The following is a 57,671-nucleotide window of genomic DNA, read 5'->3' as shown; positions in this document are numbered from 1 at the left end:
TCGCCAACCAGATAGTCAAAGATGAAAATGATCGCCAGCATCACGACGATAAGGATTGAGCCGTAAGCAATCGCCACGCCGTATTCACCGTCTTCCACGCGATTCAGAATGTAGGCGGTGGCGACGCGGGTGTCCGGCGTGACCAGGAAAACGATAGCGCTGACGGTGGTAATCGCGCGCACGAAGCTGTAAATCAGCGCCGACAGAATGGCCGGTCGCAGCAGCGGCAGCAGGATGTACATCACCGTGCGCATCGAACCTGCGCGCAGGCTGAGCGAGGCTTCATCCAGCGATTTATCCAGCTGACCGAGCCCGGCAATCCCGGCGCGGATGCCTACCGGCACATTACGCATCACCATGGAGATAATTACGATGGCAGCCGTACCCGTCAGATAAACCGGTGCGCTGTTAAAAGCCAGAATGTAGGAAATCCCCGCCACCGTGCCCGGTACGGCAAAGCACAACATGGTACTGAACTCGATGGTTTTTTTGCCACGGAACTGCTGACGCACCACGATATAAGCGATGAGCAAACCAAACAGTGCAGTGATAGGCGCGGCAATTCCGGCGTAGAGCAGAGTGTCGAGCAGCGAAGGCCATGCGCCGTCGGAAAAGCCCTGTCCGAACAGTTTGGTGAAGTTGTCGAAGGTCAGCGTGTAATCCACGCCCCAGTTGACGGTAAAACTGCCGTAGAAAATGCTGCCGTAAAGCAGGGCGTTGAAGGCTATCCATATCGCCAGCAGGGCAGTGACGCCCCAGACCAGCGTCACCGGTAGCGGCTGAACGTCGCCGCGTGAGGTTTTGCCTGAAATCGTGACGTACGAGCGTTTGCCGATCCACATGTATTGCACGCAGAATACCAGCAGGGAGAACACCAGCAGGATCACGCCCAGCGTACTGGCGGCCTGATAATCGAGCTGGGCGCCGGTGATATAGAAATAGATTTGCGTAGCGAGCACGTCGAAATTACCGCCGAGTACCAGCGGGTTACTGAAATCCGCGAGTGACTGGACGATGACAATCAGAAAGGCGTTTGCCAGCGCCGGTTTCAGCAGTGGCAAAAACACGCGGTGAAAGGTCTGCCAGCGGCTGGCGCGCAGTGTATAAGACGCTTCTTCCAGTGACGGATGAATGGTTTTAATGGCACCGTCGAGGATCATAAATGCCATCGGCGTGAACGCCAGAACCTGTGCCAGCCAGATGCCGGTGAAACCGTAAAGCCAGTTGGTGTTAGTCAGCCCGAACCCGTCGACCATCAGTTCAGTGACATAGCCCGAGCGGCCCATCATCAGCGTAACACCCAGCCCGACGATAAACGGCGGAGTGACGATCGGTAAAATCGAGAAAATACGTCCGATAATCGCCGAGCGTTTGGCGATGCGCGTGGTGTAAATCGCCAGCACCAGCCCGAAGAAGGTACTGCCGATCCCGACGGCGACGCAGAGCAGGAACGAGTTCCAGATCACCCGCAAAATATGCGACTGACCGAGAACCGCCATAAAAGCCAGCGGCGCGAAATCTCCGGCCTCATTGGTGAACATCGGGATGAAAATCGCAATGCTCGGATAAATGATAAACACGCCGATCAGCGCGATGATGCAAATCAGCGAACCGAGCACGAAACGATCGCCGCCCAACCACTCAAGCCGTGACAGCGCCAGAGAGCAGATCGCACCGAGGGCGATAAACATCAGAATGCTGCCATAGCCCAGCCCGCGGCCCATCAGGGTCGCACTCACGATCATGAACAGCGCACAAAACACCGACCAGGCGGCGTCGAACTGATGACGACGGCGGGCTTCGAGACGCTGTGCGTAGCGCGCACGAAACAGTAACGCCATCGGCATGATCAGCCACAGCAGGCTGAGATTCAGCCCCGACCAGCCGTACGCCGCGAGAATTTCATCCTGCGTAGACTCCAGCAGACCGTAATCCAGGCTCCACGACGGCAGCAGCACAAAGGCAGCCAGAATAAGCCCCAGCCAGCCGAAAACCGGGTCACGGCGTCGGGTGTCGGGCAGGGTTAATGAATGAGACATACAGTCTCCTTATTAAGAGAAAAAAGGTGTTGGCAAAATAATGCTGAGTGAGAAAGCCCGGCAACTCCCTCCCAACCTCCCCCTTCGCAGGGGGAGGAGCAAAGGTCATACCCAATGCGTCTGTCCCTGTGAAGGGGAGGAGCAGAGCTAAGTCACTCAATAAGTACGTGGGCTTTTATTGAGATTCTTTGCCCATCTTCACTTCGTTGACCCACTTGGTGATGAGCTCTTTACGCATATCGGATGCGCCGTATTTGTCCATGTCGTAATTGATGAGCTTCAGGTCGCTCATTTTCAGCGAGTTCGGGGAGGTTTCTGCGGTGGTGTTGGTCAGGATTTGATAGGACTGGCCTTTTTTCCATGCCAGTTCCTGCGCTTCTTTTGACAATGCCCAGTCAACGAACAGTTTGGCGTTATCCAGGTTGCGTGCGCCTTTCAGTATGCTGACGCCGCCGATTTCATAGCCGGAGCCTTCGCACGGGGAGATCAGTTTCAGCGGTGCGCCGCTCTCTTTTTCCTGAGTGTAATCATGCAGGAAGCCGATACCAATGGCGGTTTCACCGCGTGCGGCGTTACGCGCCGGCGCGATACCGGATTTGGTGTACTGGGAAATATTGCTGTTGAGCTTTTTCAGGTAATCGAAAGCCTGATCTTCGCCCCACAGTTGCGCGAAGGTCGCCAGTGCGGTGTACGCGGTGCCGGAACTTTGCGGATCGGCAATCTGGATTTCGCCTTTATAAATCGGGTTGGTCAGGTCTTTCCAGCATTTCGGTTCTGGCAGGTTTTTCTCTTTCAGGCGGTGGGTATTCACGCCGATGCCCAGAATACCGATGTACACGGCGGAGGAGTAGTTACCTTTGCGCTTCGCGGGATCCTGAAAGTTCGGCATGATTTGCGCGAGGTTAGGGGAAATGTATGCCTGCAACAGGTCCATTTCACCGGCCTGCGACTGTGGATCTAAGGTGCCGCCGTACCACACGTCCGCCTGCGGGTTCTTTTTCTCGGCTTCGACTTTCGCCAGCGTGCTGCCGGAACCGTTGCGGATGAAGGACGTTTTGACGTCGTATTTTTCCCCGAAGGCTTTGGTTTCTTCTTCACACATCGCGTTGGTGGCGCTGCAATAAACCACCAGACGGCCTTTGGCCTGAGCGGCACCGGTGAAAGCCGTCATGGCGACGGCTGCGGCGAGGAGGGAGTAAGTCAGAGTCGTTTTCATGGTGTTTACCTTTTTCTTGTTATGTTGCAGGACAGAGAACCTTGTCAGTTGTCCGGCGGAGCGGACTGTAAATCGCGTTTGCTGATCCCGGCCATCATCATGGGCATCAGCAGCAGCCCGACGAACGCCGAAGCCATCGTCAGCACTGCAAAAAATCCCGACCAGCCGTAGTGTTGCATCACCATCGCCAGCGGCCATCCGGCCAGCGCCGCGCCGAGGTAGGCAAACAGACCGAGAAAACCGGTCACCGTGCCCGCCGCGTCTTTGTGTGAATATTCTGTTGCCGCCAGACCAATCAGCATTTGCGGCCCGAATACAAAAAATCCGATGCTGAAGAAACTCAGCGCCAGCAGCCCGAAATGGTGTACCGGTGCCAGCCACAGGGCGGTGACGGTGAGAAACAGCCCCAGAGAAAACAGTAAAATCATCGGCGCGCGCTGCCCGCGAAACAGCAGGTCAGAACCCCAGCCGGCAAATAACGCACCGAGCAGACCGCCGAGTTCGAAAAGTGACAGTGTCGCGTTTGCACTCAACAAATTGACACCGTGATTCTCCGCCAGCCAGATGTTGCCCCAGTCGTTGAGCGCAATGCGGATGAGATACACCAGCACATACGAGACGCCCAGCAGCCAGATTGTCCGGTTCTGCAAAATCGTCCGGCGCAGGATCTGCGTCATGCTCATCGGCGGGCTTTGCTGCTCCTGCCGCAATTCCAGCGGGTCACGCCGCCAGTTACCCACCGTCGGTAATCCTTCCTGCTGCGGTGTGCCGCACAGCTGGCGGCAAAGCCACAATCCGAGAATGACCCCGACCGCGCCTGGTACCAGCAGCGCCGCCTGCCAGCCCCAGGTGGCGGTCAGTAGTCCCGAGAGCAGCGGAACCGCCGCGCCACCGATGTTGATCGACGTATTCCAGCAACCCCACCAGAAACCGCGTTCGTTGCGCGAATACCAGTGCGTCAGCAATCTGGCGCACGGCGGCCATCCCCAGCCCTGAAAGAATCCGTTGAGCGTCCACACAATCAGCAGCGCGGTCAGCGAATGGCAGAAGGCGAACAGAATATTCAGTACGCCCGTCATCAGTAATCCGACGCCCATAAACCAGCGGGCTCCGGTGCGGTCGCTGTAAATGCCCGAGATAAATTTTGAGCCGCCGTAGGCCAGATAAAACAGCGTGCCGAGCAGGCCGATATCGCCTTTGGTCAGGCCCAGTTCCAGCTGCATCACCGGCATCGCAAAGTTAACGCTGCGGCGGGTGAGGTAGAACGCGGCGTAGCCAATGACCATCGACAGCAATAAATGCACGCGCCAGTAGCGGTAATTTTTATCCACGTCGGTGGCGGATAGCGGCGTTGCTGTCATGGTGTTCTCCGGCGTAATAAGGCGAGTGTATGCGTGTGTTTTGTCGGGGGGATGAGACAAGGTTTTAGACGACTAGGAATTAGTCCTAGTCAGGGCGATGTTCTTTGCAAATCTGTGGGCAACTTAACAATTATGCGGGTGCCATCCTGCTGATGAACCAGCCATTCGCCGCCCAGAGCCCGGACGCGTTCTTCAATACCGCGCAGCCCGAAGCCTTCTTTTACCGGCAGGGTAAAGCCAATGCCATTGTCGCTGACCGTCAGCACCAGCATGTTCTGTTGCACGGTAAGGCTGACGCGCACCTCGGTCGCACCGGCATGTTTATTGATGTTGTTGAGCAATTCCTGTACCAGCCGGTACAGCGTGAAAACCAGGGTGTCATCGGAGGGCGCCCCGGTCAGGGAGTAATCGAGCTGAAAGTCGATCCCCTGTTGCGCGAAGGCAAATTCATCCGCCAGATGGTGCAGGGCAACGTCAAGCGACATTTCATCGAGAACAGGAGGTCGCAGCTGGCGTAGTAACTGCCGCGTAGTGTGGTGAATGCGTTGTGAAAGTTCGCCAATCTGTCTGGCGGCGGCGTGGGTGGCCGCGCCGGGCGGGCTGCGGTCGACCAGCATCGCCTGGATTTGTATGGCGGTGATGTTTTGGCCGATTTCATCGTGGAGTTCGCGGGCGATTTCCTTGCGCACTGCTTCCTCGGTATGCACCAGCCGCTCCGTGAGCTGGCGACGGGTGCGCAATTCCTGCTCCAGCTGCAAACGGTAGCGGTTGAGATGTGATGCCAGCTGCTGCTGACGGCTGATGGCGATCCCCAGCCCGATGCCGAGCAGCGCCTGCGTGGAAAGAAACAGTTCCAGTTCAAGCAAATCGTGAAAAGCGCCGCTCATCTGCCGCGTGACCGTGATCATCAGGCTGCCCAGCACTGCGGCCAGCACGCCTCCCTGCCAGCCGAAGGCGTAGGCCATCACCACGTTGGGCAGAAAAACCAGAATGATCAGCAGCCGTTCCACTTCTGGCGCCAGCGTCATTTGCAGACAGACGGCGAGAGCGAAGAACAGCGAGCACCAGATCAGCAGCGATGTGCGCAGTGGTGGATCGGGGATCTCCTGCGCCAGCAGGTTTTGCAGATGCTGTTGCTTGAGGTATTCATAAATCAGATAGATAAACGGCGTCAGGAGAATGCCGCCGGTGAAGGAGGCCAGCAGCGTCTGGCTCAGCGGTGAAGTCAGCCACAGGCCGGGCACTGCCATCTGCAACAGGCTGTTACCGGCCACCGCGCCAAGCAACAGTAAAAGCCGCTGCCAGTAAAGGGTAAACTGCCGCCAGAAATGCTGCACGAGTGCTGCGGGGATCAGGCTCAGCAACGGTGAAAGCAGGATGATCCAGTGCGTTTGTAACTGTTCGCTGTGCAGCCAGACGGCAATGCCAAATTCTGATGCCAGCATCGCCGGCCAGTAACGGCGCGAAAGCAGCGTCATCAGCGCCAGACGCAGGCCCTGCGGCAGAAGTAACATCGCCTGCTGGCCGTTCTGCGTCAGATAGAAACTGATCGACCAGAGTGCCAGCCAGCACAGGCTGTAGAAAATGGCGAGAAACAGCGTCAGGCCAACTTTACGCATCAGGCGAGAAGATGGTGCTGAATGGCGAAATGGACCAGTTCGATGGTGGTGCTGCACTGGAGTTTGCCGAGGATATTGGCGCGGTGAACGTGCACGGTTTTGTGGCTCAGTTCGAGTTGTTCGGCAATCGCCTTCACACTCAGTCCGTTGACCAGCAATTCGAAAATTTCGTGTTCACGCGGGGTCAGGGCCTGTAAGGCTTTCGGCGTTTGCTGACGCTGACGCAGTGCCAGCAGGGCATCGGAACACAGATAACGCCCACCGGCATGCACGGTGCGTACTGCCTGCACCAGCTCTTCCGGGCCACAGCGTTTGGTGAGATAGCCGCCCGCCCCGGCATCCAGCGCACTTTGAACAAACGCGGTAGTGTCGTAAATGCTCAGAATGATGGCGCGAAAATCGGACCGTTGCTGACGTAAGCGCGACAGCAAACTTAACCCGCTTTCATCGGGCATGGCGATATCCATCACCGCCACGTCGATATTCATTTTCAGCAGCGACGACCACGCATTCGCCGCCGACGCATACTGGCCGACAATCTGGATATCCGGCTCAAGGCCGAGCAGTTGGGCAAAACCGGAACGCACCACCACGTGGTCGTCAATCAAAGCAACGTTAATCATCAGGCGTAACTGAATGTAAATGAGATTCGCATAATGCTCATGAATAGTTGCAGTTGGCAACACCGGGCGGAGGAAATGCAGGGCAGGTAACGGAATTTGAGTTAGGGAGGCGGGAGGAAAAGAAAAGGGCGCGGTAATTCGCGCCACTTCACGATTTTTTAGAGCTCAGCTTTGAAGGTATGCAGACGGCGCATGGTTTTTTCCAGGCCTTCCTTCATCAGTAATTCGGTACAGCGCAGGGACTCGTCAATCGCATCATCAATCAGTTTCTGTTCACTGGCTGGCGGCTTACCGAGGACAAATCCCACCACTTTACTTTTATCGCCCGGATGGCCGATACCGATACGCAGGCGGTAGAAGTTCGGGTTATTACCAAATTTGCTCTGAATGTCTTTCAGACCGTTATGACCGCCGTTACCGCCGCCCAGTTTAATTTTCGCCATGCCCGGCGGAATATCCAGTTCGTCGTGCGCGACCAGAATTTCATCCGGCTCAATGCGGTAAAACTGCGCCATCGCCAGAACGGCTTTGCCGCTGAGGTTCATAAAGGTGGTCGGGACCAGCAAACGGACATCATGACCGGCCAGTGACAGGCGGGCGGTGTATCCAAAAAACTTACTTTCTTCTTTCAGCTGCTGGTTGTGCTGGCGGGCGAGAAGATCAACATACCAGGCGCCTGCGTTATGACGGGTCTGGGCGTATTCTGCGCCGGGATTGGCCAGGCCAACGATCAATTTAATGCTGCTCACGATTTTCGCTTCTTTATCCGGTGAGGTTTAGCGGGCTAGTTTACCTGTCGCGTTTCACTGTGCCAAACATCACAAAAAATAATTCCTGCCAGTTACGCAGAATATTGAATAGTTCATCAGGCTGACTATTAACCTTTCGAATCTATATGACTGGAAAACGTAAAGATTTGTCATTCAATGTTCTCTGTCTGTGATCGCTACCTCAAAGTGAACCGGATGGGACGTCTATAGTTAAAGGCAAGAAAAGACAAGACAGCAATGATGCTAAGACTATCGACAACCGGAGGTGACTTATGAAACGTAAAACCGCAAGAATGATCGGCAATGGCCTGATGGGACTCGGTTTACTCACAATGGTCGGTGGTGTAGGTTATTCGATTCTGAATCAGATGCCTGAACTGGGTTTACCGCAATTCCTGGCGCATGGCGCAATTGGCAGCATTTTCGTCGGTGCCATTTTATGGGTAGCCGGCGCGAGAGTCGGTGGCCGTGAACGTGTCGCAGACCGCTACTGGTGGGTACGCCACTTTGATTCCCGCTGCACCAACAGTAAATCGCATCGCCATTCCTGACTCTGACCGGGCGTCATAGCGTTCATGCCTAAAAACGTTCGCCCATAAAAAAAACCGTTGTCGCTCGCGCGATAACGGTTTTTTGCATTTCTGTTTCTGGCAAAACGCATTCAGGCAAAACAAAACGCCCCTGAAAACAGGGGCGTGATGATTAATGCTCGAACATCGCAGAAATGGATTCTTCGTTGCTGATGCGGCGGATAGCCTCAGCCAGCATGCCTGACAGGGTCAGGGTACGCACTTTTTTCAGTGCGCGGATTTCTGCGGACAGCGGGATGGTGTCACATACAATCACTTCGTCGATGACGGAGTTCTTAATGTTTTCCACTGCATTGCCGGAGAAAATCGGGTGGGTGGCGTAAGCGAATACGCGTTTAGCACCGCGTTCTTTCAGTGCTTCGGCGGCTTTACACAGAGTACCACCGGTGTCGATCATATCATCGACCAGTACGCAGTCACGGCCAGCAACGTCACCGATAATGTGCATCACCTGAGAAACGTTTGCGCGTGGACGACGTTTATCAATGATAGCCATGTCGGTATCGTTCAGCAGTTTTGCCACAGCACGGGCACGGACAACACCACCGATATCCGGAGATACCACAATCGGGTTTTCCAGGTTCTGTTGCAGCATGTCTTCGAGCAGAATAGGGCTGCCGAACACGTTATCTACCGGAACATCGAAGAAGCCCTGAATCTGTTCTGCATGCAGGTCTACAGTCAGAACACGGTCAACGCCGACGCTGGACAGGAAGTCAGCAACAACTTTAGCGGTGATTGGCACACGGGCAGAACGCACCCGGCGATCCTGACGTGCATAGCCGAAGTAAGGAATAACGGCTGTGATACGACCAGCGGAGGCGCGGCGTAAGGCATCAACCATTACGACCAGTTCCATCAGGTTATCGTTAGTAGGCGCGCAGGTGGACTGGATAATGAAAATATCTCCGCCACGTACATTTTCGTTAATTTGCACGCTTACTTCACCGTCGCTGAAACGACTGACGGCGGCGTCACCAAGGCTGGTGTATAAACGGTTGGCAATACGTTGTGCTAGTTCCGGGGTGGCGTTACCAGCAAAAAGCTTCATATCAGGCACGAGAAGAACCTCAGGCTTGCGTCCAGGGAAGACATTGGCTTTTGGCACCACCGGGCGGTGAGCGGTACCAAAGCATTATGCTCACGATACTTCTAAATCTTACTACTTAAATCTGTTGAATAATTGGCTGGCAAAGAACAGACACAAAACCACTGTGACTCTCTACGCTTTGCCCGCAGTTCTCAACCAGACTTCGCGAAAACGGTGCAACGGCGAGATATTAACACCTTGCGCGACAAAACCCCGACTCCACGATGGCATTTTGTCCAAAACCTGACGGGCGGCAGACTCGGTGTCGAATTCTGCAAACACACAAGCCCCTGTCCCGGTCAGTCGCGACGGCGCGTATTCTAACAGCCAAGAAAGTAGCTGTTCAACCTCGTAAAAACGTTTTCTCGCAATCGGTTCGCAATCATTTGCGTAAGGCGTGTCCAAAAGCACATTAACAGGGCGTTTTGGTGTATTTCTGGTCAGTTGCGGATCGCCGAAAATCACAGGCGTCGGAATGCTGACGCCTGGATGTGCGATCAGATACCATTTTTCCGCCGGTTCGACGGGTTGCAAAATCTCGCCAATGCCTTCGGCAAAAGCGGCATGACCCATTACAAACACCGGCACATCCGCGCCGAGAGTCACACCAAGTTGCGCCAGTTCGGTATCGGCAAGTCCGCAATTCCAGACGGCATTCAGCGCTACCAGCACGGTCGCCGCGTTAGAAGAACCGCCACCCAGACCGCCACCCATCGGAATCCGTTTTTGCAGCGCAATGTCTGCGCCCTGAGACGTTCCGGCATGCTGCTGCAACAGACGCGCGGCGCGCACCACCAAATTGTCTTCGTCAGCCACACCCTCAACCGGTGTGGTCAGTACGATGGCGCCGTCGTCACGGGCGCTAAAACTCAGACTGTCACCGTAATCAACAAACTGAAACAGCGTCTGCAAATCATGGTAGCCATTCGGACGCTGGCCGGTGATATAGAGAAACAAATTGAGTTTAGCCGGAGAAGGCCACAATTGCTGCGTCATCTCAGTTTAACGTCCAGTTATCCATTTTCAGTTTGATACGCTGTTCGCCCTGAGTCATTTCCAGACGCTGCGGCAGGGAAGGTTTGGCATCATCGTCATAGCTCTGATAGACCACGGTGCCCGGTTTACCGTTCTGCGTGAATTTAACCTCAGACAGACGGTACTGACTGTCGAGCGTGAAATCGGTGCCGTCACCCGGCAGGCCCAGCATCCACAGACGCAGATTCGCCAGCGGAATCGACATACCGGTCAGCTTCTGGATCATGTCATCCGGATTATCACTGGTGTAATGCTTGCCTTCATTATTGGTCAGCTGCGCAATACCGCTTTGCACTTTCAGCTCCATTTCGGTGCTGCCCAGCGGGTTAGTCAGCAGTAAACGGTAGCTGTCCGGGGAATATTGTTGCCAGAAGAAGCGGGCATAGACTTTCTGTTTATCGGAAATATAAGCGAAAGAACCGCGGGTCTGATAATGCTCGAGCTGTTTAACCTGAGCTTCATGTTCACGCCATTGCGGGGACGTCGGGCTGGTCGCCGGGCCTTTCGGCGCATTAATCGAACAGGCGGCAAGGACTAAGCTTGCAAGAGGAAGAAGGCGAACAAAGTGTGCTTTACGCATTGGCATAACAGATAAAATCCTTTGTGCTTTGGCGAAATGGGATGCCAGGGCAAATGTGGCGTGCGTCAGTTTAGCACAGCCGAAGCGCGGGATGATCTCAACCCTGCAGAGATGATCGGCGATCAATCCGTTTTGGGACAATGCTGATTTGTAATTGGATTTAACCGATGGTGCTGTTCGCCTTTTATTGATCTCGCGCATCTTGTAGAATGCGCAGCAGACGTAAACCCATACTATTATAAAGTATAAGCCGATAACCGCTCCCGATATGACCCTGCTTGCATTAGGTATCAACCACAAAACAGCCCCGGTGTCTCTGCGTGAACGGGTAACATTTTCACCCGAGACGCTGAATCAGGCGCTTTCCAGTCTTCTCCAGCAACCGCTGGTGCAGAGCGGAGTCGTGTTGTCTACCTGTAACCGGACTGAGCTCTATCTCAGCGTCGAGCAGCAGGAAAATCTGCAGGAACAGCTGGTTAAGTGGTTATGTGATTATCATCATCTTAGCGAAGATGAAGTGCGCAAAAGCCTTTACTGGCACCACGATAATGAAGCCGTCAGCCATCTGATGCGCGTTGCCAGCGGGCTGGATTCGCTGGTTCTCGGCGAGCCGCAAATTCTCGGGCAGGTCAAGAAAGCCTTCGCAGAATCGCAAAACGGACAGGCGGTTTCCGGTGAACTGGAGCGTCTGTTCCAGAAATCCTTCTCGGTTGCCAAGCGTGTCCGTACTGAAACAGATATTGGTGCCAGCGCGGTTTCTGTGGCGTTTGCTGCCTGTACGCTGGCGCGTCAGATTTTTGAATCCCTTTCTGATGTGAACGTGTTGCTGGTCGGTGCGGGTGAAACCATCGAACTGGTGGCGCGCCATCTTCATCAGCATAACGTGCGTCACATGATGATTGCCAACCGTACGCGTGAACGTGCGCAGGCGCTGGCGACGGAAGTGAACGCAGAAGTCATCAGCCTGCAGGATATCGATTCCCGCCTGGCTGAAGCCGACATTATTATCAGTTCCACCGCCAGTCCGCTGCCTATCATCGGTAAAGGCATGGTGGAGCGCGCGTTAAAAGCCCGCCGTAATCAGCCAATGCTGATGGTGGATATTGCCGTTCCGCGTGATATCGAACCGGAAGTCGGCAAACTGGCCAATGCCTATCTGTATAGCGTCGATGACCTGCACAGCATCATTCAAAGCAATCTTGCACAACGCAAAGCGGCGGCCATTCAGGCTGAAACTATCGTTGAGCAGGAGAGTTCAAACTTCATGGCCTGGCTGCGTTCGCAGGGAGCCGTTGAAATTATTCGTGATTATCGCTCGCGTGCTGATATTATTCGCGCCGACGCACAAGCAAAAGCTCTTGCCGCCATTGCGCAGGGCGCTGACGTCGAAGCGGTGATCCATGAATTAGCCCACAAATTGACAAACCGCCTTATTCACGCGCCAACCCGTTCTCTGCAACAGGCAGCCAGCGACGGTGATGTGGAGCGTTTGCAAATTTTACGCGACAGCCTCGGGCTGGGTCAGCAATAGTTCTCCTTTTCTCACAGGGTTAAACACCACGCATGAAGCCTTCTATTGTTGCCAAACTGGAAGCGTTACAAGAGCGCCACGAAGAAGTGCAGGCGATGCTCGGCGATGCCAGCGTTATTGCCGACCAGGATAAATTCCGCAGTCTTTCCCGCGAATACTCACAGTTAACGGCTGTTTCTGAATGTTTTCTGGCCTGGCGTCAGGCGCAGGAAGATTTACAAACCGCTGAGATGATGCTCGACGATCCTGCTCTTAATGACAAAGAAATGCGCGAAATGGCGCAGGATGAGATCAAAGACTGCAAAGCCACTATCGAAGAACTCGAAGAAAAATTACAGCTTCTGTTACTGCCAAAAGATCCGGATGACGAACGCGGCTGTTTCCTCGAAATTCGTGCCGGAACCGGTGGTGATGAAGCGGCTATTTTTGCCGGTGATTTATTCCGTATGTACAGCCGCTACGCTGAAATGCGCCGCTGGCGTGTGGAAATCGTGAGCGCCAGCGAAGGTGAACACGGCGGCTATAAAGAAGTGATCGCCAAAGTCAGCGGCGAGGGCGCGTACGGCCAGTTCAAATTTGAGTCAGGCGGTCACCGCGTTCAGCGTGTTCCGGAAACCGAATCTCAGGGACGTATTCACACCTCGGCCTGTACCGTCGCCGTAATGCCGGAAATTCCTGAAGCGGAACTGCCGGAAATTAACGCCGGTGATTTGCGCATCGATACATTCCGTTCTTCAGGCGCGGGCGGTCAGCACGTTAACACCACCGATTCCGCTATCCGTATCACCCACATTCCAACCGGTATTGTGGTGGAATGTCAGGACGAACGTTCTCAGCACAAAAACAAAGCCAAAGCGATGTCGGTGCTCGGCGCGCGTATCCGTGCTGCGGAAATGGCAAAACGTCATGCAGAAGAGGCCTCAACGCGCCGTAACCTGCTCGGCACGGGTGACCGTTCAGACCGTAACCGGACCTACAACTTCCCGCAGGGCCGTGTTACCGATCACCGTATCAACCTGACCATTTACCGTCTGGATGAAGTGATGGAAGGTAAACTGGATGCGCTTATCCAGCCTATCGTGCAGGAATATCAGGCCGATCAGCTCGCCGCGCTTTCTGAGCAGGACTGATGGATTTTCAGTCCTGGCTGCGTGACGCCACCCGTCGTCTTTCTTCGGGTGAAAGCCCGAAGCGTGATGCTGAAATTTTGCTCGGTTTTGTGACTGGCAGGGTAAGAACGTACATCATGGCTTTTGGCGAAACGTCGCTTACCGCTGAACAACTTCAACAGCTCGAAACCCTGCTGGCGCGACGTGAGCAGGGTGAGCCGGTGGCGTATCTGACCGGAGAACGCGAATTCTGGTCGCTGCCACTGTCTGTTTCTCCCGCCACATTAATCCCGCGTCCTGATACAGAATGTCTGGTCGAGCAGGCGCTGGAACGTCTGCCGTCTGAACCCGTCAGTATCCTCGATTTAGGCACCGGCACCGGTGCCATTGCGCTGGCTTTAGCCAGTGAGCGGCCTGACTGTCAGGTCACCGGGATTGACCTGCAACCCGACGCCGTCAGCCTCGCGAAACACAATGCACAAAAGCTGGCTATCCCGAATGCACAGTTTTTGCAGGGCAGCTGGTTTGCGCCGGTCGCCGGAAAACGCTTCGCGCTGATTGCCAGCAATCCTCCTTATATTGATGCCACGGACTCGCATCTTTTTGAAGGCGATGTGCGTTTTGAGCCCGCCAGCGCGCTGGTGGCAGATAATGCCGGTCTGGCTGATCTCGCGCATATTATTGACGCTGCACCTGCGTATCTTCATGAAGGCGGCTGGTTATTGCTTGAGCATGGCTGGCAGCAGGCTGCAGAGGTGCAAAAAATTTTCAATGATGCCGGTTATCAGCAGGTAGCGACGGTCAAAGATTACGGCGGTAACGATCGCGTCAGTCTCGGACAATGGCAGCCGTTGTGAAAGTTAACAGTTTCAACGAGCGTCAATTTCTAAAAACACCACTCTTTAAGAACCTCAGATAAAAGGGAAAACAGGCAATGGCGTATGTCTGGATTAAAAATCTGCATTTGCTGACAATCACGCTGAGCATTGCGCTGTTTGTCCTACGATTTTTTTGGAAATGGGCGGGTTCTGTTATGATGCAGAAACGCTGGGTGAAGGTGGTTCCACATATTGTGGATACTTTACTGCTATTAAGTGGTATTTCGCTTATCTTCATCACACACTTTTATCCGTTCAGCCCACAGGGAACCTGGCTGACCGAGAAGATTTTTGGCGTTATTATCTATATTGCGTTGGGTTTTGTAGCCCTGAGCAAGCGACCAGTGAGTCAGAAAACCCGCTGGCTGGCCTTTATTCTGGCGCTTGCTTGCCTGTATGTGATTCTTAAACTGGCGCTGACGAAAATACCGCTGCTAATGGGATAACTATGAGTACCCTTGCTGATTTTGAATTTAACACCGCCCGGCTCAGTGCCGGGGTGATCAAAGTAACAGAATCCGTGCGTTTAGATTTCAATGCGGACGACGTTCGCCGCCAGCTACAATTGCTGGTCGATGAGGCGCGCAGCGTCGTTCCTGTCGATCTTGATCAGGATCAGCAGCTCGAAGTGTTGATTGAACTGTTTTACCGTACCTGGGGTTTTGGTGGCGCTGGTGGCGTTTATCGCCTCTCCGACGCTATCTGGATAGACAAAGTGTTGTCATCCCGCCAGGGCACCCCGGTTTCGCTGGGCGTGATTTTCCTGCACATTGCGCATGAACTCGACCTGCCGCTGATGCCGGTGATTTTCCCGACACAACTTATCTTGCGCGCCGACTGGCTTGATGAAGAGATGTGGTTGCTCAATCCTATCAACGGCGACACGCTCAATGAGCACATGCTCAATGTGTGGCTGAAAGGCAATCTGGGCGTGATGGCAGTAATCGAAGATGACGATCTCGAGGAAGCGGAAAACACGCTGATCGTGCGTAAAATGCTCGATACCCTGAAAGCCGCGCTGATGGAAGAAAAACAGTTTGAACTGGCCCTGCGCGCCAGTGAAACGGTTTTGCAGTTCGACCCGGAAGACCCGTATGAAATCCGTGACCGCGGGCTGATTTACGCCCAGCTGGAATGTGATCATGTGGCGATCAACGATCTGAACTATTTTGTTGAGCAGTGCCCGGAAGACCCGATTTCAGAAGTGATTAAAATGCAGATCCACTCGATTGAGCACAAGCAAGTGACGCTCCATTAATTTATAATTACCTCTCGTTCCATCTGACTAATGTTGATAAAACAGCCGTTTGCGGCACCTTCAGATGAAGGATTTTTTACTAAAAGGCCAAAGTATGAAACATAAAGTGGTTAGCATTCAGGACATCAAAGTCGCCAACGATCTGCCGTTTGTGTTGTTCGGCGGGATGAACGTGCTGGAATCGCGTGAGATGGCGATGCGCGTTTGTGAACATTACGTCACCGTGACTCAGAAACTCGGTATCCCTTACGTGTTCAAAGCGTCTTTCGATAAAGCCAACCGCTCGTCTATTCATTCTTACCGCGGTCCGGGCCTGGATGAAGGTATGAAAATCTTCCAGGAACTGAAAAAATCTTTCGGTGTAAAAATCATCACCGACGTTCACGAATCCTGGCAGGCACAGCCTGTTTCTGAAGTGGTTGACGTGATCCAGCTGCCAGCATTCCTGGCGCGTCAGACGGATCTGGTTGAAGCCATGGCGAAAACCGGCGCTGTCATTAACGTGAAAAAACCACAATTCGTCAGCCCTGGCCAGATGGGCAACATCGTCGATAAATTCAAAGAAGGCGGCAACGATCAGGTTATTCTTTGCGATCGCGGCAGTAACTTCGGTTACGACAACCTGGTTGTCGACATGCTGGGCATGAACGTGATGATCAACGCCACTGGCGGTCATCCTGTCATTTTCGACGTGACTCACGCGCTGCAAACCCGTGACCCGTTCGGTGCTGCTTCCGGCGGTCGTCGCGCTCAGGTGGCTGAACTGGCTCGCGCCGGTATGGCGGTCGGTATTGCAGGCCTGTTCATCGAAGCGCACGAAGATCCGGCTCACGCGAAATGCGACGGTCCTTCAGCCTTGCCGCTGGACAAACTGGAACCATTCCTGATGCAGATGAAAGCCATCGACGATCTGGTGAAAAGCTTCCCGGCGCTCGATACCAGCAAATAATCTGTCTCAACCAGATAAAACAAAGGCGACCTTCGGGTCGCCTTTTTGGGTTAATGGTGATTGAGAAGCGCATCCTGCAAAGAACTGTAGAAACTCAGCTTTCCCTCGACCGGATGCATTCTGGCGCGGGCCATCGTTTTCAGGGGCTGGAAGGGGATTTCTGCAATCCGCAGTTCCGTTCCTTCCGGTAAGGCGTCGATATAATGCTGTAAGGCGTTAACGCCACCGGCATCGAGTACTGCCACGCGATCCCACAGCAGAACAATCACTTTCTTGCCGGAACTGCGCTCCTGTAATTCACTGAAAAGACGCTCAGCAGCCGCAAAGAACAGCGGGCCGTTAACGCGCAGAACCAGCGTGTCTTCCGCCGTTTCGCCGGAAACTTCCGTCAGCCGCGTCAGTTTCGCTATCCGGCGCATAAACAGTAATGACGCCATCACGATACCGGCGGTAATGGCGATCACCATATCAAACAACACCGTCAGGCTCATGCAGGTCAGCATCACCAGAATGTCGTCTTTCGGCGCGCGGCGCAGGATATCCACAACTTTATGCGCTTCGCTCATATTCCACGCCACCATCAGGAGCAGCGCCGCCATCGCCGCCAGCGGCAACCATGAAAGCCAGGGCGCAAGAATAAGCAGGGCGAGGATCACCAGCAGCGAGTGAATGACCGCAGACACCGGCGAGGTCGCGCCTGCACGGACGTTAGCAGCCGAACGGGCAATCGCCGCCGTGGCCGTAATGCCGCCAAAGAACGGACTGACCATATTGCCAATACCCTGACCGATCAGCTCATTGTCCGAATGGTGTTTCTTGCCGGTCATGCCATCGAGCACCACAGCGCACAATAATGATTCAATCGCGCCGAGCATCGCCATGGAAAATGCCGCAGGGAGCAGCGCCTGCACCAGTGACCAGCTCAGACCGCTGCCGTCGGGCTGAGTCCACGGCAGGGCGAACTGCGGCAAAATAGGCGGAATGCCATTGCCCTGCGAACCATCCGGTAACAGGAAATGAAAACGTGAACCGATGGTGGCGACCGGATGTCCGGCCTGCATGAAAATCGCCATAACCGCACAACCGGCCAGCAGTGCCGGAAGATGTCCGGGAATGCGCAGCCCCAGTTTTGGCCAGAGGATTAAGACACCGAGCGTCACAATGCCAATCGCCGCATCACCGATATCCAGCGTTGGCAATGCCATCGCCAGCGCAGCCACTTTACTCAGATAATGTTCGGGAACCGTTGCCATCGACAGACCAAAGAAGTCTTTAAACTGCATCGTTCCGATAGTAATCGCAATACCGGAGGTAAAACCGAGCGTGACCGGCAGCGGAATGTATTCAATCAGCCTGCCAAAACGCGCCAGTCCCATCAGCAGCAACATAAAGCCGGACATCAGTGTCGCCAGTAATAGGCCGGATAATCCAAATTGCTGCGAAACCGGATAGAGGATCACCACAAAGGCTGCGGTCGGCCCAGATACGCTGAAACGAGAACCGCCGAAAATGGCGATGATAATGCCGGCAACCGCAGAGGTATAAAGCCCGTACTGCGGCGGAACACCGCTGCCAATGGCCAGCGCCATGGCGAGAGGGATAGCGATAATTCCGACGGTTACGCCGGCAATGGCGTCTTTGAGTAAACGTTGAAAGGTATATTTTTCACGAAAACAGGCGTCGGTCAGAGCACTGAACAGTCTGATGCGGCGACTTCCTGATATATTCATAGAGCGTAAACCACCTGGTGAGAAGAATTGATAATAACCCGATGTTCCGTCACCGGAAAAGTCATAGCCTACGCCTGTCTGACTCAGTCCTTGTAGACATAAATCAAGACTCACTGACACTTTCCTGCGTAAACTCGGTTTATTGTAATCGGGAGCAATGTGATGTGCCGCCGGTTATTTCACATACGGATACGATGAAGGCATTCATCATCTATATTTAAGTTAATGCCCGTAAACTGACAGGGAATAGCGTGAGAGGACGCATTTAACTATGCCGGATATATTTTCGCTGACCAGCCCGTATGCGGATATTTGTGTTACATACGCCACGCTTTCTATCAGCTTTTTTGTCCTCAGCCGCAGTGAACCCTTCACCTTCAAAGGCTCGCACTGGAAACGGGTGGCATTCGGGCTGGTCGCGGGGATCACCGCACTGTATCTGCGTGGCAACCAGCTGGCGCTGACGGACAACCTGTCTTTCAGCTTTGAAATGTTGCCGATGATTTTAGTGACTTTTTTTGGCGGCTGGCTCAGCGGGTTATGCAGTTATGGGGTGGCATTTTTCTTCAGCGGCATGTTCACGCTCAATAACCTCTTTATGGCGATAATCCTCGGCACTCTGTTTTTATTCCGTGTCTGGCAGCGCCGTAAACACCGTGAACTTTACATCACTATTGTGCTGGTCGGTATTTTCCGTCTGGCGCTGATTTCAGGATTACATGGTATTCAGGTGCCGTGGACGGAACTGATTTTTTATCAGGTCATTGCTGCGTTATGTATGATCCTCTGTTATCACGCACTGAATTATAAAGAAATCTACATGAGCAAAGTGTTCACCATTCGCGTGAAAGCCGCGACCGATGAACTGACGCAAATTAATAACCGCGCCAGCATTGATTACTGGCTGGCGCAGCGGCAAATACAGCGTGAAGCCTGCGGCTTAATTCTGCTCGATATCGATAACTTCAAACGGGTGAATGATACCCTCGGGCATCTGGCCGGTGATCGGGTATTAATTGAAGTAGGACGTTTACTACGCCATCTGACGCGCAATGAAGACTTCGCCGGGCGCTACGGCGGCGAGGAGTTTCTGGTCATGACCTCCACGTATGATCCTTCGACGCTGCTGGCAATAGCGGAGCGCATCCGTCAGGAAGTCGAAAACTGCGTGATCATTCTGGAGGATGGCAGGGAACTTAAAGTGACGGTGTCACTGGGAGTTTCACTGTATTTGCCGGGAATGATTATCCGCAAGTCGCTTAAACTGGCCGATCTGTCTTTGTATGAGGCGAAACGGCAGGGGAAAAACCGCGTGGTGGCCAGCTCAATACTGACACTCTCGACGCTCGGTGCCAGACGGCATTCTCATAAGCTATAACGCTCATCAAATACGATTTCTATAAACGCCAAAAGGAGCCTCAGCGGCTCCTTTTGGCTGTTGTACGACAAAAAATTACTTCTGCGTGCCTTCTTCGATTTTAGGTGGAGATGTCAGGTCAGCCGCTTTACGCATTTTGGCGACGTCTTTGGCGGTGACGGTTGCCGCTGCCGGATTGCCGAACTGCCTGCTGACATAATTACTCAGCGTCGCAATTTGCTCGTCATTCAGCTGATTGGCAAACGACGGCATCATGATTTCGCCTTTCTCCATGTGACGCTGTACGCCGTTAAGGATAACCGAAACCTGATTACGGCTGTCGTAAGAACCGGTGCTGGTGTGGCTGAACAGCGACGGATACGCATGGAATCCTTCGCCGCTGCCTCCACCGCCTTTCCCGTGACAGGCTGCGCAGCTGGCATTAAACAGCGCGGCGGCTGACTGACTGATTGTCTGACCTGCGGCGCGAAGCGGATAAACGTCCTGATTCTTCTGACCCCAATCATCACGCGGCTTGGTTTGCTTGTCATCGCCGGTAGCCGGAACCGAGCGGATATACGTGGCAATCGCATTCAGGTCATTGTCTGACAAATGTTGCAGGCTGTGCTCAATGGCTTCAGACATCGCGCCGGAAGCCGACGCTTTGCCCGCCACGAAACCGGTTTTCAGGTAAGTCACCAGATCCTGCTGCGACCAGGTACCAATCCCGGCGTTTTTATCCGGCGTGATGTTAAACGCGACCCATGACCCTAAATCACCGCCGGAAAACGCTTTGTCGGTGTTCATGCCCATGGTCAGCGTGCGCGGCGTATGGCAGGTGCCGCAGTGTTCCAGCGCCTCCACCAGATACGCGCCACGGTTCCAGTCCGCTGATTTGGACGGATCGTTTTTCAGCTCGCCTTTGTCGAAGTTAAACATCTTCCACACGCGCATGCCCCAGCGCTGATTAAACGGGAAGGACAAATCCGTTTGCGGCCCGGCGGAATGTACCGCCGGCTGTGACATCAGATAGGCTTTGATCGCCAGAACGTCTTCGCGTTTCATTTTCGTGAAAGAGTCGTAAGGCATTGCCGGATACAGCTGTTGCCCGTCTTTACCGACGCCTTCACGCACCGCGCGGACGAATTCATCGTCACTCCAGCTGCCGATACCAAATTCCTTATCAGAGGAAATATTGGTGCCATAAATCACCCCGAAAGGGGATGCCAGCGGATAACCGCCGCCAAATTTTGCGGTTTTATCCGCGCCCGGTGCGGTGTGGCAGGCGGTGCAGTCACCGGCTATGGCCAGATATTCACCGCGCTTAATCATGTCCGCGTTGCCTGCTGCATCATCAGCCCAGGCGCTGGCCGCTGCCATTAATGGCAGTGCCGCCAGCACGAATTTCATTTTCATTGCTCAATCCTCAGAAAATCAATCAGGCCAGGCTTTTCAGCACCGCGTCAGCCATACGTAATGCCAGCGCGGTTCCGGACAACGTGGAGTTCACCGTCGAAGCGGAAGGCATAATGCCAGTACCGGCGATAAACAGGTTCGGGTGGTCATGCGTGCGGCAATTTCCGTCCACCACCGAATCTTTCGGGTCGCTGCCCATGATCATGGTGCCGGTGATGTGCTGATTGTTGTCGTAAACGCCACGCTTGCTGTACACCACTTCGGTGCCGCCCATTTCTTTGACGATTTTCTGGAAGTCGAGCATCGACTGGTCGTAACCGCGGTGAACGTAGTCCGGGAATTTGTAATGCACTTCGAGGCGCGGGATCCCCCATTCGTCCTTCTCGGTCTTGCTCAGTACCACGCGGTTTTCAGGTTCCGGCAGCATCTCCAGCAGGCATTTCAACTGAATGAAACGCTCTGACTGATAGGTCAGTTTGTCGTTCAGCGCTTTGCCGTAATAACCCTGACGCACCAGGCGCTCGGTTAGATAACGCACTGGCGAGGTGTTGGCGACGTCGATACGCAGTGCAGAACGGTCACGACGGAAATCGCCATCACGCAGGTTATTAATACTGCCCGGACGCATCGGGCCGCGGCCGAAATATACCGGCTCATCGGCGTAAAATTCCACGGAAGTGCCAGGGTGATCCATCAGGTTGCGACCCACCATGCCGGAGCTGTTGGCGATGCCGTCCGGGTATTTGTCGCTGGTGGACATCAGCAGCAGTTTCGGGCTTTCGATGCCGTTGGCGGTCAGCACGAAGCGTTTGCCAGTGACTTTGTGCGCCACTTTACCGGCATCAAGATAATGTACGGCCACGATTTCGCCGCTGTCATTGGCTTCGATTTTGTACACCACGGCATTGGCAATGACGCGCACACCGGCTTCAATCGCTTTTCGCGCGGAAATCCCGCCGTGATACTGCGCATCAATCGGGCAGACCGGCATACAGTTGTTGTTGCCACAGCAGGCAGGGCGGCCGTCGTAAGGAATACTGTTACGCGCCTGCGGGCCGATACCCAGTATGTAACCGAGTTTGGCGATGCGTTTGCTGATGCGGTCGAACCCGTAAGGCAGCGGGATACCCGGCAGCGGATAAGGCCGGGAGCGCGGCGAGTCAAGCGCATCGTCACCTGAAACACCCATCTGAATTTCCGCTTCGGTGTAATACGGCTCCAGCTCTTCATAACTGATTGGCCAGTCGCGACCGACGCCATACAGCGTTTTGATCTTCATGTCGTTTGGTAACAAACGGAACGCCTGTCCCGCCCAGTGCCAGGTCGTGCCGCCGACGCCACGCAGATATTGCGCAGCGTACAGATCCGGGCCTTTCTGGATCAGATAGTTGTTATCTTTTGGCTGAAATTTCGGTTGCGGCGCCCAGGGTTTTGCCGGATACGGCTCGGTGAAATCGCCCTTCAGCGGTGACTGACGGAACAGTTCGACCGCTTCATCACGTTTGATGACCGGCCCTGAATCGAGCATCAGAACGGAAACGCCAGCTTTCGCCATTTTCAGCGCAGCGAGCGATCCGGCGATGCCGGCACCAATAACAACGACATCTGCATTCAGTGCATCAGCCATGAGCAATCACCTCCGTGGAATTTTGTTGCGGCGCAGCAGGCTTGTTGACCCAGAAATTCGGTTCACCCGGCGCATAACTTGGCGGCAGCAGGTTATTTTTCAGCAACTGATAGCTGACGATATTTTCGAATCCGATACATTTCTGGCCGCCGGGCTGACCGACCACGCCGAGATACCAGCCGCTGACCAGCTGCTGATAAAGCTGCGCCATTTCTGCCGGTTGGGCGGCGAGCAACTGATGCAAATCATCACAGACAACATTGCTGTGCGTAGTGATGAGCGCCGAAAGGGCATTCAGCTGCGTGTCGAGTTGTGCATTTTGTACGTTATTTTGTGACTGATGCAGCCAGCTGTAGAGCGCCTGTCCGAGGTGCGGTTCGAGCGCATCCATACCGGTCAGCTGCTTAGAAAGCGCCATAAAATTGTCTGGCATTGTCACAGCAGAAGCCAGCGGAGGCGCGGCATGGGCGAGGGTGGCAAAAACGCCACCGCCGAGCATCTGGCTACCGATACCCGCAACCATGACGCCCGCAGTGCCGAGTATCCACCGGCGACGAGAGAGATTGATCATGCTGAAAGTCCGTAAATGTTCCGTATAAAACGGCCACGGGCGTGGCCGTCAACAAGAAGGAGTGATTAAAAGTGCCTGTTATTTCAGGACGCTGGCCGATTTTTCTGATGACTGATTATCGATGTCCTGCTTCGGTGTGCTGACACCGACGGCACCGACCACTTCACCCTCAAGGGTCAGCGGGAAGCCGCCACCCAATGCCACCGCGTGCGGGATTGCCAGCACGGTGGTTTCTCCGCCCTGCAGGCGTTGCATGAATTTCAGCGAAGGGGCGTGATAAAGCGCAGAAGTGCGCGCTTTGCCAATGGATGCATCGACGCATCCGGCAGGGGAACCATCCAGACGCTGGAATGCCAGTAACGAACCAGATGCATCAACAACGGCAACGCAACCGGTGCTGTGCTGTTCAGCCAGAGTGGTTTTAACACTGTCGATCACTTTTGCAGCCTGCGCGTTATCGAGCTGAGGATGGCCGGCCGCGAAAGCGGAGGTGGCGGAAAACAGTAAAGCAGAGACACAAATTGCAGCATGTGCCGTGTGTTTTTTAACAGACATAGACTCATCCCTTGTAGCAGTAGCAAAACATTGCATAAAAAAGACATATAAAATAATTGATTTAAATCAATGGATTTAAAACTCAACTGCGTTATCTGCTGAACACTTGATGTGTTTCTTAACGTCATGCAGATGAAGCGGGTATTGAATTTTGTTTCCCAGATGTTAATTCAATTAACAAGCGTGAAGAAGTGACGGTTGCCTATGGAAACTAATTTTCAGGAGAGTTTGTGAGGGTGTTTTGGGCAAAACGGGCTCGCAGCCCTTGTTAAATAAGGAGTGAACATTTCGTGCTGTTATGTACCAGTTGATCCGTTTGCATGAATTAAATGTGATGGAGTTAAAAAGAAGCCTCCGCAACGGGAGGCTTTTTCGCAGTATTTGGAAGGATTTAAATAATCCCTATCCGATAAGACCCGCTGCACTTTTGAGGTCGTTTTTGAGTGCCTGATACCGACGCTGAACGTCACTTTCGGCGGCTTTCTGATCCGCAATCGCCGTAATATTTGCTGAACAATGTTTGTATTCCGGAGTTTTTGATGTGGGATCCAGATGGTCCAGTGTCAGTTCATTGCAGGCACCAATCCACCACTGATAAGTCATATAAATCGCGCCTGCGTTGGTTCGCTCACTTACACTGGCCCGGCTGACGACACGCCCGCGTGGGGAGCTGATCCACACCAGCTGATTATCTTCAATTCCGGCATTTTCGGCATCCTGAGGATGAATTTGTACATAGCCCGGTTCGTCGGCCAGCGTTTGCAGCGCGGTACAATTTCCGGTCATTGAGCGGCAGCTGTAATGACCCACTTCGCGAACGGTGCAGAGCACCAGCGGGAATGCCGGACTGACGGCTTCACGTGGCGGGATCCACTCACTGGCGACCAGTAATCCCTTACCATTGGGACGGGAAAAATGATTTCCTTCGTAAAGATAAGGCGTGCCCGGATGGCTTTCTTCCGGGCATGGCCATTGCACATATCCCAGACCGGCAAGTTTTTCATAGGTCACACCGGCATAGAGCGGGCAGAGTGCGCGCAGTTCGTCCCAGATTTCCTGCGTATTTTCATACTTCATCGGATAACCCATTTCACTGGCAATCAGACTGATAATTTGCCAGTCAGTTTTGACGTCTCCTTTGGGTTCGATGGCTTTATTAAAGTGCTGAAAACCTCGGTCGGCGCAGGTGTAAATTCCCTCATGCTCACCCCAGGATGTTGACGGTAAAATGACGTCAGCCCGGGCGGCGGTTTTGGTCATGAAAATATCCTGTACGATCACCAGATCCAGAGCATCAAATGCCTGGCGCATTTGCGATAAATCAGGTTCCGTTTGCAACGGATCTTCACCCATCACGTAATAGGCTTTGATCTCCCCGCTCAGGGCTTTATGCGATATGTCTGTGATCCCATAGCCCACTTGATCGGACAGGGATTTCACGCCCCAGGCTTTGGCGAATTTTTTCAGCACGGCCTTGTCGGTGACAGACTGATAGCCGGGGTAGGTATTGGGCAGGGCACCCATATCACAGGCACCCTGAACATTATTCTGGCCGCGGACCGGGCCTACGCCCACGTCAGGACGGCCCAGATTACCGGTCAGTAATGCCAGCCCGGCCAGCCCTTTAACCACCTCCACACCCTGTCCCCATTGGGTGACGCCCATTCCCCACAGCAGCGATGCTTTTTTGCCGTTTGCATACATCCGGATGGCATCACGGATCAGTTGTGGCGCAAGCCCGGTAATATCAGCGACAAATTCAGGCGTATATTTTGCTACAACCTGTCTGAATTCTTCAAAGCCTTCGGTGTGCTGCGCAACAAAGGTTTTGTCATATAAATCCTCCTCAATCAGCACGTTAGCAAAGGCGTTGACCAGCGCCATGTTGCTGCCATTGCGCAGCGGTAACCAGAGGTCAGCCAGACGGGCAGACTCAATGTAACGCGGGTCGCAGACGATTACTTTCGCACCACGCTGTTTGGCTTTCAGGATCCGACGCGCCACGATGGGATGGGAATCCGCCGCGTTATAACCGATGATCAGCAGACAATCGCTGTTTTCTATCTCAGTGATCGAATTACTCATCGCGCCGTTGCCGAGTGTCGCCTGTAAACCGGCGACCGAAGGGCCGTGACACACCCGCGCGCAACAATCCACATTGTTGCTGCCCAGAACCGCCCGGGTGAATTTTTGCATCACATAGTTGGTTTCATTACCGGTTCCGCGTGAAGAGCCGGTAGTCATAATGGCGCTGGCACCGTATTTATCCTTAATGTCTGCCAGCCGTGATGCGGTGTAGGCGATGGCTTCCTGCCAGGTGACTTTTTCAAGGGGGCCGCCACGTTCCCGGCGGATCATCGGGTGAGTAAGCCGCGGTGTTAACAAGCCCGTATCATTGAGGAAATCCCAGCCGTAATATCCTTTCAGACACAACTGCCCCTGATTGGTGACGCCATCTGCGCCTTCAGCACCCGTCACTTTGCCGTCTTCCACCAGCAGATTCAGTTTGCAACCCGAGCCGCAGTAAGGGCAAACCGTTAAAATCTTTTCCATTTCAGTACTCCCTGAATGTTCGGGTCAAAAATGACGGATTGCCGCATCTTCACGCGCCGTACGCAGGCGCTTTTCATGGATTTGCTTTTCTAAATCAGCCCCGGTGACCAGCCGTAACGCCGCTGTCGGGCATACCGCAATACAGGCAGGTCCGCCGGAGAGATGGCTGCATAAATCGCACTTGTGGGTTTCGCAGTCCGGCATTGCCTGATGTCCGGTGTCAGCGGGTTCGTGCACTACCACGTTTATTGCCCCAAACGGACAAGCCACCACACAACTTTTGCAGCCGATACAGCGGGACTGAATCACATCGAGGCCGTGCTTGCCCTGAACAATCGCATCGTGCGGGCACACTCTGGCGCAGGGCGCATCGTCGCACTGGCGGCACATTACCGGTACGCTGACTTTCGGGGTTTTCACCACCTGCAAACGGGGTGAAAAATTACTGCCGTTCAGGGTGGGATGGGCGCCATCAATGTGCGCCAGTGCGCAGGCAATTTCGCAGGTGCGGCAACTGATACACTTTTCGGGGTCAGCGTGAATAAAATGATGGCTCATAATGCGGTCACTCCCTGTGGTTGCGACGTTGCGGCCGCTGGTGAGAGGCTGTCCAGATAGTGAATGATGCTGATCGCAGCCTGGCGTCCATCGTCAATTGCGGTGACCACCAGATCCGCACCGCGTACCGCATCACCTCCGGCGAAAATGTGCGGATGACTGGTCTGGTAAGGGAAACGGCTGCGGGCGGGCGCGTTAAGTAATCCCCAGTTATCGCGCTCAACGGCGAGTTTATCCAGCCATGGCATAGCGTGAGGCTGGAAGCCAAAGGCCATAATGATTGCGTCGGCTTCAAGCAGGAATTCAGAGCCGGTAATCGGTTTTGGCCGTCGTCTTCCGCTGGCATCCGGCTCGCCGAGCGCGGTACGGATCAACCGGATACCGCACACATGGCCTTCTTCTGTCAGTTCTATACTGACGGGCTGGACGTTGAACATAAATTCTGCGCCTTCTTCGCGCGAGTTCTTCACTTCCTTTTTCGAGCCCGGCATATTTTTCTCGTCGCGACGGTAAGCGCAAATAACGCTTTTGGCATTCTGACGCACTGATGTGCGCAGGCAATCCATGGCGGTATCGCCGCCGCCCAGTACCACCACACGTTTACCGGACATGCTGACGTAAGGTTCGAGAGATAATTCCGGCAGACCCATCAGATGTTTGGCGTTAGCGATCAAAAACGGCAGGGCGCTGTAAACACCAGGAGCGTCTTCGTTTTCCAGCCCGGCTTTCAATGACTGATAGGTCCCGACGCCAAGAAATACAGCGTCAAATTCTTCCAGTAATTGTTCAGCGCTCAGGTCAGCACCGATTTCAACGTTCAGGCGAAATTCGATGCCCATTTCAGTAAAGATTTCACGGCGCCTGGCCAGCACGCTTTTATCAAGTTTGAAGGCAGGAATACCGAAAGTCAGCAAGCCGCCAATCTCCGGATGACGGTCGTAAACCACTGCTTTTACACCCTGACGGGCCAGTACATCAGCACAGGCCAGCCCGGCGGGACCGGCTCCGACGATAGCGACACGATAGCCGCGTGGTATTACCGCAGAAAGATCGGGCTTCCAGCCCAGCGCCAAAGCGGCATCCGTAATATAGCGCTCAATGTTACCTACGCTCACTGAACCCTGTTTTTCCAGCGTGCAGGCACCTTCACACAATCTGTCCTGCGGGCACACGCGGCCGCACACCTCCGGCAGACTGCTGGTGCGGTGAGAAAGCTCAACCGCTTCTAGGATCCTTCCCTGTTTTGCCAGGGAAAGTAATTCAGGAATATCGTTATGCAGCGGGCATGTCCAGGCGCAGAAAGGTTTTTCGCTGCAACGTATGCAGCGGTCAGCCTGCTGTTCAACCTGAACGGGACTGAATCCCTGATAGATTTCGTTGAACGTGCTTTTGCGTTCATCCAGGGGTTTTTTGGTGGCATCGAGACGCGGAGGATTGAGCGCCCCGGTCAGTAATGCATGCTTAACCGGCGGACGTGGAGCAGGGCGATGTGTGCCATCCGCGAGTGCGCTGCGGCGTTGTTTTTCTGCGCGGTAGCGCTCGAGATGACCAGAGGTGATTAAATGAAGAGCCTGTGTCGGGCAGGCATTCACGCAAGCCTGACCCTTGGGGTCGCCGAGACATAAATCGCATTTATGTGCGGTCGCCGCGGGTGGCCACCCGGTTCCCGGCTGACTGTCAGCGTGACGAACGACCGTGATCGCACCAAATGGACAGGCGACCACACAGGTTTTACAGCCAATACACAATTCTTCGATGACCTGCACACTGTCATCACTGCGCACCAGCGCCGCCGTCGGGCAGACTCGCAGGCAGGGCGCATCTTCACAATGTCTGCACAGAACGGCGCTCTGAATTTCATCCTGCTTTATCACCTGAATACGGGGTAAAAAAGCTTCTCGTGATGGATACCGCTGTGCGTTATGGGAAAGCACACAGGCCACTTCGCAGGCCCGGCAGCCAATACAAGCCCCGGCATCTGCAATAACGAATCGGTTCATAAACTCTCCCTGTCGGGCAATCGGGTGGTGGTGCCACACAATGCAATTAGTGTGCACATGGCGTCCTTTTCAGAAGAATAAAGGGATCAGGTATCTGTTTTCGCGGGGAGGATCACATTTATGGACGTGTTGCGGGTTCACCGGTCATGTTATTCCTTTCTCTCTCTGTGGTTTTTATCATTCTGACGCGTGATGCTATCAACCTGATAATTTCCTTCACAAAGCGCGACCGGTAAAACAGGGCAAACCAGGCATTTTCTGCACCGGGATCACAAATTTTAAACGCCATTCAGGAGGGCAAAGACAAATGGTCGCGGATGGCATATCCCTTGCAATGGTGTGGGTATCGCGTTGAAACATTTTTCAATGCCGGATGCAATTTGTCTGCATTTCCACAATGGAGAGCACAATGGAAACAACCACGGTAGGTTCATCAGTTCCCCGCGTTGACGGTCACGGTAAAGTGACGGGTTCAGCGATTTACGGCGACGACATCAAAATGAAAAACATGCTCTATGGTGTTTGCCGTTATGCCGATATCCCCGCAGGAAAAATCACCCGTCTGGATCTTTCTCAGGCGGAGAAAGTCCCCGGTGTGGTCAAAATCGCCACGTACAAAGATATTCCGGGCACGCCTAAAATCGGTATTGTTATTCAGGACTATCTGCCCATCGTCAACGACGAGGTTTTCTTTCGCGGAGACGTCATTGCGGTGATCGCCGCCACCAGTTATGAAGCAGCCTGTCTGGCCTCAGAAAAAATCATTGTTGAATATCAGGCTTATGAACCCCTGACGGATATGGCGGAAGCCGCCATGCCCGGCGCGCGTTTGGTGCACAGCGACACCGACAGCAACGTGGTCTGTAAACACCACACGGTGAAAGGCGATATTGATACCGGTTTTGCCCACTCGACACACATTTTCGAACAGGAATATGAGGTCGGCTATCAGGAACATGCGTACATTGAACCCGAATCCGTCATTGTTTATCCCGACCCGAGTGAACCGGGCATTATCATTCAGGGTTCCATTCAGAACGCGCACCGCGTGCGGGGTTTCGTATCGACTTTCCTGAATCTTCCTCAGTCACGCGTCAATGTGAAACGCTGCGTGCTGGGGGGCTCGTTCGGCGGTAAGGATGATGTGATTGACCACCTGTCATGCCGCGCCGGATTGCTGGCGTTGCTGACCGGTCTGCCGGTGAAATTCACTTACAACCGCGAGCAGTCAATCCGTGAAAGCTGTAAACGCCATCCGTACCGGATGAAATACAAAATCGGTCTGGACGATAACGCTCGTATTCAGGCGATAAAGGTAGATATTTTGGCGGACAGCGGTGGCTATGGCGCATCCTCTCCGTTTGTGACCTGGCGCAGTGTGGTTCAGGCTGCCGGTCCTTATAACATTCCCAACGTGCGTATCGATATTGCCGCTATTGCCACCAACAACAGTTATACCTCTGCCTTCCGCGGATTTGGCGCGCCGCAGGTCATATTTGCCAATGAATCACTGATGGATGAAGTCGCCCGTCATTTCAAAATCTCTCCGGTGGAAATCCGTCAGCGTAATATTTTGCGCCAGGGTGATACCAGCATGGCCGGTCAGGTTTTCGACAAACATGTGGTGTCGGCTGAGGAAGTGCTGCTTAAAGCCACCGCGAAAGCGGAGTTTGATGCACGCCGGGCACATTTTCAGAAACTCAATGACGCCGGTGGCCCGGTGCGTTATGGCATCGGGCTGGCCGTCAGCCATCGTGGGTGTTCGCTGGGGGCTGAGGGAATGGACGCCTCATCGGCGCTGATCCAGGTTAATGGTGATGCCAGTATTAACCTTTCTACCTCCGTTTCAGAAAACGGTCAGGGGCTGCAAACCAGCATGTCACTGATTGTTGCCGAGGCTTTCGGCGCACCATTGTCCGCCATTACCTTCAACGAACCGGCCTCGTCGATGATTGCCGACGGGGGTTCAACGGTATCATCACGCGGAACGCTGATGGGAGGGCAAGCAGTTCTCAACGCCGCAACCAAAATTCGTCAGCGCATTCTGGACGCGACGGAACACCTGCTGCATACCCGCGATTTACAAGAAACAGTCTGGCGCGATGGCAACATTACCCACCTCCAGCATGCGCATTTTAGCGTCAGCCTGAAAGAGGCGGTGAGATTGACCCATAACGCAGGCGGTAATCTTTCCGATTACGGCTGGCATGTCGCACCGCCAATTCACTGGGATGAAGAAAAAGGCTGCGGAAGCCCGTATTTCACCTGGGTTTATGGTTGTCAGGTGGTCGAATTACAGGTAGATACCAACACCGGGAAAATCACCGTCAACCGGGTTACCGCCGCGCATGATGTCGGCAAAGTCATTAATAAAGTGGGATTCGAAGGGCAGGTCTACGGCGGCGTGATGCAGGGACTGGGCTACGCCTTGCTGGAGGATTTCAACATCGAACACGGACACGTCAAATCTGAAAACTTTGACACCTATCTGATCCCGACCATCCGCGACATGCCTGAAATCGACATTATAGCAGTGGAAAATCATGACGTTAACGGCCCTTATGGTGCGAAAGTTATCGGCGAACCGGTGCTCGAACTGGCGGCGGCCGCGTCGAACAACGCCCTGAATTTTGCGCTTGGTGGCCACAATAGTCGTATCCCGCTGACGCTGGAACAGGTCAAGCTGGGTTATAACCTCAAAAAGCCGTTGCGTCAGAGCGAAGTCATGTCCGGCGGGGAAAGCGGTAAACAAGTCCTGCGGCTCAACACCCTGAGCGTGAGGACGCCAAAAACGCTGGCGGACGCGCTGACTCTGCTGGCCAGTCCGGACACCATGGCTATTGCGGGCGGAACCGACGTTCTGGTGCAGGCAAGAATGACCACGTCGCCGCAAGCGTTGGTGGATATTTCCCGCCTCACCGCGCTCAAAGGCATCGACCTGTGTCAGGATGGAATGCATCTGGGCGCGGGTGTGTGTTTCACCGATCTGGTTGCCCATCCGCAGATTCAACATGCTTATCCGTTACTGGTGACGGCGTGTAAAACCATCGGATCCCTGCAACTGAGAAACCGCGCCACGCTCGGCGGTAATATCATTAATGCCGCACCTTGTGCGGATTCCGTACCGCCGTTGATCATCTACGATGCAGATGTTGTGCTGCAAAGCCTGCGCGGCGAGCGCCGTATCCCGTTAAGTGAATTCATCACGGCGGGTTACAAAACGCAGCTGGCCAACGACGAACTGATGGTGAAACTGATCCTGCCCGCACCACCTGTCCTCAAAGTACAAAACCACTATAGCCAGCTGGGCCGCCGTAATGCGCTGAACATCACCCGCCAAAGCCTGACCTGCCAGATTTCACTTAATAGCCGTGGTGAGGTGCAACATTGTCGTCTGGTCGATGGCGCATTATTTAGCAAACCTCAGCGCCTGACAGAAGTGGAGGAAGTCTTGCTGGGCCACGTTCTTGACGAGCCACGGTTGCGCTGCGCAGAAGACGTGCTGATGGCAAAAATGGAGCATGCGATTGGAGGACGCTGGTCCGCCGCCTATAAAATGCCGGTGTTCCTGAATATGTTCCGGCAAATGATGAATGATGTTCGCGATGCGAATCATGGAGGAGCGAATCAATGAGCAATATTACGCTGAAAGTGAATGGAATTACCGTGCAGTCAAATGTCGATGGTAATCGTCGTTTGCTGGATTTTCTTCGTGAAGACCTTAATCTGACCGGGACCAAAGAGGGTTGCGCGGTCGGTGAATGCGGCGCCTGTACCGTAATTATGGACGGTAAATCCGTCTGTTCCTGCCTGCTGCTGGCGGCGCAGTGTGAGGGTGCAGAAATTACCACCATTGAAGCACTGCACCGTGATCCCGTCGGTAAAAAACTGCAAAACGCCTTTATTCAGCATGGCGGTGTGCAGTGCGGATTTTGTACCCCTGGCGTATTACTCAGTACGAAAGCATTACTGGATGTCCGCCCGGATCCCAGTGATGACGAAATTAATGAAGCGCTGGAGGGGAATCTTTGCCGTTGCACGGGTTATCAGCCCATCATTAGATCCATTAAAGCCGTACTGAAAGCACGCTGAAAGGGTCTAAATATTTTGCGGAACCCTCCCTGAGCGGGTTCCGCAGATTTTATCAGCAACACAAAAAGGAGCAGACATGCAGAAGGTTGATTGTCTGATGCTGGCCGCGGGGCTTTCCTCGCGAATGGGAAGCTGGAAAATGATGTTACCCTTTGGCGGGAGTACGCTGCTGGATACGTCAATTGAAAATGCTCTGGGTTTCTGCCACCGCGTCGTACTGGTGACCGGTTTTCGCGGCGCAGAACTCAGAGCGAGATACCAGTATGATGAGCGCATTTTTCTGGTGGATAACCCGAATTATCGCGATGGCATGTTTTCTTCGATTCAGGCGGGTGCTCATCATGTTGAGGGTGAGCATACATTTATGGCGCTGGGAGACATGCCTTGTATTTCCTCGTGGATCTACTCCGCCCTATGGCAGGAACGTGGCGAATTTACCCTGATACCGCGTTGTTTTCAGGGGAAGGGGCACCCGATATTGTTACCGGCCAGCCTGATCAGTAAGGTCAAAAGTTCTTCCCCGCAGTTCTCCATGAAAAATATCATTCAGAACGAGGATCACCGTTTTCTCGAACTGAATGAGCAGGCGATTCACTGGGATATCGACACGCCGGATGACTATCAGCGATTAGCCCGCCCGGTACGCATCCCTCAGCACAGTTGAGGGTTCATCAGCAATCGTGTAATTCGTATTTTTTAATTTTGCGATACAGCGTCGCCACACCAATCCCCAGCTCTTCTGCGGCCAGTTTTTTGTTCCGGTGGCGTTGCATTGCTTCTTCAATTAACTGTTTCTCCATGACTTCCAGATTACTTTGTCCTGCGATTGCCTTGTTTAAATCGTCAGTCAGTTCTGTAACAGGATCCTGCCGGCGGGGTTTGATTGGTATTGAAAACAGGTGCGGAGGCAGTAAATCACGCTCGATGACTTCCCCGCTGGGCACAATATTCACCAGATATTCCATCAGGTTACTGAGTTCACGTACATTCCCCGGCCACTGATATGCGTTAAGTATTTCTATAACCTCCTGGGTCATGCCCGGATAACTGTAATCCATGCGGATGCTGTGCAGATTAAGGAAAAAGTGCATCAGTAATTCGATGTCATTTTTACGTTCACGCAGGGGGACCAGATTCACCGGGATGACGTTTAACCGGTAATACAAATCTTCGCGAAATTTACCCTGGGCAATGTAGTTTTGCAGGTTCTGATTGGTGGCAGAAACGATACGGATATCCAGCGGCATCGGCTTACTGGCGCCAATCGGCGTCACTTCGCGAGACTCAATAACGCGCAATAATTTAGCCTGTAGCATCATCGGCATATCACCAATTTCATCAAGGAACAACGTGCCGCCATTCGCTGCCTGCAACAGACCGACTTTGCCTTGTGCAGATGCGCCAGTAAACGCGCCTTTGACGTAACCGAACAACTCGCTTTCCAGTAACTGTTCGGGGATGGCTGCGCAGTTGATGGCGATAAAAGATTGCGCCCGGCGTTTGCTTAATCCGTGAATTGCGCGTGCGACCACTTCTTTACCGGTACCACTTTCTCCTGCAATCAGTACGCTTGATTGGCCAGGCGCAATCCGGCTAATCAGCTGTTTTAATGTGCGCATGGGTTTTGAGTTGCCAATTAATTGATGGATGTCCGGCGCATCGGCATTCAAGGGATCGATATCCTTTCCATGAGACTGATGAAATGCCATCAGAAAAAGACGGTGATCCTCAACAGGGTGTAACTGACCAGTGAGCAATATTTTTTGATCCTGAAAAATAACCAAATATTGATCAAAGCCGCGGTCAAAACCTTCTTTGGGTGTCAGGGGTGAAATTTTCAGAGAGAGACTGGAAATATTATGCTCTGTTACCCCAAGCATTTTTTGTGCAGCGTGATTACTTAGCATCACGACATCATCTTTGTTAAGCATGATTACCCCTTGATCCATATTTTCAATCAGGGTATTAAAAAATCGGTTGCTTACTATTTTACTGTCAGGGATTTCCACTATTTTTTCGACAAAAATAGCAGAAATATGACGAATGTAATCACACAGCATCTGAACATTTTTTTTAATTACCAGTTGTTGCTCAAAATTAACGGCCACAAGGCTGATAACACCAATGCAATTATCATTAATAATAATAGGTACACCCAAGAAAGCTTTTTCAGTGCAGTTGTTCCGTGAGTCACATTTAGAACATAACGGGTCGTTATGAAACTGAATCACCATTTTTTCTTTTTTATTATCGATAACATAGCGAAGAAGGTGTGAATTGGTATTGAGACATTCTCCCAGATTGTTATCAAAAGGACCTGTACCGGCGATACGTGTTAGCGTCGCATCAACAATTTCCACCTCAAGATGCAACACACTTGCCAGCATTTTGGTGAATTTTAAAATGGTGGGCTGGATTTCCATTAATACAGAAGCGGTCGCTGTTGTTTCCATTATGGGTTCCTTATGTAAACGATCCATTCAATTTAACACTGTGTGGTTGCAGATTTTACGGATGCGATGTCGCAGAACAGAGTGCGTATTCTCAGATTGATAAAATGAGAAGAGCCAGCTATCAAATTGGTGTCCGGGCTGCGGTTTTGTTTTACCGCTCATTTTCCCAACCTCATTTTTTCTTTATTCTCCGGTTATTTAACCACGGTAAAAAAATTTCAATCATTTTTCCTGTTGATACTTTTCTGATTTTGCGAAGCATCTCGCAAACCGTTGCGTTTTCCACGTCAAAATTACGCAGAAATTAAAGGGTTGGCACGGTTATTGTATTTAATTTATTAACTCGTGATTTGAACACGTAATGGCAAACCAGTAATCGACCTGTTTAACCCGAAGGATAGATAAATGAAGACCACAAATGAGTTGATCAAAACCATTAAAGGACTGAAGTCTGATTTGCACCGCAAAGATTTTCTGCTCACCTGGGAACAAAGCCGCGATGAATTACAGCAGGTGTTGGATATTGCTCAGGTGCTTAAATGTCTGCGCGGAGAAAATATCGTCACAAAAGTGTTTGGCAGCGGTCTGGGTATTTCGGTTTTCCGGGATAATTCGACCCGCACCCGTTTCTCCTATGCGTCTGCGCTGAACCTGCTCGGGCTGGCACAACAGGATCTGGACGAAGGGAAATCGCAAATTGCGCACGGTGAAACCGTGCGTGAAACCGCCAATATGATCTCTTTCTGCGCCGATGCCATCGGTATTCGTGACGATATGTTCCTCGGCTCAGGGAACGCGTACATGCGTGAAGTGGGCGCTGCGCTGGATGAAGGTTTTGAACAAGGCGTTCTGCCGCAACGTCCGGCGTTAATCAATCTGCAATGCGATATCGATCATCCTACTCAGGCGATGGCGGATCTTGCGTGGCTGGAAGAACACTTCGGTGGACTTGATAAGCTCAAGGGTAAAAAAATCGCCATGACCTGGGCCTATTCCCCGAGTTACGGCAAACCGCTCTCAGTCCCGCAGGGCATCATCGGCCTGATGACGCGCTTTGGTATGGACGTCACCCTGGCGCATCCCGAAGGTTACGACCTGATCCCCGAAGTGGTAGAGATTGCCCGCAAAAACGCGAAAAATTCCGGGGGTAGCTTTATACAAGTGAACTCAATGGCCGAAGCCTTTGAAGGCGCTGACATTGTTTATCCGAAATCCTGGGCACCTTACAAAGTCATGGAAAAACGCACTGAGTTGCTGCGTGCGGAAGATCATGAAGGACTAAAAGCACTGGAAAAAGAGTGTCTTGCACAAAATGCCCTGCACAAAGACTGGCACTGCGACGAAGCCATGATGAAGAAAACCAAAGGCGGCGAGGCGCTGTACATGCACTGTTTGCCTGCTGATATCTCTGGTGTTTCTTGCAAAGAGGGCGAAGTAGCAGAGGCCGTGTTCGAAAAATATCGCATTGCTACTTATAAAGAAGCCAGCTGGAAGCCTTACATCATCGCAGCCATGATCCTGGCCCGCAAATTCAGTAACCCCGGCGCAGTGCTGGAACAGCTGCAAAAAGAGGGCGAGAAACGCATTAAATAGCGTGTTCTCCACTGCCCGCAGGCAGTGCCTTCCAGGTGGGTAACTCACGGGCAGCCCAGAAGTTAACAGGGCTGCCACTCTTTACCGAGGGAAATTATGTCTCAGTTTTCACTAAAAATGGATATCGCTGATAACCGCTTTTATACCGGTAAAACATCGGCGGTGTTCTCGCTCAGCGAATCCCGAAAGGCGCGGGCTTTTCATTCGCAGCTTAAAGGGTACGAGCCTACGCCGCTGTACCAGTTATCGGCGCTGGCCAATCTTATCGGCGTGCGCAGCATTCTTATCAAAGACGAGTCGAAGCGGTTCGGGCTGAACGCTTTCAAAATGCTGGGTGGCGCTTACGCCATTGTCAGGCTGCTCTGCGAAAAATATGACCTTGATCTGGCGAACTGTTCCTTTGAAAAGCTCAAAGCCAGCATCGGCCAAAAAATGACATTTGCCACTACCACTGACGGCAATCATGGGCGTGGCGTGGCGTGGGCTGCACAGCAGCTGGGTCAGAATGCCGTAGTCTATATGCCTCGCGGTTCAGCGCAGGAACGTGTTGAACATATCCGGACGCTCGGCGCTGTCTGCGAAGTCACTGACATGAACTATGACGACACCGTGCGCATGACCATGCAAAAAGCACAGGAAAAAGGTTGGGTCATCGTTCAGGACACCGCGTGGGAAGGCTATACCAAAATTCCGACGTGGATTATGCAGGGTTACGGAACGATGGCGGATGAAGCTGTCTCGCAAATTGCTCAGGCCGGAAGCGGTGCACCCACGCATGTGTTTCTTCAGTGTGGCGTGGGTGCGATGGCGGCTGGCGTGCTCGGATGTCTGGTGGATGCCTACGGCGCAAACACACTGCATTCAGTTCTGGTTGAGCCTGAACTGGCAGATTGCCTTTATCGCTCCGGCATAAAAGGGGAAGCGGTAAACGTCGGCGGAACCATGGCGACCATCATGGCCGGTCTGGCCTGCGGTGAACCCAATCCGCTGGGCTGGCCGCTGCTGCGTGACTGCGTTCATCAGTTTATCTCCTGTCAGGACAAAGTCGCGGCGCTGGGAATGCGCGTTCTGGGCAATCCGCTGGGTAACGACCCGCGCATTATCTCGGGCGAGTCAGGCGCAGTGGGATTGGGCGTTCTGGCAGCGGTGCACTATCACCCGCAGCGTGAAGAACTGATGCAGAAATTAAAATTAAACGCCGATTCCGTGGTGCTTTTACTCAGCACGGAAGGGGACACGGACGTAAAACACTACCGCGAAGTAGTGTGGGAAGGCCGCTATCCCATGGCCGAATAACCGGGTTCCACGTCTGACAACATGAGGTTGCCAGGCGCAGAAAATCATCTATTTCAGGAGAAACCACAATGACCAAGCATGTCCCTTTTGAACAAATTGTTGAAAAAGCACAGCACTATAAAGCTGATATGACCCGGTTTTTACGCGACATGATCGCCATCCCAAGCGAAAGTTGTGATGAGCGAAAAGTCGTTCTGCGCATTAAAGAAGAGATGCTAAAAGTCGGGTTCGACAAAGTAGAAATTGATCCGATGGGCAATATCCTTGGCTATATCGGCCACGGTCCGCATCTGATTGGTATGGACGCACATATCGATACGGTTGGTATCGGCAACCTGAAAAACTGGACCTTTGATCCGTATGAAGGCATGGAAAACGATGAAATCATCGGCGGGCGCGGTTCGTCAGATCAGGAAGGCGGCATGGCATCCATGGTGTATGCCGGTAAAATAATCAAAGATTTAGGTCTGGAAGATCAATATACCTTGCTGGTCACCGGCACCGTTCAGGAAGAAGACTGCGACGGGTTGTGCTGGCAGTACATCATTGAACAGTCAAATATTCGCCCTGAATTTGTGGTCAGTACCGAACCGACAGATTGCCAGATTTATCGCGGTCAGCGCGGGCGCATGGAAATCCGCGTGGATGTACAAGGGGTCAGTTGTCATGGCTCTGCACCTGAGCGCGGAGATAACGCCATTTTCAAAATGGGCCCAATTCTTGGCGAGTTACAAACACTCGGGCAACATCTGGGTAATGATGAATTCCTTGGCAAAGGTACGCTCACTGTTTCTGAGATTTTCTTCACCTCACCAAGCCGCTGTGCCGTCGCCGACAGCTGCGCGGTGTCTATCGACCGCCGCCTGACGTGGGGCGAAACGTGGGAAGGGGCGCTGGAAGAAATTCGTGCACTCCCTGCGGTAAAAGCAGCGAAAGCAGAAGTGACCATGTATCACTACGACCGTCCGGCCTACACCGGTCTGGTATATCCGACAGAATGCTATTTCCCTACCTGGAAAGTGGAATCTGACCATATCACCGTCAATACGCTGACTCAGGCGTACGAAGGCTTATTCAATAAAATGCCGACGGTGGACAAATGGACGTTCTCCACCAACGGCGTATCCATTATGGGGCGCCACGGTATTCCTGTGATTGGGTTCGGGCCGGGTAAAGAGCCGGAAGCCCATGCGCCTAATGAGAAAACCTGGAAAGACCATCTTGTGACCTGTGCCGCGATGTATGCCGCTATTCCGTTAGTGTATCTGGGACAACTGGATAAATAGCAGCTTTGCCGGGAGGAGCTGAGTGCTAAAACTCCCCCCGGCCTTTTACGTTCCCTGTTAAAAGGAGTGATGATGAGGCGGCTTATCAGAGGTGGCATGCTGGTTGATGACGCAAAAATTGTCCGCAGTGATTTGCTCATTGAGGGTGAGTGCATCTCGCAGGTAGCAATCAACATAATCCCGGAACCGGATATGGAGGTTATCGATGCGTCGGGGCTGTATGTCATGCCTGGCGGAATTGATGTCCACACACATTTCAACATTGATGTCGGATTAGCGCGAAGCTGCGACGACTTCAGTTCAGGTACCCGCGCCGCAGCCTGCGGCGGAACCACCACTATTATCGACCATATGGGATTCGGTCCGACCGGATGTTCGTTGCACCATCAGCTTAAGGTGTATCACGAGTATGCAGCCCAAAAGGCCGTGATCGACTACAGCTTTCACGGCGTCATTCAGCATGTTGATGATGCGATTCTCGATGAAATGCGCGCGATGGTCGAAGAAGAAGGGATCAGTAGCTTCAAACTGTATCTGACCTATCAGTACAAACTTGATGATCCTGCTGTATTGCGCGCTCTGCGGCGGTTGAAAGAGGTGGGCGCGATGGCAACTGTGCATCCCGAAAATGATGCGGCGATAGCATTGCGTCGCTCGGAGTTTCTTGCTCAGGGGAAAATCGCGCCGTTGTACCATGCTTTGAGTCGGCCACTGGAATGCGAAGCCGAAGCCATTGCGCGCATGATCAATCTGGCGAAACTCGCGGGCGGAAGCCCGTTATACATTGTGCATCTTTCCAATGGCCTCGGACTGGATTACGTCAAACTGGCCAAGGCCGCAGGACAACCGGTTTGGGTCGAAACCTGTCCGCAATATTTACTGCTTGATGAACAATGTTACCAGCGTGACGATGCCCTGAAATTTATACTCAGCCCGCCGCTGAGACCAAAAAGTGAACAGGACAAATTATGGGTCGGCATTACTGAAGGTTCGCTGGATGTAGTCGCCACTGACCATTGCACTTTCCCTTATGCTCAACGTCAGATTTTGGGCAAGGAAGATTTCTCACGGTGCCCGAACGGACTGCCGGGTGTGGAAAACCGCATGTCGTTATTGTTTTCCGAAGGCGTCATGAGCGGGCGTATTTCAGCCAGTCGTTTTGTGGAGCTCACCAGTACCAAACCGGCGAAACTCTTCGGGTTATGGCCGCGCAAAGGCAGTTTACTGCCGGGTGCCGATGCTGATCTGGTACTTTTCGACCCACGCCAAAATGACGTTATTCGCCACCAAAATTTGCACGATAACGCAGACTATTCACCCTATGAAGGGTTTGTCTGTCGCGGCAAACCTGTTTTGACCCTATCGCGTGGTGACATTATCGCCAGGGATGGACATTTCACCGGTCAGGCCGCCCGCGGAAAATTCATTCACCGTCAGCCATTCCAACATCAAGAAAAGGAAGCACAGTATGGGCAATCATAAAAGGATCGTTCTGGCCCTTGGGGGCAACGCGCTGGGCAACAATTTGCCTGAACAAATGCAGGCGGTTAAAACCACCGCGCGGGCGGTTGTGGATCTTATTGCCGAAGGGCATGAAGTCATCATTACGCACGGTAATGGTCCTCAGGTGGGAATGATCCATCTGGCATTCGAAGCCGCATCAAAAATGGATCCGCAATTACCGCTGTTACCCATGTCGGTGTGTGTGGCACTCAGTCAGGGTTATATCGGCTACGACTTGCAAAATGCATTACGCGAAGAACTGCTATCTCGCGGCATCAACAAACCGGTGGCAACGATCATTACGCAGGTTACGGTCGATGAACATGATCCGGCCTTCGCTAATCCGACCAAACCGATAGGTTCGTTTTTTACTCCGCAGGAGGCGCAGGTTTTACAGGCGCAAGGCATAACGCTGAAAGAAGACGCTGGCAGGGGATATCGTCGTGTCGTTGCCTCGCCAAAACCGCAGGACATCGTGGAGAAAGCCAGTATTGTCAGCCTGATTAACGCCGGACAAGTCGTGATCACCGCCGGAGGGGGCGGTATACCGGTTATCTGCGAAGGCAATCATCTCAGGGGCGTCAGTGCGGTTATCGATAAGGACTGGGCCAGTGCACGACTGGCAGAACAAATTGATGCAGACTTGCTCATTATTCTGACCGCTGTTGAAAAAGTGGCAATCAATTTCGGCAAGCCAGAACAGCAGTGGCTGGACAAACTCAACGCTGCTGATGCACGCCAGCTGATCACTCAAAATCAGTTTGCCAAAGGTTCGATGCTGCCGAAAGTAGAAGCCGCTCTGGCTTTTGCCGAATCCAAACCTGGGCGAAAGTCTTTAATCACGCTGCTTGAGAAAGCGCGGGAAGGAATTGCGGGGGAAGCAGGTACCCTTATTTCCCTGTAAAGCTTGCATTCGTAAACCCGTCGCCGGAAATCAGCAAGATTTCCGGCGCTGACAGAGAATGAAACTGTCTGTCCACAAGGGCTGTCTGTCCACAAGGGCGGTCTGTCCTCAAGAGCTGTCAGGCCGTTTCCCCGGTAACTGATAAGCAGTCACTCGTACAGTCCAGCAACATGCCACTTGCTCCGTTTTTAACCTGAAGAATTTCAGCCAGCACGCTTATCGCGATTTCTTCCGGAGTTTCTGCCCCGATATCAAAACCTATCGGTGCACGAAGGGGGGCAAGCTGGCTGCTCGTCAGGCCGCTGGCCATAAAGTGTTGAGTAAACGTATGCACTTTTCGACGGCTGGCGAGTAACCCAAGATACCGGCAAGGGTATCCCATGAGTAAACTGACCACCTCCAGATCACTGCTGTTGGTCGCTATAACGACATACGTATTTTCGTCCGGTACGATTTCTTTTAACGCATCGGCAAAACTATGGCTCAGTAACAGCGAGGTCCCCGCGGGGAAATCGCCCGCCTGAAGATTTGGTGCATAAATGTCAGTGACCAGCAGGTTGAAATTGAGTGCTGAAGCCGCGTGGGCTATTGCGCGGTTTACATGCCCGCCGCCAACCAGTAACAGTCTCGGCCGCACCCCATGTACGCTGATAAATACTGACATTGCCCCTCCGCAGTCCGAGCCTACGGCGTCCTGTCCGTTGCGCGTCATACGGCCATGAAACAGGCGTGACTTTCCATCCTGTAAAGCCACTAAGGCTTCATCAATGACCTTTCTTTCCATCATGCCTCCGCCTACTGTGCCCAGAATATTACCTTCGGGCATGACCAGCATCTGGCCGTCATGCCGCGGCGCTGAGCCTCTGCTTTCTGTAATAATGACCATTGCAAAGGGAATGTTTTGTTTTTCCATCCGGGCAGCATCTGCAAATAAGCTCATCGTTATTCCTTAACCGTTATACATTGCAAACATCCATGCAATTTTTATGCCCCGTAATTTTACCCTGTATCCGACCTGCTGTTGTCATTATCCGCCGGATCCCCGTGAAAATTCTCAATCTGATAAATATCAATCCGGAATTGATAATCAGAATGAAAACCGCTACGAATAACTTCCTGCACGTCAGGGCATGAAAATGAATATTATTTTTTCCCACCAAAAATGTCCGTGTTGATTTTATATTTACGATGCGTGTCACGAATTAAATCATATTCCTGAAGTGATCCTGAAATTGGCCTGGATGTTGCTCCATGCTTGTGACGAAATTATTCCGCATACAACCCTTGCGGGATTTAACACTCATCTGTAAGTAAGGAGACATCCATGGGAGACATTATGCGTCCCATTCCTTTCGGCGAATTGCTGTCGAGGATCTTTGAGGAATATAAAGAAAATAAGTCCATCTTCGGGATCCCGGAAAAACAGTTTTATCGTCAAGAAAAACATCACCTTATCAAAGTGTTCAACGAAACCTGTGAAACACCCGTTGGGCCCGCCGCCGGCCCGCATACCCAGCTGGCGCAAAACATCGTTGCGGCCTGGTTAACGGGGGGGCGCTTTATTGAATTAAAAACGGTACAGATACTGGACCGGCTGGAGCTGGAAAAACCGTGTATTGATGCACAGGATGAATGCTTCAATACTGAATGGTCCACGGAATTTACCCTGAAGAAAGCCCATGATGAATATCTGAAAGCCTGGTTCATCCTGTTTTTACTGGAGGAGATTTTTAATCCCCGCCATAAAGATCAGGATAAATCATTTATTTTTAATATGAGTGTGGGTTATGACCTGAAGGGAATTCAGCAACCACCCATGCAGGAATTCATTCATAACATGATGGATTCTGCACATCATCCTAAATTCTCTGCATATCGAAATATTCTGCATACTTTTATTCAGGGGTACAGTTTCGAACCCGCATTAGGCCTTGAACCGCTAACGCCTCGCTTTTATACGTTAACTGAGCGTATTCCTGCAAATATGGTCAGCGGGCTCACGTTGTCGACAATGCATGGCTGTCCTCCAAATGAAATTGAAGCGATTTGCCAGTACATGCTGGAAGAAAAAGGATTACATACGTTTGTGAAACTTAACCCAACACTTCTGGGTTATGAGCGTGTCCGCGAGATCCTCGATGGGTGCGGTTTCAGCTATATCAAAATAGATCCGGCCTCATTTGAACATGACCTCAAGCTTGAGCAGGCCAGAGCCATGTTGCAGCGCTTGCTGCAGGTGGCAGAGAAGAAAAATCTCAGTTTTGGCGTCAAACTGACCAACACGCTGGGCACACTTAACGGCAAAGGTCGTCTGCCTGGCGGCGAAATGTATATGTCCGGGCGCGCCTTATTCCCGCTCTCCATCAACGTGGCGTGGATCCTCTCCCGTGCCTTTGATGGCAAATTGCCGATTTCATATTCCGGTGGAGCAAGCCAGGCGAATATCCGCCAGATTTTTGATACCGGTATCCGGCCGATCACCATGGCGACGGATTTGCTCAAGCCTGGCGGCTATATGCGCCAGACGCAGTGTATTCAAATGCTGGACCAGTCGGAATGCTGGGAAATGCAGGGGATTGATTTACCGAAACTTGAAGCGTTAGCCCGCGAGTCACTGACGATGGCCTATACGCAAAAAGACTGGAAATCATCCGAAGAAATTGATGCCGGTGGTCCGCTGCCTTTAACCGACTGCTATGTGGCGCCTTGTATCAGTGCCTGCGCCATCAGACAGGACATTCCCGGATATATTCATCTGATGGGGGAACAACGTTACGAGGAAGCACTGGATCTGATCTATCGGCGCAATGCGTTGCCTTCTATCACCGGTCATATCTGTGACCACCAGTGCCAGAATAACTGTACCCGGCTTGATTACGACAGTGCGCTGAACATTCGTGAAATGAAAAAAATAGCGCTGGAGAAAGGGTGGGAAGCCTATAGCAAACGCTGGCATAAACCGGCCGGGAGTGGCGAAAAACATCCTGTCGCGGTTATTGGTGCAGGTCCGGCCGGGCTGTCTGCGGGTTATTTCCTGGCGCGGGCAGGCCATGCAGTGACGTTGTTCGAACGTGAGGCTGACGCCGGGGGCGTTGTCAGCAATATCATTCCCCGGTTCAGAATTCCGCGGGAGGCAATACAGCATGACATTGATTTTATTGCCGCTCACGGTGTGAAATTTGAATACGGGTGCCGCAAGGATCTGACTATCGACCTGCTGCACCAACAAGGCTTTAAATATGTTTGCATCGGTATTGGTGCGGATAAAAACAACGGACTTTCTCTCGCCGGAGATAACCGCAATATATTGAAATCATTTGATTTCCTTCGTCGCTTTAATCAGGGCGAAACCCTCGAAATGGGGCAGGAAGTCGTGGTGATCGGTGCGGGTAATACAGCGATGGACTGTGCCCGTGCGGCGAAACGAATTCCCGGTGTTAGTCAGGTCACGATTGTTTACCGCCGCAGTATGAAGGAAATGCCAGCCTGGCATGAAGAGTATCTCGAAGCGGTAGAAGACAATGTGCAGTTCCGCTGGCTTATGGATCCTGAACGTTTCGACGCTGATGGTTCACTGAAAGCACAGGTCATGGAGCTTGGAGAACCCGATTCAAAAGGGCGCCGCCGTCCGGTGCCAACAGGCCACACTGTCACCTTGCATGCCGACAGTGTCATTACGGCGATTGGAGAACAGCCTGATCTGGGGGCTTTACAGGCACTGGGGATCCCTATGGGGGCGGATGGCTGGCCGCTGGTCAGCAAAATCACGGCAGAAACCGGACGCCAAAACGTCTTTCTGATTGGTGATGTTCAAAGTGGTCCGTCATCTATTGTCGCTGCCATCAGTGATGCACGCCGTGCGACTGACTGCATATTGCACCGGGAACAGAAAGCCCTGACTCCCGATACCAACGGGCCATTACAAATCAGTATCAATGATGTTTACGCCCGAAAGGGACTGATCCAGCTTAATCCTGTGGCTATGGAACAGCAGGATGCGTTCGTGATGCAGGAAGCCGCCCGTTGTCTGGAATGTAACTATGTATGCAGTAAGTGCGTCGATGTTTGTCCTAACCGCGCCAATATTTCCATCGCAGTGCCTGGCTTGCACGATCCTTATCAGACTCTCCATCTGGATGCTTACTGCAACGAATGCGGTAACTGCGCTCAGTTTTGCCCGTGGCAGGGCAAACCTTATAAAGACAAAATTACCGTTTTCAGCCTGAAAGCTGATTTCGATAACAGCACCAATCCGGGCTTTTATCTCGAGGGGCAAAAGATCCATGCCCGGCTTGGGACTCAGGTTTATCCCCTGATCCTCGATCCGCAAGGCAATGTGAAAGCCGTGCCTGAAGGGCTGGAAACGTTGTGCCGCGTCATCACGCAGGTCGCAACTCATCACCGTTATCTTCTCGGACAGGTGGAGGAATAAATCATGCAAATTTTAAAAAATGCCACGGTCGTGCAGTTCGATCCCGCTTGTGTGATTGAGCATCTGGATATTGTCATTGATGGCAGTGTTATCAAAGAAGTCGGTTCAGGAATTGCCGATCACTATCCGCAGGCAAAAGTTCGCGATCTGAAAGGTAAGGTGGTAATGCCGGGAATGGTCTGTGCGCATAATCACTTCTATTCGGGATTATCGCGCGGGATCACCGCCAATATAGCCCCCAGCCCGGACTTTATTTCGACGCTGAAAAATCTGTGGTGGCGGTTGGATCGGGCGCTTGACGAAGAATCACTGTATTACAGCGGCCTTATCTGTTCGCTGGACGCTATCCGCAATGGCTGCACCGCTGTTATTGATCATCATGCTTCGCCCAATTACATCAAAGGTTCATTGAGTACTTTGCGAAAAGCCTTTATCAAAACGGGCTTACGCGGCATGACCTGCTTTGAAACCACAGACAGAAATAATGGCAGCCAGGAACTGTGGGCGGGCGTGGAGGAAAATATTGCCTTCGCGCATCTGATCGACAGGGAAAAAAGAGCGGGAAATGAGCCTTATCTGGTCGAGGCGCATATCGGCGCACATGCGCCTTTCACCGTGCCGCATGAAGGGATGGAAATGCTGCGCGAAGCGATGAAATCCACCGGTCGCGGGCTGCATATTCATGCTGCCGAAGACAGTTACGATGTGTCGCACAGCCACGATAAATATGGTCTGGATCTTATTGCCCGGCTGGATCATTACGGCCTGATCACTAACCGCACGCTTATCGCTCACGGGTTGTACCTCTCAGATAATGATATTGCCATTCTCAATGAGCATGACGCTTTTCTGGTCCATAACGCCCGGTCGAACATGAACAACCACGTCGGTTACAACCATAAGCTTGCTCAGTATCGCAATCTTGCGTTAGGCACAGATGGCATCGGCAGCGACATGTGGGAAGAAATGAAATTTGCGTTCTTTAAACACCGGGATGCGGGTGGCCCGCTTTGGCCAGACAATTTCACTCGCTTTTTATGGAACGGGAACACGCTGCTGGCGCGTAATTTCAACGCCCGGTTTGGCCGTATTGATGTGGGGAATAAAGCCGATTTGACCATCTGTGACTATGACTCACCGACGCCGTTACTGGCAGAAAATATCGGTGGTCATCTGGCATTCGGACTGAGCAGCCAGAGTGTTCACAGTGTGATGGTCGACGGTCGAATGGTCTATGAAAACAGGGAGTTTCCGTTTGATGTGGCTGAGCTTTATGCAGAAGCCCGCAAAGTTGCGCTGCGTTTATGGCAACGAATGGATCGCCTGAGCTAATCCCGGCCGACTGAGACCGGGCCTCAAGAGTCTTCAGATAAGGATTTATCGTGAAAACTGATAACGCAAACTCTGTCATTACACCTCATCAATCACAAAATACGCCGGAACCGGTGCATCCGGTTGACCAGATTTTACCGCTGGGAAAAATGCTGATTTATGGTTTACAGCATGTTCTGGTCATGTACGCCGGGGCCATCGCGGTTCCGCTGGTCATCGGTAAAACGGTCGGATTCACCAACGAGCAAATCATAATGCTTATCAGTACCGACTTATTCATTTGCGGCTGCGGCACTATCTTGCAGTCCATCGGTATCGGTAACTGGATCGGCAGTCGTTTGCCCATCGTTCAGGGTTGTACTTTTGCCGCGCTGATCCCGATGGGGCTGATTGGTCAGCAATACGGAATAGGGGGGATCTCCGGGGCCGTTATTATCGCCGGTCTGTTTACGGTTATCTGCGCGCCGCTGGTCTGCAAGCTGGTGCGGTTCTTCCCCAAAGTGGTGATGGGCACCATAGTGACGTTAATCGGTCTGTCGATTTTGCCTGTAGCGGGGGGGTGGATTGGCGGCGGGAATATTGCATCGCCTGATTTCGGCAATTATTCCTCGTTGCTGATGGCCTTATTCACGCTGGCCGTCATTATGCTGATTTACATTTTCGGCAAGGGGATGTGGAAAAACATTGCAGTACTGATCGGCATAGCGGTCGGCACGGTGGTCTATAGCCTGTTTCATGGCTTTGATTGGCAGCAGGTCAGCAATACCGGCTGGATGACGTTTCCCTCGCCGATGTATTTTGCGCGTCCTCAGTTTCACCTGATGCCGGCGGTACTGATGTCAATGGTGATGATTGTGGTCATGGTTGAAACCATGTCTTCAATGATGGCAATGGGGGAAATTGTCGAACGTCCGGCGGATAAAGATACCCTCCGGCGCGGCTTGCTGGCTTGCGGCAGCGCCACGTTTGTCGGTGGACTGTTTAATATGTTCCCTTACGCCGCGTTTGCCCAAAATGTCGGGTTGGTCAGTATGACCGGCGTTCGCAGCCGTTTTATTGTCGGCACGGCAGGGTGCATTTTAATCGTCATGGGATTGTTTCCTAAACTGGCTGCACTGGTGGTGGCTGTGCCTAAACCGGTTCTCGGCGGTGCGGGGATTGTAATGTTCGGTATGGTGGCGGTATCAGGAATACGTACGCTGGGGAAAGTGGATTTTCAAAACAATAATAATCCGATGGTCGTCGCTTTGACGCTGGGCCTCGGCATGTTACCGGTGCTGGTACCGCAAATATTCCAGCACGTACCTTCTACAGCAGGGATGTTTTTGCACAGCGGGATCACTATCGGAACGGCGGTGGCTATTATTGCGAATCTGTTGTTAAACGCTGAGAAGAAGCCGAATAAGCCGGCAGTGATCCCCGGCTGTGATGAATGCGAGGTGGAAAAATAACTCATGCAGTACCGCCCCTCGCTGTGACTGAGGGGCGGCTCCGTTTGAGGTTATCAGTCAATTTACCAGCTGCTGCGACATTCCTCCCGATAGAAATTCAATACGCGGCTGCGGTTGGAAATTAGCTTTACGTTGTAACCCTGGAAATAAAGACAAAAGGTTTTCTTCCACGGCCCGTCGGGTAATTCCACCAGCAGGCGTCCTGCACCCAGCGAGGTTAACTGTCCGCTGGCGCGCTGTGTTCCCACACCAATGCGTAACTTGTCACCGTCGATATCAAAGGCGGCTTTTGATTCCGGATGATACCAGCGGCCCTGAACCATTTTCAGGCAGTCGTTGGGTTCAATTGGCCGGAAGTAACGTGGCGCATGGCCGATTTCACCTTCAATGGCTTGACCGTTCCAGCGCAAGCGCATGGGCATATGCGCCGAAAGCGTAATGGCTTCACCGACGTCTTCGCCCTGATACAAATTATCGGCGGAACCCAGATAGCTGGCGGTGCCATTGCTGACTTTCAGCCAGTAAGGATCGGCGATGCTTGAATAAAGTCCGTCCGGCAATGCATTACTGCGGGCGGGAAGCGGTGATGCCAGCAATGCGGACATGACTTCCAGCGCGTGCATATAGGCGGTCGTGTCTTCACGATTGGAGACCAGCGCGATACCTGCGTCAAGTTCAGGATGCAGGAGAAAATAGGTTTTGTAACCGGCATGAGAACCGCCGTGGCCGTAAACAGTATGTTCCCCGATTTGCGACGAGGTCGTGCCTAGCCCGTAGGCGGAAGGGATATTGCCTTGCAGATGGCGCTGCGCGGTCAGCGTTTTCAGCACGCCTGCGCCCGGTCCGTTGTTTGCCAGCAGACTTTGCAGCCAGACGGAAAGCGAACGTACGCTGCCGGTCAGACTGCCGGAAGCGGAAAGATGCAAACCGGCGGCGGCCGTTTTCCAGCCGGTGGTGTCCTGCCAGTAACCGGGTACCAGATTGGGTACAATATCAAACCAGGTTTCTGGTGCGCGGAATGTAATATCCAGCGGATGCGCGATGTGTTCTGTCAGCAGATCTTCAAATAATATGCCTTTTCGCCGGAGGATTTCCTCCACCAGCCGGTAACCGGTATTACTGTATGAAATCTCCGTGCCAGCGGGGAAATTGAGAGCGCCGTCCTGCGCCAGAAATGCCATAATCGCATCCGCGTCGCTGACGTTATAAACCGAAATTCCCAGCAGGGAGAGGGTCTCGCGAACATCAGGTAAACCGCCGGTCATGTCCAGCGCCTGACCGATAGTCACCTGCGACATCGGCGGTTTCAGCTCAGGTAAATACTGACCGAGGGTATCATCCGGCGAAAGTCCGGCATGACTTTTCAGTAAGGCCAGCGCCGCAAAAATATGCTTGGTTACGGACGCATAACGCACCACCGAATCCATGCTGAACGGCTCGGACGTGGTCAGATTGGCCAGGCCGCCGGTGGCGAAACCGCGCAGTGTTTTGCTGTCAAAAAGAGTGATTGCCCCGCCGGGCTCACCGGGTTTGTCCCAGTGTTGAGTAATGCGTTTTGCTGTCGCCTCAGCGGTTTGCCACTGTAAATCAGAGGTCATTAGAATCTCCACAGACTGTTTATCAGTGAATAAGAGGGCAGTCTGACTGCCCGTGAGACCGGAATGATGTCGGTTTGTGCAACGATTATTCGGGCTCCTCTAAACTGAGACTTAACGATCGTAATTCTACTGTATGCGGATGGGTGACGTTGCCCGTCCGTAAATCGTCTGCGCTCAGAAGCTCGACCATTTCACCACCAATCATCACACCAATGCTGGTGCAAAGATGCGTTACTACGGCCAGATTGTGGCTGACGAGAATAAAAGTCAGTTTCCGCCGTTCACGCAGGTCGCTTAACAGGTTGAGGATCTCCGCCTGTACCGAGACATCCAGCGCTGAGGTGGGCTCATCGAGCAGTAAAATTTCTGGCTCCGAAATCATTGCCCGCGCAATGGCGACACGCTGACGCTGTCCACCGGAAAGCTGATGCGGAAAGCGAAAACGTACCGCCTGTGGCAGACCCACTTCGCTCAGGGCGTCGGTTATCCGCTTCTCAATATTGAGAAAACCATGAACGATCAGTGGTTCGCTGAGAATGCGGTCGATGGTCTGGCGGGGATGCAGCGAGCCATACGGATCCTGAAACACCATCTGCACGCGGCGGAAAAAGCGCTTCTGCCTAACCGGCAGCTGATCTTCACCGCCAATCACCATTTCGCCCGACCAGGACTGATTTAGTCCGGCCAGCGCACGTAAAATGGTGGATTTTCCCGAGCCGCTTTCGCCAACAATTCCGAAGCATTCACCCGGTGCGACGCTGAAACTCACGCCTTTCACCACTTCGGTATCGCCAAAAGCAATCCGCAGATTATTCAGAATAATTTTGCTGTTATCTAAATTCTGATAGAAAAGAGGAGATTGGTCAGTCATGAGATTTTCCACGCTTCGTCACGCACCAGAACCGGCAGTCTGTCGCGCGGATGTTTCAGCGACGGCAGACATTCCAGCAGCCCGCGCGTGTAAGGATGTTGTGCCTTGAGCAAATCACCGGCCTGTAACGTTTCGACAATACGGCCGGCATACATCACGGCCACGCGGTCGCAGAATTTGGACACCAGCGGCAAATCGTGACTGATCAGAATCAGTCCCATGCCGCGACTGGACACCAGGTCGTCGAGCAGACGCAAAATCTCCGCCTGCACGGTGGCATCCAGCGCGCTGGTCGGTTCATCGGCAATCATCAGTTCCGGATCCGGGGCCAGCATCATGGCGATCATCACGCGCTGTCCCATACCGCCGGAAACTTCATGAGCGTAACGTTCGGCGACTTTATGCGGATCGCGGATACGCACCTGATCCAGTAGTTCTATGGCGGCGTTCATCGCCTGCTTTTTCGAACCGCCTTTATGCGTCTGCCAGGCTTCCGCCACCTGTTTGCCAACCGGCATTACCGGATTCAGCGAATATTTCGGATCCTGCAAAATGAAGCCGACGCGTTTGCCGCGTATCTGGCGCATCTGTTTTTCACTGGCATTACGCAGGTCGATACCGTCGAAGGACAGGGTTTCGGCGCGGCATTTTGCGCTTGAGGGCAGCAGGTTCATCAGACAGCGTGCGGTCAGGGATTTCCCCGATCCGCTTTCGCCGACAATACCGAACTTTTCTTTGCCCAGAGACAGCGATACGCCGCGAACTGCGTCGAAACTGCCGCTGTTGGTCTGGAAGGTAATATGCAGATCTTTGATATCAACCAGCATCATTTCTCCTTAGGATCGAGGACGTCGCGCAGGCCGTCGCCCAGGAAGTTGAACGCCAGTGAAGTGACGAAAATCGCAATGGCCGGGATCAGCGGCACCCACCATTCGCTGAACAGGAAACGGCGTGCGGTGGCTATCATCGCGCCCCATTCCGGTGACGGGGGTTGTGCGCCCATCCCGAGAAAGCCGAGGCTGGCGGCGGTGATTATGATCGAACTCATATCCAGCGTGATACGCACCACCAGACTTGGCACGCACAGCGGCATGATATGGCGCAGCACAATACGCGTCGGTGTCGCGCCGGTCAGACGGCAGGCGGCAATATAATCTGTGCCGCGCACCTGCATGGTTTCGGCGCGGGCGAGACGGGCATACGGCGGCCAGGCAGTGAGAGCGATCGCCAGAATGGCGCTTTCGATACCGGGTTTGAGCGCAGCGACAAAGGCCAGAGCCAGGATCAGACGCGGGAATGCCAGAAAGATGTCAGTTATGCGCATCAGAATACGGTCAAGTAATCCGCCGGCATAACCGGCCACGCAGCCAATCAGCAGGCCGAGCGGGGCGACAATTGCCACCACAATAATCACCATTCCGAGCGTGATGCGTCCGCCATAAAGAATACGGCTCAGGGTGTCGCGCCCCAGCTCATCGGTGCCCAGCCAGTGCAGGGAAGAGGGTTTCGCCAACCGATGTGCTAAGTCCTGCGCGCCCGGATCGTAGCTGGTCAGCCACGGTGCACAAATTGAAATCAGCAACACGATAAGTACAGTGAACAGGCCGGTGACGGCCAGCGGATTTTTGCGCAGGCCAAGCCAGATGCGGTAACGGCGTCCCCAGACGGCTTGCGTCCGGGTATGCGGCGTATCTGCCAGCAGCCAGGCGCGGCTGCCCGCGCGGGGTTGAGGTGTGACCGGAAGAGTGCTCATTTTACGCGGGGATCCAATAGTCGGTAGAGAAGGTCGGCCAGCAGGTTGAGCAGCACATAAATTGCGCCAATCAGCAGCGTGGAGCCGATCACCGGGTTCATATCCGCATTCATCAGCGAGACGGTGAGATATTGTCCGAGGCCGGGCCAGGAGAACACGTTTTCAGTGACCACCGCGCCTTCCAGCAAACCGGCATACGTCAGTGCAAGAACGGTAATTAGCTGCACGCCGACGGTCGGGAAAGCATGTTTCCAGATGACGCGCTGTGCAGAAAGCCCTTTGGCGCGGGCGGTTACCACATATTCGCCGCCGAGCGCGTTAAGCATAAAGGTACGGGTCATGCGGGTGATGTAGGCCATGCTGAAATACGCCAGTATCAGCACTGGCTGAGCCATGTGCGCGAGGGCATCCCGGAATGCGCCCAGGTCACCGGCTAGCAGAGAATCGACGGTCAGCAAACCGGTGACCTGCGGGATCATGTCCTGATAAATGATGTCCTGACGTCCCGGCCCCGGCGCGATACCCAGCGCAGAGTAGAAAATCAGCAGGCTGAGCAGCGCCAGCACGAACACCGGCAGGGAGTGACCGGCCAGACACACCACGCGGATGGTCTGGTCAATCCAGCTGCCCTGACGCGTTGCCGCCCAGACACCCAGGGGAATGCCAATAATGGCCGCAATAATGATCGCTGCTGTCGCCAGTTCCAGCGTGGCCGGGAAAAAGCGGGCGATATCGGTGGTGACCAGATTGGAAGTCAGGGCGGAACGGCCTAAATCACCGTGAAACACCTGACTGAGATAATGGAAAAACTGCATCCAGAGGGGCTGATCCAGCCCCATTTCATGACGAACCCGTTCGACGACTGCCTGCGGGGCGTTATCGCCAACCGCAGCCAGAACCGGGTCCGTCGGCATCACGCGACCGATGAAAAAAGTCACTACCGACAGACCAAACAAAGTAAGACAAACGCTGATGCAGGTACTCAGAAATCCTTTGAGTCTCTTGCTCATCACGCTTTAACAACCTTCTCGTAAGGGCTGGTGCTCATTACTGTTAATACCACGCCGGAAATCACGTTACGGCAGGCGGCGGTCATGGTGGGTTGCAGCATGATGGCAAACGGGCTGTTTTCCATATGTTTGGTCTGCAACTCTTCATAAAGCTTGATGCGGGTGGCCGGATCTGACTCTTTCAGTGCTTTGGTGCTGAGGTCTGAGATCTCTTTATCCTGCCAGCTGCAACGCCATGCCAGCGTGCGGCTCTTGGCTTTGTCGGTGTTATCCGGATTGCTGCAGAAGGCTTCGGCGTTCGAGTTCGGGTCAAAGTAATCTGCGCCCCACTGAGTCATCGCCAGTTGCTGCTGGCGGGCACGCATTTTGGTCAGCACCTGACGGCTTTCTGCGGCCAGCAGCGTGACCTTAATCCCGACTTCAGCGAGGTTTGACTGTAATGCCTGCACGATGTCGGAAGAAGGTGAAGCGGAATAGTGATCCAGCGTGATTTCAAAACCGTTCGGGAAACCGGCTTCGGCCAGCAGCGCTTTGGATTTTGCCACATCACGTTTGTACATGATGGTATTCACCGCTGCCGGGAAGCCTTCCGGCAGGAAGCTCTGATGGATTTTGTGCGTCAGCGGCACGATATGCTGCTGAATGTTTTCGTAATCGATTGCCCATTTGATCGCCTGCCAGACCTGCGGTTTGGCAAGATTCGGGTGCGCGGTATTAGCGGACAACATAAAGGTGCCGGCAATCCCTTTCTGTACCAGCGTGAAGTTTTTGTCCTTCATCAGCGGGCGAAGCTGTTCAGTGGTCAGGTTACGTGCGATATCGATATCGCCCTTTTGCAGCATTAACAGCTGGGCAGACGGGTCGATGATGTGACGCATGATGATGCGCTGGATTTTGCCCGCGTGCGGGTTGTTTTTATTGCTCTCCAGAATCACGGACTCGCTGACTTTCCAGTCGCGCAGTTTGAACGCACCGGAACCGGCGCTGTTTTTCTTCAGCCAGGCATTACCTAAATCGTCACCCGCCTGATTGGCCAGGCAGGCCGATTTCTGCACGATGCTGCCGACGTTTGCGGTCAGGCAATACAGCAGGAAGGATTCGGATGCCGGTTCAGTGGTCCTAATCACCAGCGTTTCGGCGTCAGGGGCTGTTATCAGGCTGTCGACGTTATCTTTGGTATAGCCAAACTGATTGATGATGTAGGCCGGGCTCTTGTCGAGTTTCACCACGCGTTGCAGGGAAAACGCCGCGTCTTCGGCGGTGACCGGTTTGCCGTCGGCCCATTTGGCTTTCGGATCCAGTTTGAAGGTGAAGGTTTTTTTATCGTCGGAAGCGGTCCACGAAACCGCTAAATCGCCTTCGATTTCATCAGGGGAGGCCAGTTTGGGTTTCACCAGTTGCTGATACATATTGCCGGTAATTTCACTGCCCACGGACTCGAAACTTTCATGCGGATCAAGGCTGGTAATGATATCGAGCTGGATAGCCATCACCAGAATTGACGCTGGCGTGGCGGCAAAGACTGCATCGAATTTCAGGTAGGACAGAACAGGTATTGCGGAAAAACCGGTAACAAATTGACGCCTGGTAACCATAACTACTCCCATCGTGTTGATATATAAAAGTAAAATTAAAAATCACGTTGGCCAACCCTTGACTAAACTCCGGACAACTGGCTTAAATGAAAAACCGTTGCTTTACACAACCCGACGCTTCATATCGAAAAAACTAATGTGAAGCGTACTGTGCTTGTTCTCTCCTGGTGCAATTTCACAGTGTGAGTGCACCCTGGCTGAACAAATCTCCGTTGTCTTAGTCATGCTCAATCAAAGGTAGACCTTTTTTATGAATAACGTAGCGCACGGAACTGAAGAATTAATGCCGGTTTTTGATGGACATAACGATGTTTTGCTACAACTTTGGAACGAACATCGTCAGGATCCTGCACATACATTCCTTCAGGGACCCGCCAGCGGACAATTAGACCTGCCGCGCTGTCGTGACGCAGGCTTTGCCGGCGGGCTTTTCGCCGCCTGGGTGCCTACTCCTGAAGTAGATCTAGCAAAAGGCGTGCCTGATCGTACTGTGGACACCCGTTTTCTGCCGGAAGGTACTCAAAAGCATCCTGATTTTTCCCCGACACCTTCTTTCAATTTTGCACGTGACGTCACATTTGGCATGATGGCGTTCCTGCTCAGAATCGAAGAACAGTCGCAGGGAAAGGTGAAAATTTGTCGTACCGCGCAGGAAATCACAGAGTCAATGGATAACCATGCATTAGCTGTGGTTATGCATATCGAAGGGGCGGAAGCGATAGATGAGGATTTATATAATCTGGATGTGCTTTACAGCATGGGGTTGCGCTCGCTCGGGCCGGTCTGGAGTCGCCCGAACATTTTCGGCGAAGGCGTGCCGTTCAAGTATCAGACGTCGCCGGACACCGGTCCGGGGCTGACCGACGCGGGTATCCGGCTGATCAAAGCGTGTAATCAGAAACGCATCATGATTGATTTGTCGCATCTGAACGAAAAAGGCTTCTGGCAGGTGGCCGAACTGAGCGATTCGCCGCTGGTGGCCAGTCATTCCAATGCTTACAGCATTTGTCCGCAGTCGCGTAACCTCACAGACAAACAGCTTGGTGCAATCAAAGAGAGTAACGGTTTCGTCGGACTGAACTTTGCGGTGCCATTCCTGCGCGAAGACGGCAAACGCAGCGACGATACCGGCACAGATATCATGGTGCGTCACGTGGACTATCTGGTTGAACATCTGGGCGAAGACGGCGTAGGGTTCGGGTCGGATTTTGACGGGGCGTCTATGGCACCGTTTTTGAAGGACGTACGCGGATTACCGGTGCTGGTAGAGGCACTGCGTAAAGCGGGATATGGTCAGGCTTTGCTGGAGAAAATCTGCTATAAAAACTGGATTAACGTTCTGGAAAGAACCTGGGGCAAATGAGCGTCTGAAAGGGCGGTTTTCCCAAAAGAAAAGGCAGCCCCAGGGGCTAATGCTGGTCACTTAAGGTGACCAGCATTGTTTTTTAAAGGATATTTCGACCTTTTTTCTCTCACTTCCCTTGCAT

At 53.0% G+C, this 57,671-nt stretch carries 44 protein-coding genes and 1 pseudogene (1 of these 45 running past the window's edge); 20 read left to right on the top strand and 25 right to left on the bottom strand.

All coding sequences use genetic code 11. The annotated features are described in order from the left end of the window. The 6 genes from D6C13_RS16845 to pth form a co-directional block, all read right to left on the bottom strand. A protein-coding gene (locus tag D6C13_RS16845) for an ABC transporter permease (RefSeq protein ID WP_120133859.1) crosses the window boundary here: on the bottom strand, positions 1-2,039 show its 5' portion. 40 nt of this gene lie to the left of the window's left edge; the window shows 2,039 of its 2,079 coding nt (coding positions 1-2,039); its start codon is at positions 2,037-2,039; its stop codon lies beyond the left edge, outside the window. A gap of 175 nt (positions 2,040-2,214) precedes the next feature. Further along, entirely contained in the window at positions 2,215-3,255 is a 1,041-nt protein-coding gene (locus D6C13_RS16840; protein ID WP_120133858.1) for an ABC transporter substrate-binding protein, read from the bottom strand. 44 nt (positions 3,256-3,299) lie between these two features. Continuing rightward, on the bottom strand, positions 3,300-4,616 hold the full coding sequence (uhpC, locus tag D6C13_RS16835; protein ID WP_120133857.1) for an MFS transporter family glucose-6-phosphate receptor UhpC: 1,317 nt from the start codon (positions 4,614-4,616) through the stop codon (positions 3,300-3,302). Between the two features lie 89 nt (positions 4,617-4,705). Further along, positions 4,706-6,235 (bottom strand): MASE1 domain-containing sensor histidine kinase, encoded by a 1,530-nt coding sequence (locus D6C13_RS16830; RefSeq protein WP_120133856.1) that lies wholly within the window; start codon positions 6,233-6,235, stop codon positions 4,706-4,708. After that, the gene (locus D6C13_RS16825; RefSeq protein ID WP_120133898.1) at positions 6,235-6,858 is read right to left on the bottom strand and encodes a response regulator transcription factor; all 624 of its coding nucleotides are present in this window, start codon (positions 6,856-6,858) and stop codon (positions 6,235-6,237) included. The genes D6C13_RS16830 and D6C13_RS16825 overlap by 1 nt, the downstream gene beginning before the upstream one ends. A 158-nt stretch (positions 6,859-7,016) precedes the next feature. Continuing rightward, complete coding sequence (gene pth / locus D6C13_RS16820) at positions 7,017-7,607, bottom strand: aminoacyl-tRNA hydrolase (protein ID WP_167458042.1); 591 nt, start codon at positions 7,605-7,607, stop codon at positions 7,017-7,019. 293 nt (positions 7,608-7,900) lie between these two features. On the opposite strand from pth, the gene ychH reads away from it, so the two are divergent. Beyond that, positions 7,901-8,179, top strand: coding sequence for a stress-induced protein YchH (ychH, locus tag D6C13_RS16815; protein WP_120133855.1), 279 nt, complete (start codon positions 7,901-7,903; stop codon positions 8,177-8,179). Positions 8,180-8,330: 151 nt separating this feature from the next. On the opposite strand, the gene prs is transcribed toward ychH, so the two are convergent. From prs to lolB, 3 genes are all read right to left on the bottom strand, one after another. Continuing rightward, entirely contained in the window at positions 8,331-9,278 is a 948-nt protein-coding gene (prs, locus tag D6C13_RS16810; protein WP_013575591.1) for a ribose-phosphate diphosphokinase, read from the bottom strand. Positions 9,279-9,440: 162 nt separating this feature from the next. Then, positions 9,441-10,304, bottom strand: coding sequence for a 4-(cytidine 5'-diphospho)-2-C-methyl-D-erythritol kinase (gene ispE / locus D6C13_RS16805; protein ID WP_120133854.1), 864 nt, complete (start codon positions 10,302-10,304; stop codon positions 9,441-9,443). Between the two features lies 1 nt (position 10,305). After that, entirely contained in the window at positions 10,306-10,929 is a 624-nt protein-coding gene (gene lolB / locus D6C13_RS16800) for a lipoprotein insertase outer membrane protein LolB (RefSeq protein ID WP_120133853.1), read from the bottom strand. A gap of 262 nt (positions 10,930-11,191) precedes the next feature. Between lolB and hemA the strand changes: the two genes are divergently transcribed. The 6 genes from hemA to kdsA all read left to right on the top strand — a co-directional run bounded on the left by hemA (position 11,192) and on the right by kdsA (position 16,648). Continuing rightward, positions 11,192-12,454 (top strand): glutamyl-tRNA reductase, encoded by a 1,263-nt coding sequence (gene hemA / locus D6C13_RS16795; protein ID WP_120133852.1) that lies wholly within the window; start codon positions 11,192-11,194, stop codon positions 12,452-12,454. 32 nt (positions 12,455-12,486) lie between these two features. Then, the gene (gene prfA, locus D6C13_RS16790; protein ID WP_120133851.1) at positions 12,487-13,584 is read left to right on the top strand and encodes a peptide chain release factor 1; all 1,098 of its coding nucleotides are present in this window, start codon (positions 12,487-12,489) and stop codon (positions 13,582-13,584) included. Next, positions 13,584-14,420 carry a peptide chain release factor N(5)-glutamine methyltransferase gene (prmC, locus tag D6C13_RS16785; protein WP_120133850.1) on the top strand — a complete coding sequence of 279 codons (837 nt, stop codon included), beginning with the start codon at positions 13,584-13,586 and terminating at the stop codon, positions 14,418-14,420. The genes prfA and prmC overlap by 1 nt, the downstream gene beginning before the upstream one ends. A gap of 77 nt (positions 14,421-14,497) precedes the next feature. Further along, positions 14,498-14,887, top strand: coding sequence for a SirB2 family protein (locus D6C13_RS16780; RefSeq protein ID WP_120133849.1), 390 nt, complete (start codon positions 14,498-14,500; stop codon positions 14,885-14,887). A gap of 2 nt (positions 14,888-14,889) precedes the next feature. Then, on the top strand, positions 14,890-15,699 hold the full coding sequence (gene sirB1, locus D6C13_RS16775; RefSeq protein WP_120133848.1) for an invasion regulator SirB1: 810 nt from the start codon (positions 14,890-14,892) through the stop codon (positions 15,697-15,699). Between the two features lie 94 nt (positions 15,700-15,793). Continuing rightward, positions 15,794-16,648, top strand: coding sequence for a 3-deoxy-8-phosphooctulonate synthase (gene kdsA, locus D6C13_RS16770; protein ID WP_120133847.1), 855 nt, complete (start codon positions 15,794-15,796; stop codon positions 16,646-16,648). A gap of 50 nt (positions 16,649-16,698) precedes the next feature. Here kdsA and dauA read toward each other — a convergent pair whose 3' ends face one another. Continuing rightward, positions 16,699-18,378 carry a C4-dicarboxylic acid transporter DauA gene (dauA, locus tag D6C13_RS16765; RefSeq protein ID WP_120133846.1) on the bottom strand — a complete coding sequence of 560 codons (1,680 nt, stop codon included), beginning with the start codon at positions 18,376-18,378 and terminating at the stop codon, positions 16,699-16,701. Positions 18,379-18,649: 271 nt separating this feature from the next. On the opposite strand from dauA, the gene D6C13_RS16760 reads away from it, so the two are divergent. Beyond that, positions 18,650-19,756 carry a GGDEF domain-containing protein gene (locus tag D6C13_RS16760; protein ID WP_120133845.1) on the top strand — a complete coding sequence of 369 codons (1,107 nt, stop codon included), beginning with the start codon at positions 18,650-18,652 and terminating at the stop codon, positions 19,754-19,756. Between the two features lie 75 nt (positions 19,757-19,831). Here D6C13_RS16760 and D6C13_RS16755 read toward each other — a convergent pair whose 3' ends face one another. The 7 genes from D6C13_RS16755 to aegA form a co-directional block, all read right to left on the bottom strand. Continuing rightward, positions 19,832-21,151 (bottom strand): cytochrome c, encoded by a 1,320-nt coding sequence (locus tag D6C13_RS16755; protein WP_120133844.1) that lies wholly within the window; start codon positions 21,149-21,151, stop codon positions 19,832-19,834. 22 nt (positions 21,152-21,173) lie between these two features. After that, on the bottom strand, positions 21,174-22,778 hold the full coding sequence (locus tag D6C13_RS16750; protein ID WP_120133843.1) for a GMC family oxidoreductase: 1,605 nt from the start codon (positions 22,776-22,778) through the stop codon (positions 21,174-21,176). Further along, complete coding sequence (locus D6C13_RS16745) at positions 22,771-23,349, bottom strand: sugar dehydrogenase complex small subunit (protein ID WP_120133842.1); 579 nt, start codon at positions 23,347-23,349, stop codon at positions 22,771-22,773. Before D6C13_RS16745 ends, D6C13_RS16750 begins: the two co-directional genes overlap by 8 nt. A 78-nt stretch (positions 23,350-23,427) precedes the next feature. Further along, complete coding sequence (locus tag D6C13_RS16740) at positions 23,428-23,904, bottom strand: GlcG/HbpS family heme-binding protein (protein WP_120133841.1); 477 nt, start codon at positions 23,902-23,904, stop codon at positions 23,428-23,430. Between the two features lie 402 nt (positions 23,905-24,306). Beyond that, positions 24,307-26,457, bottom strand: coding sequence for a formate dehydrogenase subunit alpha (fdhF, locus tag D6C13_RS16735; RefSeq protein ID WP_120133840.1), 2,151 nt, complete (start codon positions 26,455-26,457; stop codon positions 24,307-24,309). A 24-nt stretch (positions 26,458-26,481) separates the two neighbouring features. Beyond that, positions 26,482-27,015: a 4Fe-4S dicluster domain-containing protein gene (locus D6C13_RS16730; RefSeq protein ID WP_120133839.1), complete on the bottom strand. Its 534-nt coding sequence runs from the start codon at positions 27,013-27,015 to the stop codon at positions 26,482-26,484. Next, on the bottom strand, positions 27,012-29,015 hold the full coding sequence (gene aegA, locus D6C13_RS16725) for a formate-dependent uric acid utilization protein AegA (protein ID WP_120133838.1): 2,004 nt from the start codon (positions 29,013-29,015) through the stop codon (positions 27,012-27,014). The genes D6C13_RS16730 and aegA overlap by 4 nt, the downstream gene beginning before the upstream one ends. 409 nt (positions 29,016-29,424) lie before the next feature. On the opposite strand from aegA, the gene D6C13_RS16720 reads away from it, so the two are divergent. The 3 genes and pseudogenes from D6C13_RS16720 to D6C13_RS16710 all read left to right on the top strand — a co-directional run. Then, positions 29,425-32,649 (top strand): molybdopterin cofactor-binding domain-containing protein, encoded by a 3,225-nt coding sequence (locus tag D6C13_RS16720; protein WP_120133837.1) that lies wholly within the window; start codon positions 29,425-29,427, stop codon positions 32,647-32,649. Next, on the top strand, positions 32,646-33,107 hold the full coding sequence (locus D6C13_RS16715; RefSeq protein WP_120133836.1) for a (2Fe-2S)-binding protein: 462 nt from the start codon (positions 32,646-32,648) through the stop codon (positions 33,105-33,107). Before D6C13_RS16720 ends, D6C13_RS16715 begins: the two co-directional genes overlap by 4 nt. 76 nt (positions 33,108-33,183) lie before the next feature. Then, positions 33,184-33,651: pseudogene (locus tag D6C13_RS16710) on the top strand (NTP transferase domain-containing protein); the annotation flags it as partial. A 127-nt stretch (positions 33,652-33,778) separates the two neighbouring features. Here D6C13_RS16710 and D6C13_RS16705 read toward each other — a convergent pair. Then, positions 33,779-35,560 (bottom strand): sigma 54-interacting transcriptional regulator, encoded by a 1,782-nt coding sequence (locus tag D6C13_RS16705; RefSeq protein WP_120133834.1) that lies wholly within the window; start codon positions 35,558-35,560, stop codon positions 33,779-33,781. Between the two features lie 405 nt (positions 35,561-35,965). Between D6C13_RS16705 and ygeW the strand changes: the two genes are divergently transcribed. From ygeW to arcC, 5 genes are all read left to right on the top strand, one after another. Beyond that, positions 35,966-37,153 carry a knotted carbamoyltransferase YgeW gene (ygeW, locus tag D6C13_RS16700; RefSeq protein WP_120133833.1) on the top strand — a complete coding sequence of 396 codons (1,188 nt, stop codon included), beginning with the start codon at positions 35,966-35,968 and terminating at the stop codon, positions 37,151-37,153. A 96-nt stretch (positions 37,154-37,249) separates the two neighbouring features. Further along, positions 37,250-38,449, top strand: coding sequence for a diaminopropionate ammonia-lyase (gene dpaL / locus D6C13_RS16695; RefSeq protein ID WP_120133832.1), 1,200 nt, complete (start codon positions 37,250-37,252; stop codon positions 38,447-38,449). Between the two features lie 68 nt (positions 38,450-38,517). Further along, on the top strand, positions 38,518-39,735 hold the full coding sequence (locus D6C13_RS16690; RefSeq protein WP_120133831.1) for a YgeY family selenium metabolism-linked hydrolase: 1,218 nt from the start codon (positions 38,518-38,520) through the stop codon (positions 39,733-39,735). A gap of 72 nt (positions 39,736-39,807) precedes the next feature. Further along, complete coding sequence (gene hydA, locus D6C13_RS16685) at positions 39,808-41,217, top strand: dihydropyrimidinase (protein WP_120133830.1); 1,410 nt, start codon at positions 39,808-39,810, stop codon at positions 41,215-41,217. After that, a complete protein-coding gene (gene arcC / locus D6C13_RS16680) occupies positions 41,204-42,142 on the top strand; it encodes a carbamate kinase (protein ID WP_120133829.1) in 939 nt (312 codons plus the stop codon). The genes hydA and arcC overlap by 14 nt, the downstream gene beginning before the upstream one ends. Positions 42,143-42,260: 118 nt before the next feature. Here arcC and D6C13_RS16675 read toward each other — a convergent pair whose 3' ends face one another. Beyond that, the gene (locus D6C13_RS16675) at positions 42,261-43,082 is read right to left on the bottom strand and encodes an XdhC family protein (protein WP_120133828.1); all 822 of its coding nucleotides are present in this window, start codon (positions 43,080-43,082) and stop codon (positions 42,261-42,263) included. Positions 43,083-43,466: 384 nt separating this feature from the next. On the opposite strand from D6C13_RS16675, the gene ygfK reads away from it, so the two are divergent. From ygfK to D6C13_RS16660, 3 genes are all read left to right on the top strand, one after another. Next, the gene (gene ygfK, locus D6C13_RS16670; RefSeq protein WP_120133827.1) at positions 43,467-46,574 is read left to right on the top strand and encodes a putative selenate reductase subunit YgfK; all 3,108 of its coding nucleotides are present in this window, start codon (positions 43,467-43,469) and stop codon (positions 46,572-46,574) included. A 3-nt stretch (positions 46,575-46,577) separates the two neighbouring features. Then, positions 46,578-47,906: a putative aminohydrolase SsnA gene (gene ssnA, locus D6C13_RS16665; RefSeq protein ID WP_120133826.1), complete on the top strand. Its 1,329-nt coding sequence runs from the start codon at positions 46,578-46,580 to the stop codon at positions 47,904-47,906. A gap of 77 nt (positions 47,907-47,983) precedes the next feature. After that, the gene (locus tag D6C13_RS16660; protein WP_244212710.1) at positions 47,984-49,357 is read left to right on the top strand and encodes a nucleobase:cation symporter-2 family protein; all 1,374 of its coding nucleotides are present in this window, start codon (positions 47,984-47,986) and stop codon (positions 49,355-49,357) included. A 62-nt stretch (positions 49,358-49,419) separates the two neighbouring features. On the opposite strand, the gene D6C13_RS16655 is transcribed toward D6C13_RS16660, so the two are convergent. From D6C13_RS16655 to D6C13_RS16630, 6 genes are all read right to left on the bottom strand, one after another. Beyond that, a complete protein-coding gene (locus tag D6C13_RS16655) occupies positions 49,420-50,955 on the bottom strand; it encodes a serine hydrolase domain-containing protein (RefSeq protein ID WP_120133825.1) in 1,536 nt (511 codons plus the stop codon). An 85-nt stretch (positions 50,956-51,040) separates the two neighbouring features. Then, positions 51,041-51,826 carry an ABC transporter ATP-binding protein gene (locus D6C13_RS16650; protein WP_120133824.1) on the bottom strand — a complete coding sequence of 262 codons (786 nt, stop codon included), beginning with the start codon at positions 51,824-51,826 and terminating at the stop codon, positions 51,041-51,043. Further along, complete coding sequence (locus D6C13_RS16645) at positions 51,823-52,653, bottom strand: ABC transporter ATP-binding protein (RefSeq protein ID WP_120133823.1); 831 nt, start codon at positions 52,651-52,653, stop codon at positions 51,823-51,825. The genes D6C13_RS16650 and D6C13_RS16645 overlap by 4 nt, the downstream gene beginning before the upstream one ends. Further along, entirely contained in the window at positions 52,653-53,579 is a 927-nt protein-coding gene (locus D6C13_RS16640) for an ABC transporter permease (protein WP_120133822.1), read from the bottom strand. Before D6C13_RS16640 ends, D6C13_RS16645 begins: the two co-directional genes overlap by 1 nt. Continuing rightward, positions 53,576-54,589, bottom strand: a complete 1,014-nt coding sequence (locus D6C13_RS16635) for an ABC transporter permease (protein WP_120133821.1) — start codon at positions 54,587-54,589, stop codon at positions 53,576-53,578. The genes D6C13_RS16640 and D6C13_RS16635 overlap by 4 nt, the downstream gene beginning before the upstream one ends. After that, complete coding sequence (locus D6C13_RS16630) at positions 54,589-56,184, bottom strand: ABC transporter substrate-binding protein (protein ID WP_120133820.1); 1,596 nt, start codon at positions 56,182-56,184, stop codon at positions 54,589-54,591. Before D6C13_RS16630 ends, D6C13_RS16635 begins: the two co-directional genes overlap by 1 nt. A 250-nt stretch (positions 56,185-56,434) precedes the next feature. Here D6C13_RS16630 and D6C13_RS16625 point away from each other — a divergent pair, with 250 nt between their 5' ends. Continuing rightward, complete coding sequence (locus D6C13_RS16625; protein WP_120133819.1) at positions 56,435-57,547, top strand: dipeptidase; 1,113 nt, start codon at positions 56,435-56,437, stop codon at positions 57,545-57,547. Positions 57,548-57,671: the final 124 nt, after the last annotated feature.

It is taken from the genome of Rahnella woolbedingensis, from assembly GCF_003602095.1.
Classification (GTDB): Bacteria; Pseudomonadota; Gammaproteobacteria; order Enterobacterales; family Enterobacteriaceae; genus Rahnella; species Rahnella woolbedingensis.
The sequence above is the reverse complement of the archived record's forward strand: the minus strand, read 5'-3'. Positions and strand labels throughout refer to the sequence as shown.

Excerpts from the sequence above, each read along its gene's own strand:
- D6C13_RS16755 (WP_120133844.1), bottom strand. The coding sequence starts at position 21,151 with ATGAAAATGAAATTCGTGCTGGCGGCACTGCCATTAATGGCAGCGGCC.
- ispE (WP_120133854.1), bottom strand. The coding sequence starts at position 10,304 with ATGACGCAGCAATTGTGGCCTTCTCCGGCTAAACTCAATTTGTTTCTC.
- D6C13_RS16825 (WP_120133898.1), bottom strand. The coding sequence starts at position 6,858 with ATGATTAACGTTGCTTTGATTGACGACCACGTGGTGGTGCGTTCCGGT.
- hydA (WP_120133830.1), top strand. The coding sequence starts at position 39,808 with ATGAGGCGGCTTATCAGAGGTGGCATGCTGGTTGATGACGCAAAAATT.
- D6C13_RS16760 (WP_120133845.1), top strand. The coding sequence starts at position 18,650 with ATGCCGGATATATTTTCGCTGACCAGCCCGTATGCGGATATTTGTGTT.
- D6C13_RS16635 (WP_120133821.1), bottom strand. The coding sequence starts at position 54,589 with ATGAGCAAGAGACTCAAAGGATTTCTGAGTACCTGCATCAGCGTTTGT.
- ygfK (WP_120133827.1), top strand. The coding sequence starts at position 43,467 with ATGGGAGACATTATGCGTCCCATTCCTTTCGGCGAATTGCTGTCGAGG.
- D6C13_RS16750 (WP_120133843.1), bottom strand. The coding sequence starts at position 22,778 with ATGGCTGATGCACTGAATGCAGATGTCGTTGTTATTGGTGCCGGCATC.
- prmC (WP_120133850.1), top strand. The coding sequence starts at position 13,584 with ATGGATTTTCAGTCCTGGCTGCGTGACGCCACCCGTCGTCTTTCTTCG.
- uhpC (WP_120133857.1), bottom strand. The coding sequence starts at position 4,616 with ATGACAGCAACGCCGCTATCCGCCACCGACGTGGATAAAAATTACCGC.
- ygeW (WP_120133833.1), top strand. The coding sequence starts at position 35,966 with ATGAAGACCACAAATGAGTTGATCAAAACCATTAAAGGACTGAAGTCT.
- kdsA (WP_120133847.1), top strand. The coding sequence starts at position 15,794 with ATGAAACATAAAGTGGTTAGCATTCAGGACATCAAAGTCGCCAACGAT.
- D6C13_RS16715 (WP_120133836.1), top strand. The coding sequence starts at position 32,646 with ATGAGCAATATTACGCTGAAAGTGAATGGAATTACCGTGCAGTCAAAT.
- D6C13_RS16625 (WP_120133819.1), top strand. The coding sequence starts at position 56,435 with ATGAATAACGTAGCGCACGGAACTGAAGAATTAATGCCGGTTTTTGAT.
- prfA (WP_120133851.1), top strand. The coding sequence starts at position 12,487 with ATGAAGCCTTCTATTGTTGCCAAACTGGAAGCGTTACAAGAGCGCCAC.
- fdhF (WP_120133840.1), bottom strand. The coding sequence starts at position 26,457 with ATGGAAAAGATTTTAACGGTTTGCCCTTACTGCGGCTCGGGTTGCAAA.
- D6C13_RS16745 (WP_120133842.1), bottom strand. The coding sequence starts at position 23,349 with ATGATCAATCTCTCTCGTCGCCGGTGGATACTCGGCACTGCGGGCGTC.
- D6C13_RS16740 (WP_120133841.1), bottom strand. The coding sequence starts at position 23,904 with ATGTCTGTTAAAAAACACACGGCACATGCTGCAATTTGTGTCTCTGCT.
- D6C13_RS16780 (WP_120133849.1), top strand. The coding sequence starts at position 14,498 with ATGGCGTATGTCTGGATTAAAAATCTGCATTTGCTGACAATCACGCTG.
- D6C13_RS16675 (WP_120133828.1), bottom strand. The coding sequence starts at position 43,082 with ATGAGCTTATTTGCAGATGCTGCCCGGATGGAAAAACAAAACATTCCC.
- ychH (WP_120133855.1), top strand. The coding sequence starts at position 7,901 with ATGAAACGTAAAACCGCAAGAATGATCGGCAATGGCCTGATGGGACTC.
- dauA (WP_120133846.1), bottom strand. The coding sequence starts at position 18,378 with ATGAATATATCAGGAAGTCGCCGCATCAGACTGTTCAGTGCTCTGACC.
- arcC (WP_120133829.1), top strand. The coding sequence starts at position 41,204 with ATGGGCAATCATAAAAGGATCGTTCTGGCCCTTGGGGGCAACGCGCTG.
- lolB (WP_120133853.1), bottom strand. The coding sequence starts at position 10,929 with ATGCCAATGCGTAAAGCACACTTTGTTCGCCTTCTTCCTCTTGCAAGC.
- D6C13_RS16830 (WP_120133856.1), bottom strand. The coding sequence starts at position 6,235 with ATGCGTAAAGTTGGCCTGACGCTGTTTCTCGCCATTTTCTACAGCCTG.
- hemA (WP_120133852.1), top strand. The coding sequence starts at position 11,192 with ATGACCCTGCTTGCATTAGGTATCAACCACAAAACAGCCCCGGTGTCT.
- ssnA (WP_120133826.1), top strand. The coding sequence starts at position 46,578 with ATGCAAATTTTAAAAAATGCCACGGTCGTGCAGTTCGATCCCGCTTGT.
- D6C13_RS16655 (WP_120133825.1), bottom strand. The coding sequence starts at position 50,955 with ATGACCTCTGATTTACAGTGGCAAACCGCTGAGGCGACAGCAAAACGC.
- D6C13_RS16650 (WP_120133824.1), bottom strand. The coding sequence starts at position 51,826 with ATGACTGACCAATCTCCTCTTTTCTATCAGAATTTAGATAACAGCAAA.
- sirB1 (WP_120133848.1), top strand. The coding sequence starts at position 14,890 with ATGAGTACCCTTGCTGATTTTGAATTTAACACCGCCCGGCTCAGTGCC.
- D6C13_RS16645 (WP_120133823.1), bottom strand. The coding sequence starts at position 52,653 with ATGCTGGTTGATATCAAAGATCTGCATATTACCTTCCAGACCAACAGC.
- D6C13_RS16630 (WP_120133820.1), bottom strand. The coding sequence starts at position 56,184 with ATGGTTACCAGGCGTCAATTTGTTACCGGTTTTTCCGCAATACCTGTT.
- D6C13_RS16720 (WP_120133837.1), top strand. The coding sequence starts at position 29,425 with ATGGAAACAACCACGGTAGGTTCATCAGTTCCCCGCGTTGACGGTCAC.
- D6C13_RS16840 (WP_120133858.1), bottom strand. The coding sequence starts at position 3,255 with ATGAAAACGACTCTGACTTACTCCCTCCTCGCCGCAGCCGTCGCCATG.
- D6C13_RS16640 (WP_120133822.1), bottom strand. The coding sequence starts at position 53,579 with ATGAGCACTCTTCCGGTCACACCTCAACCCCGCGCGGGCAGCCGCGCC.
- D6C13_RS16705 (WP_120133834.1), bottom strand. The coding sequence starts at position 35,560 with ATGGAAACAACAGCGACCGCTTCTGTATTAATGGAAATCCAGCCCACC.
- D6C13_RS16690 (WP_120133831.1), top strand. The coding sequence starts at position 38,518 with ATGACCAAGCATGTCCCTTTTGAACAAATTGTTGAAAAAGCACAGCAC.
- dpaL (WP_120133832.1), top strand. The coding sequence starts at position 37,250 with ATGTCTCAGTTTTCACTAAAAATGGATATCGCTGATAACCGCTTTTAT.
- D6C13_RS16730 (WP_120133839.1), bottom strand. The coding sequence starts at position 27,015 with ATGAGCCATCATTTTATTCACGCTGACCCCGAAAAGTGTATCAGTTGC.
- aegA (WP_120133838.1), bottom strand. The coding sequence starts at position 29,015 with ATGAACCGATTCGTTATTGCAGATGCCGGGGCTTGTATTGGCTGCCGG.